This window comes from Bifidobacterium platyrrhinorum (assembly GCF_010667645.1).
Taxonomy (GTDB): domain Bacteria; phylum Actinomycetota; class Actinomycetes; order Actinomycetales; family Bifidobacteriaceae; genus Bifidobacterium; species Bifidobacterium platyrrhinorum.
Genome location: NZ_WHZV01000008.1, coordinates 57,672 through 115,342, shown reverse-complemented (window position 1 = coordinate 115,342; position 57,671 = coordinate 57,672). Strand labels below are relative to the sequence as shown.

Annotated in this window: 33 protein-coding genes and 1 tRNA gene (1 of these 34 only partly in view); 12 read left to right on the top strand and 22 right to left on the bottom strand. The window is 69.1% G+C overall.

The window, feature by feature from the left end; translation table 11 throughout:
• Window positions 1-514 precede the first annotated feature (514 nt).
• From GFD21_RS08965 to GFD21_RS08945, 5 genes are all read right to left on the bottom strand, one after another.
• Window positions 515-1,147 (bottom strand): TetR/AcrR family transcriptional regulator, encoded by a 633-nt coding sequence (locus tag GFD21_RS08965; protein WP_163197630.1) that lies wholly within the window; start codon window positions 1,145-1,147, stop codon window positions 515-517.
• A gap of 574 nt (window positions 1,148-1,721) precedes the next feature.
• Window positions 1,722-3,014 (bottom strand): MFS transporter, encoded by a 1,293-nt coding sequence (locus GFD21_RS08960; protein WP_163197629.1) that lies wholly within the window; start codon window positions 3,012-3,014, stop codon window positions 1,722-1,724.
• A 115-nt stretch (window positions 3,015-3,129) separates the two neighbouring features.
• Window positions 3,130-5,838: an alpha-L-rhamnosidase gene (locus GFD21_RS08955; RefSeq protein WP_163197628.1), complete on the bottom strand. Its 2,709-nt coding sequence runs from the start codon at window positions 5,836-5,838 to the stop codon at window positions 3,130-3,132.
• Window positions 5,839-5,977: 139 nt separating this feature from the next.
• Window positions 5,978-7,288: an MFS transporter gene (locus GFD21_RS08950; RefSeq protein ID WP_163197627.1), complete on the bottom strand. Its 1,311-nt coding sequence runs from the start codon at window positions 7,286-7,288 to the stop codon at window positions 5,978-5,980.
• A 109-nt stretch (window positions 7,289-7,397) separates the two neighbouring features.
• Window positions 7,398-7,568 carry a hypothetical protein gene (locus tag GFD21_RS08945; protein WP_163197626.1) on the bottom strand — a complete coding sequence of 57 codons (171 nt, stop codon included), beginning with the start codon at window positions 7,566-7,568 and terminating at the stop codon, window positions 7,398-7,400.
• A 71-nt stretch (window positions 7,569-7,639) separates the two neighbouring features.
• On the opposite strand from GFD21_RS08945, the gene GFD21_RS08940 reads away from it, so the two are divergent.
• Window positions 7,640-8,695: a LacI family DNA-binding transcriptional regulator gene (locus GFD21_RS08940; RefSeq protein WP_163197625.1), complete on the top strand. Its 1,056-nt coding sequence runs from the start codon at window positions 7,640-7,642 to the stop codon at window positions 8,693-8,695.
• Between the two features lie 98 nt (window positions 8,696-8,793).
• Here the strand turns inward: GFD21_RS08940 and GFD21_RS08935 are convergent, their stop codons facing one another.
• From GFD21_RS08935 to GFD21_RS08905, 7 genes are all read right to left on the bottom strand, one after another.
• Window positions 8,794-10,071: a glutamate-cysteine ligase family protein gene (locus GFD21_RS08935; RefSeq protein ID WP_163197624.1), complete on the bottom strand. Its 1,278-nt coding sequence runs from the start codon at window positions 10,069-10,071 to the stop codon at window positions 8,794-8,796.
• A gap of 167 nt (window positions 10,072-10,238) precedes the next feature.
• Window positions 10,239-15,368, bottom strand: coding sequence for an acyl-CoA dehydratase activase-related protein (locus GFD21_RS08930; protein WP_225431762.1), 5,130 nt, complete (start codon window positions 15,366-15,368; stop codon window positions 10,239-10,241).
• A gap of 231 nt (window positions 15,369-15,599) precedes the next feature.
• Complete coding sequence (gene nrdG / locus GFD21_RS08925; RefSeq protein ID WP_404801575.1) at window positions 15,600-16,307, bottom strand: anaerobic ribonucleoside-triphosphate reductase activating protein; 708 nt, start codon at window positions 16,305-16,307, stop codon at window positions 15,600-15,602.
• A gap of 328 nt (window positions 16,308-16,635) precedes the next feature.
• Complete coding sequence (nrdD, locus tag GFD21_RS08920) at window positions 16,636-19,035, bottom strand: anaerobic ribonucleoside-triphosphate reductase (protein ID WP_163197623.1); 2,400 nt, start codon at window positions 19,033-19,035, stop codon at window positions 16,636-16,638.
• A gap of 465 nt (window positions 19,036-19,500) precedes the next feature.
• Window positions 19,501-19,731 carry an exodeoxyribonuclease VII small subunit gene (locus GFD21_RS11355; RefSeq protein WP_318643755.1) on the bottom strand — a complete coding sequence of 77 codons (231 nt, stop codon included), beginning with the start codon at window positions 19,729-19,731 and terminating at the stop codon, window positions 19,501-19,503.
• Between the two features lie 218 nt (window positions 19,732-19,949).
• Window positions 19,950-21,236, bottom strand: a complete 1,287-nt coding sequence (xseA, locus tag GFD21_RS08910; RefSeq protein ID WP_163197662.1) for an exodeoxyribonuclease VII large subunit — start codon at window positions 21,234-21,236, stop codon at window positions 19,950-19,952.
• Window positions 21,237-21,318: 82 nt separating this feature from the next.
• Window positions 21,319-22,308: an endonuclease/exonuclease/phosphatase family protein gene (locus tag GFD21_RS08905; RefSeq protein WP_404801579.1), complete on the bottom strand. Its 990-nt coding sequence runs from the start codon at window positions 22,306-22,308 to the stop codon at window positions 21,319-21,321.
• A 524-nt stretch (window positions 22,309-22,832) separates the two neighbouring features.
• Between GFD21_RS08905 and GFD21_RS08900 the strand changes: the two genes are divergently transcribed.
• Window positions 22,833-22,905: transfer RNA gene (locus tag GFD21_RS08900), tRNA-Arg, on the top strand.
• 47 nt (window positions 22,906-22,952) lie between these two features.
• Here GFD21_RS08900 and GFD21_RS11285 read toward each other — a convergent pair.
• Window positions 22,953-23,081 (bottom strand): hypothetical protein, encoded by a 129-nt coding sequence (locus GFD21_RS11285; protein ID WP_263862662.1) that lies wholly within the window; start codon window positions 23,079-23,081, stop codon window positions 22,953-22,955.
• Between the two features lie 223 nt (window positions 23,082-23,304).
• Here GFD21_RS11285 and GFD21_RS08895 point away from each other — a divergent pair, with 223 nt between their 5' ends.
• Window positions 23,305-24,096 (top strand): DUF4391 domain-containing protein, encoded by a 792-nt coding sequence (locus GFD21_RS08895; protein ID WP_163197620.1) that lies wholly within the window; start codon window positions 23,305-23,307, stop codon window positions 24,094-24,096.
• 151 nt (window positions 24,097-24,247) lie between these two features.
• Here GFD21_RS08895 and GFD21_RS08890 read toward each other — a convergent pair whose 3' ends face one another.
• The 4 genes from GFD21_RS08890 to GFD21_RS08875 form a co-directional block, all read right to left on the bottom strand.
• The gene (locus GFD21_RS08890; protein ID WP_163197619.1) at window positions 24,248-24,601 is read right to left on the bottom strand and encodes a hypothetical protein; all 354 of its coding nucleotides are present in this window, start codon (window positions 24,599-24,601) and stop codon (window positions 24,248-24,250) included.
• A gap of 44 nt (window positions 24,602-24,645) precedes the next feature.
• Window positions 24,646-26,409, bottom strand: coding sequence for a sodium:solute symporter family protein (locus tag GFD21_RS08885; protein WP_163197618.1), 1,764 nt, complete (start codon window positions 26,407-26,409; stop codon window positions 24,646-24,648).
• 616 nt (window positions 26,410-27,025) lie between these two features.
• On the bottom strand, window positions 27,026-27,994 hold the full coding sequence (locus GFD21_RS08880; protein WP_163197617.1) for a Ppx/GppA phosphatase family protein: 969 nt from the start codon (window positions 27,992-27,994) through the stop codon (window positions 27,026-27,028).
• 83 nt (window positions 27,995-28,077) lie between these two features.
• Window positions 28,078-29,256, bottom strand: coding sequence for a pyridoxal phosphate-dependent aminotransferase (locus GFD21_RS08875; protein ID WP_404801578.1), 1,179 nt, complete (start codon window positions 29,254-29,256; stop codon window positions 28,078-28,080).
• Between the two features lie 181 nt (window positions 29,257-29,437).
• Between GFD21_RS08875 and GFD21_RS08870 the strand changes: the two genes are divergently transcribed.
• Window positions 29,438-30,493, top strand: a complete 1,056-nt coding sequence (locus GFD21_RS08870; protein WP_163197615.1) for a Gfo/Idh/MocA family protein — start codon at window positions 29,438-29,440, stop codon at window positions 30,491-30,493.
• 31 nt (window positions 30,494-30,524) lie between these two features.
• On the opposite strand, the gene GFD21_RS08865 is transcribed toward GFD21_RS08870, so the two are convergent.
• The 5 genes from GFD21_RS08865 to GFD21_RS11350 form a co-directional block, all read right to left on the bottom strand.
• Window positions 30,525-31,841 (bottom strand): MFS transporter, encoded by a 1,317-nt coding sequence (locus tag GFD21_RS08865; protein ID WP_163197614.1) that lies wholly within the window; start codon window positions 31,839-31,841, stop codon window positions 30,525-30,527.
• Window positions 31,838-32,629: a GNAT family N-acetyltransferase gene (locus GFD21_RS08860; protein ID WP_163197613.1), complete on the bottom strand. Its 792-nt coding sequence runs from the start codon at window positions 32,627-32,629 to the stop codon at window positions 31,838-31,840. Before GFD21_RS08860 ends, GFD21_RS08865 begins: the two co-directional genes overlap by 4 nt.
• Before the next feature lie 150 nt (window positions 32,630-32,779).
• On the bottom strand, window positions 32,780-36,841 hold the full coding sequence (locus GFD21_RS08855; RefSeq protein WP_163197612.1) for an ATP-dependent DNA helicase: 4,062 nt from the start codon (window positions 36,839-36,841) through the stop codon (window positions 32,780-32,782).
• Window positions 36,838-41,214 (bottom strand): PD-(D/E)XK nuclease family protein, encoded by a 4,377-nt coding sequence (locus GFD21_RS08850; protein ID WP_163197611.1) that lies wholly within the window; start codon window positions 41,212-41,214, stop codon window positions 36,838-36,840. The genes GFD21_RS08855 and GFD21_RS08850 overlap by 4 nt, the downstream gene beginning before the upstream one ends.
• 156 nt (window positions 41,215-41,370) lie before the next feature.
• A complete protein-coding gene (locus GFD21_RS11350; RefSeq protein ID WP_318643753.1) occupies window positions 41,371-42,360 on the bottom strand; it encodes a serine hydrolase in 990 nt (329 codons plus the stop codon).
• Window positions 42,361-42,637: 277 nt separating this feature from the next.
• Between GFD21_RS11350 and GFD21_RS08840 the strand changes: the two genes are divergently transcribed.
• From GFD21_RS08840 to GFD21_RS08805, 8 genes are all read left to right on the top strand, one after another.
• Entirely contained in the window at window positions 42,638-44,026 is a 1,389-nt protein-coding gene (locus GFD21_RS08840) for a serine/threonine-protein kinase (protein ID WP_163197610.1), read from the top strand.
• Window positions 44,027-44,154: 128 nt separating this feature from the next.
• Window positions 44,155-50,118 (top strand): Ig-like domain-containing protein, encoded by a 5,964-nt coding sequence (locus GFD21_RS08835; RefSeq protein ID WP_163197609.1) that lies wholly within the window; start codon window positions 44,155-44,157, stop codon window positions 50,116-50,118.
• A gap of 150 nt (window positions 50,119-50,268) precedes the next feature.
• Complete coding sequence (locus GFD21_RS08830; RefSeq protein WP_163197608.1) at window positions 50,269-51,633, top strand: AAA family ATPase; 1,365 nt, start codon at window positions 50,269-50,271, stop codon at window positions 51,631-51,633.
• A 23-nt stretch (window positions 51,634-51,656) separates the two neighbouring features.
• On the top strand, window positions 51,657-52,877 hold the full coding sequence (locus tag GFD21_RS08825; RefSeq protein WP_163197607.1) for a DUF58 domain-containing protein: 1,221 nt from the start codon (window positions 51,657-51,659) through the stop codon (window positions 52,875-52,877).
• An 11-nt stretch (window positions 52,878-52,888) separates the two neighbouring features.
• Entirely contained in the window at window positions 52,889-55,447 is a 2,559-nt protein-coding gene (locus tag GFD21_RS08820; protein ID WP_404801577.1) for a DUF3488 and transglutaminase-like domain-containing protein, read from the top strand.
• The gene (locus tag GFD21_RS08815; RefSeq protein WP_163197605.1) at window positions 55,444-56,484 is read left to right on the top strand and encodes a PP2C family protein-serine/threonine phosphatase; all 1,041 of its coding nucleotides are present in this window, start codon (window positions 55,444-55,446) and stop codon (window positions 56,482-56,484) included. The genes GFD21_RS08820 and GFD21_RS08815 overlap by 4 nt, the downstream gene beginning before the upstream one ends.
• A complete protein-coding gene (locus GFD21_RS08810; RefSeq protein ID WP_163197660.1) occupies window positions 56,484-57,119 on the top strand; it encodes a variant leucine-rich repeat-containing protein in 636 nt (211 codons plus the stop codon). The genes GFD21_RS08815 and GFD21_RS08810 overlap by 1 nt, the downstream gene beginning before the upstream one ends.
• 11 nt (window positions 57,120-57,130) lie before the next feature.
• Window positions 57,131-57,671, top strand: partial view of an FHA domain-containing protein gene (locus tag GFD21_RS08805; protein ID WP_163197604.1) — the 5' portion only. 221 nt of this gene lie beyond the right edge of the window; only the first 541 of its 762 coding nucleotides appear in the window; it begins with the start codon at window positions 57,131-57,133; its stop codon lies beyond the right edge, outside the window.

Genomic DNA, 57,671 nt, shown 5'->3' with positions numbered 1-57,671 from the left:
CGTTATCTATCGATTCACAATAAGCGCCGGACCGGCCATGCACGCGGGAACGGGCGCCCCGCGGACGAGCCGATCGCCCCATCCGGACCATCCGGGCCATCCGGGAAGAACCCGGGGACGGAGGGGAACGGGGGGACGAAGGGAACGGAGGGAACGGAAGAACGGAGAAGGCCGTGCTCCTCCCGCCGACTGAGCCAAGGGAGGAACCTCCAGGGACGGGGGAACGGAGCATACGGGCTCATGAGCGATAAATGCAATTCGGGGAAGACCTCCGGGGACGGGAAACGGAGGCTGCGCCGCCTCACAATGACCCAACCCGAGCAAAGGAACCATGAAGGCGGTCTTGACGGCGGAATCCGGCGCACAGGACCCGGCCCCACATGAAGGGAACATGCCGCGGTAGGCACGACCCCGTCGAGAATCACACGCCCCCGTCGAGAATCGTGTCGCCCCGGACTGTGCAGGGAAAACACACTCCGGTCGGTCGCGCCTCATACGGCGCGGTCATGCCGCTTTACCGATAGTTGTCCCACACCGGCGAGGGGAAGATCATCGCCTCGAACGCCAGCCATTCGTCGTACAGGTCGACCGGAGGGTTGCGCATCCAGCGCAGCTGGACGCCGTCCATGGCCTCGATGCATCGGCGCACCACCGGTCGCATCGCATCCTCCCAGGACCCCAGTTCGGGCGGGATGGCCCATGGATACTTCGAATAGTGCTCCCACACCGCTTCGGGACGGTTCGCGAAGTACTCGCGCAACGGGTGGTCCGGGCCGAACGCCTCGGATTCCAGAATCATGTACAGGCGCACGAGCTCGCGGCGTTGCGCGTTGTAGCGCACCAGGTACCGCAGGTAGGCGGGGAACAGCAGCCTCTCGGGGTCGCTGCCGGGAAGCCCCGAGCGCATGAAGTCGTCCGGGGTGCCGTACACGTCGTAGTTGTCGGTGATGAGCATCGACAACAGGCCCTCCTTGTTGCCGATGTAGTGCAGCAGGCCGGGCTGGCTCATGCCCACCTCGTCGGCCACGTCCTTGAGCGAGGTGCCGTAGTAGCCCTTCTCCCCCACCAGACGGACCGCCGCCGCCGCGATCTCCGCACGCCTCTCCTCGGGACTCTTGCGCACCCTCTTCTGCCTCACCGTAGCCATGCACGCCAGTATATCGAATATCCGCTCGATACCGGCCCACCATCTACGACCGGGTCGGATGACCGGATCATCCGTGCCTCGGCCGTTATCGACCATCACCGGACGCCCAGCCCCTCCCCGGACACATCGGGCATCGGGCATCAGGCATCAGGCATCAGGCATCAGGCATCAGGCATCAGGCATCAGGCATCAGGCATCAGGCATCAGGCATCACGATATCAGCCACCATCGCGACCGGAATGCACACATGCGGCGTCATCTCCGTATACGTTCACTCCGCCCCCGACCCGAAACCGGAGGTTTCGTACTCACCGTGCCGTCCTTGCATACGAAATCCCCGGTCGGACGACCGGCAACCGGAGTTTCCGTAACCGACGGACCGTCCCCGCGTACGGAAACTCCGGCCGGACGTCATAGCGCCGGAAGGAACGTACACAAGCGCCGTCGCCGTGTACGTTCCTCCCGGCTTCCCGTCCCGCAACCGGGGATTCCGTATGCGAGGACCGGCCGGGTGCGCCTGACCCGCCACCGCTGCGGTGCGGGGCGGGTCTGAGGGTGAGGGACGGCGAGGCCGTCACTTCACCTTGCGGATGAGCATGATGACCACGGCGCCGACGAGCACGCAGGCGATGGCGATCGGGAAGATCAGCGCGTAGCTGTTCGTCGCCACGACGATGCCGCCGACGAGCACGGGGGCGAGCACCTGGCCGACCGTGTTGGCGAGATTGAGGATGCCGAGGTCCTTGCCGGCCTCCTCCTGGCTGGGCAGCACGTCCACGTTGAGCGCCTGGTCCACGGCGATGTAGATGCCGTAGCCGGTGCCGGCGACGCCCGCGTAGAGCATCATGCCCAGCGCGGTGGGCATGGCGATCGGGATGGCGATGCCGGCGGCGATGATCACCGAACCGACTGCGACGATGATCTTGCGGCGCCGCAGGCGGTCGGAGATCGGGCCGGAGACCACGGAGGTGACGATGAGCACGATCATCGAGATCACCGACATCGTGGAGATCACCGTGCCGGAGTCGTCGACGGAGAGCCCCACGTACTTCTGCAGGATGTACAGCTGGTAGGTGGCGACCATCGACCAGCCGACCATGAGCAGCAGGCGGCCGACGAGCGCGAGGTAGAAGTCACGGCAGTTGCGCGTCGGCGGGATGAACGAGCGGGCGATGTCGCCAGCGGTGCGGCGTTCGACGGTCACGTCCACGCCCTTCGACGAGCGCTCGCGCGGCCAGATGAGCACCGCGACGATGCCGGTGACGGCGAACAGCACGGCGCCGGTGAGGAAGCCCGCGCCCATGTGCTTGATGAACTGCGCGCCCAGGAACGTGCCGGCGGACTGGCCGACGATCTGCGCGCCGCCGTAGAAGGCGGAGAACGTGCCGCGCGTGCTTTCGGGGATGCGGTCGGAAAGCACGGCGACGGCGGGCGCGATCATCATGTTCACGCCGATCTGCACGACGCACCATCCGCCCACGATGCCGGCGAGCGCGACGCTGTTGGCGGCGAACAGGTAGCCTGCGGCGGTGACGAGGCCGCCGAGCACGACCCACGGGGTGCGCTTGCCGAAGCGGGAGCGCGTCATGTCGCTCAGCGCGCCGAAGATGATGTTGGCGGCGAGCGCGAACACGCAGCCGACGGAGTTCATCGTGCCGAGGATCACCTCGGGCACGCCGATGCCGAGTTCGGTGAACCGCTGCGGCAGGAGCACCTGCGAGCCGGAGGTGCCGGCGGTCATCCAGATCAGCGAGAACAGCGCGAAGCCGATGCCGAAGCGCCATTTCTCGGCCGTCGTGAGCGGGCGGCCGCTGTCCGGGGCGATGTCGGACGGCACGTTGGCGGCGGTCTCTTCCTTGAGTGCCATGATGTGTATTCCCTTTCGTGTGTATGCGGTATGCGCGGGACCGCCGCCCGTCCGGTGTCGTGCGGACGGGCGGGCGACCCCTGTGTGCGGGCGGTCTCGCCGATCGGGTCGCGGCTCAGCGGGCGAGGCGCAGGCGGTGGACGCCGGCGGCGAGCTCCTCGGTCTCGTGGCCGGGCACGTCCACGACGGCGGTGGCGCCGACCGGCACGGTGACGGTCAGGTCGACGGCCGCCGGGTCGTCGTCGGCCAGGGCCCACGAGACGGCCGCGGTGCCGTACGGCGTCAGGTGGGAGGTGGAGGCGTGGGTGAGGCCCCCGCCGACGACGGGCGCGACGCGGAAGCGCTTCCAGCCGGGTTCGATGGCTTCGAGGCCGCCGATGTGCGCGTGCATCCATTCGGCCACCGAGCCGAGCGCGTAGTGGTTGAACGAGGTCATGCCGCCGGGGTTGAGCGAACGGTCGGGGCGCATCGAGTCCCAACGCTCCCACGTGGTGGTGGCGCCCATCGTGACCTGGTAGAGCCAGCTGGGGCATTCGGTGGAGGTGAGCAGCGCGTACGCCTCCTCGTTGTGGCCGGTCATGGTCAGGGCGGGCAGCACGAACGGGGTGCCGGCGAAGCCGGTGCTCACCTTGCCGCCCGATTCGCGTACGAGGCAGGCGAGGCGGTTGCCGGCCTTGACCTTGCGCACCGGTTCGCCGTCGAGCAGGCCGAAGGCGATGGCGAGCGCGTAGGCGCACTGGGTGTCGGAGGTCATCGTGCCGTCGAGGTGGGTGAAGCGGGCGAGGAAGCCGGCGGTCACCTTGTCGCGCAGGGCGGCGAAGCGGCGCGCGTCCTCCTCGTGTCCGAGGATTTCGGCGATGCGCGTGGCCTGTGCGCAGGAGCGGGCGTAGAAGGCGGTGGCGACGAGCTCCTTCTCGGTCATGGCCTGGGTGGGGTCTTCGGGCGGGGCGGTGGGGTCGAGCCAGTCGCCGAGCTGGCCGAGCGGGTAGTCGGGCCTGCGGTCCCACACGCCGTCCCCGGAGAGGTATCCGGCGACCTCGTCGATCCAGTCGCGGCTCAGCTCCCAGGCGTCGGCGAGCACCTGCGGGTCGCCGGATTCCATGTAGAGGGTCCACGGCACCTCGACGGCGGAGTCGCCCCAGGTGGAGATGGCCTGCGGGTGGGCCCAGACGCCGAGCGGGACGAACGGCACGTAGAACGGCACGGTGCCCCACTTGACCTGGTCGGCGCGCACGTCCTTGAGCCAGTTGGACAGGAACCCGTGCACGTCGTACAGGTAGGCGGCGGTGGGGGCGAACAGGCAGATGTCGCCGGTCCAGCCCATGCGTTCGTCGCGCTGCGGGCAGTCGGTGGGGATGGACACGAAGTTGGAGCGCATCGACCAGACGGCGTTGGCGTGCAGTCGGTCGAGCAGCGGGTCGGAGGTCTCGAGGTCGCCGGCGCGCGTCATGACGGAGTGGTAGACGCGGCAGTCCATGTCGTCGGCGGCGAGTTCGCCGGCGAAGCCTTCGATCTGCGCGTAGCGGAAGCCGTGCATCGCGAAGCGGGGCTCCCACCAGGCGTCGGCGCCGTCGGAGGTGTACACGTCGCACTGCTGGCCGCGGCGCAGGGTGCGCGTGGCGATGGTCCCGTCGGGTTCGAGGACCTCGACGTGGCGCAGCGTGACGCTCTGGCCGGCGGCGAGGCCGCGCATGTTCAGGCGGATGCGCTGCGTGCAGTTCTGGCCGAAGTCGACGAGCCAGACGCCGCGGCCGTCGTCGGTCGAGCCGATGCGTTCGATGGAGACGGGATCGTGGCGTTCGTGCGCGCGCACGGGCGAGGCGGACGGGTTCTCGATGCGTGCGGGATCGTAGAAGACCTCGGCGACGGGCTTCCAGTCGGAATCGTCGAATCCGGGTTCGGACCAGCCGGGCTTCTCGAGGCGGGCGTCGTAGCGTTCGCCCTCGCACAGGTCGGAGCAGACGATCGGGCCGGGCGCGGTTTTCCAGCGGCGGTCCCAGGAGTTGGAGTAGACGGCGTCGGTGGTGCCGTCGGCGTATTCGACCTCGAGCTGGGCGAACACGCCGAGGCGGTCGCCGTAGTAGTTCGCGTAGCCGCCGTCGAAGCCGAGGCGCCCGCGGTACCAGCCGTCGCCGAGCCAGAAGCCCATCGCGTTCGCGCCTGCCTTGAGGGCGTCGGTCACGTCGTAGGTCCACATCTCGACGCGGTTGTCGTAGTTGGTCCAGCCGGGCGTGAGCGCGTCATGGCCGACCTTGCGGCCGTTGATCTCCGCTTCGACCAGGCCGAGCGCGGTCAGGTAGAGGCGGGCGCGCACGGGGGCCGCCTTGAGTTCGACCTCGGTGCGCACGAGCGGCAGGTGGCGGTGGTCGCTTTCCGCCTCAGGCCAGGAGGGGCCGACGAAGTCGGCGACGTGGTCGTGTTCGTCGAACAGGCCGGCCTCGAAGCGGAGGGTGGCGCTGGGGGCGCCGAGCGGCTGATGCGAGGCGGAGACGACCTGCACGGTGGCGGCCGCCTCCTCGCGCGAGACGAGCGGTTCGAACTGCCAGGGCACGAGCACGTTGCCGTCGACGGGCAGGTAGGTGTGCTGTTCGCGGGGCGCGGAGCCGGGCGTGCGGCGGGTGAGCGTGAGCAGGATCTGCGCGTCGGCGGGGACCTCGCGCGCATAGGTCCAGTTGAGGCGCGGGCGGGCGGCGGGGATGCCGAGGGCGTCGCCGGGGTAATGCTCGACGGTGAAGGCGGCGATGTCGAGGCCGTCGGTGGCGGTGGCGGGCACGATCCGCGGTTCGGATGCGTGGCGCGTGGTGTCGTTGGTGGTGCCGGTCATGATGGGAGGACTCCTTTGTCGGTGGGTTCGGATGTACGTGTGGGATGCGCGCGGGGCGGACGCATGTCGCGCCGGCGCCCGATGCCGGTCGGATGCGGGACCGGCTCCCCTCCTGTTCGCGGAGGGGAGCCGTGGCGGGTCAGGCGGCGGCCTGCGCGGCCTTGGCGAGCTGGCGTTCCTCGTCGGTGCCGTACTTCTTCTGGGCGCGGATCATGATCGTGCCGGCGATGCCTTCGATCACCACGATGCCGGCGAAGCACCACATGGTGGTCTGGATGGTCTCGGGCAGCACGAGCGCCGGGGTGATGAGGGCGAACAGGCCGCAGCACAGGCGGGAGAAGCCGTTGATGAAGCCCTGCACGGAGGCGCGGATCTCGATCGGGAAGGATTCCTGCGTCCACACCTTGTACATGGCCTCGCCGGCGAGCGGGGAGCCGAGGTTCATGAACGCGGTGGCGCCGACGATGACCCACAGGTTCGCGCCGCCGAGCGCCATGGCCACCATGGCGATGATGCTGATGACGATGCCGGCGAAGAACGCCTTGTTGCGGTACTTGCCGCCGGCGATGGAGGCGAAGATGATGTTGAGGACGAGGGTGACGAGGTTGAGGATGATGCCCAGGCCGGTGGCGAGCGACTGGGTGGCGCCGGCCTTGGAGAACATGTAGGTCTGGAACTGTCCCCACGTGTTGGCCAGCAGGTTCCAGCCGCAGTAGAAGACCACGATGGCGAGGAAGTAGGTGAGCAGGATCTTCCTGTCGGCGCCGAACAGCACCTTGGTCACGGACACCTTGCCCGCGTCGGCGACGCCGGCGGGACGGGCGGCGTCGCGGGCGTCGGCCTCCTCGTGGAAGCGGCGGAAGGTCGGGGAGGCAACGCGCCACAGCCAGGCGACGACGGCGAACACGGCGAGGATGGCGAAGACCACGCGGCCGCCGGTGGCGCCGGACATCGTGGAGACGAGGAACGCGCAGATGAAGGAGATGAACACGCCGACCTGCCAGAACACCTGCGTGGTGGAGACGAGGCGCGCGGCGGTGGCGTCGTCGGGGGCGTCGTGGGAGACGACGGTCATCGAGACCGGCAGGTCGGCGCCGGAGGCGAGGCCGGCGATGATCAGGCCGGCGAGCAGCATGGCGAAGTCGCCGGCGAAGATGCAGATCGCGGCGCCGATGGCGTAGAACAGGTTGATCCAGTTGAAGAACAGGACGCGGCCGATGCGATCGGCGATGCGGCCGCCGAACAGGGAGCCGAAGGCGATGGCGAAGGTCAGGATGCCGGAGAGCAGGCCGACCTGCGTGGCGTCGAGGCCGAGGCCGTCCTGCCACACGACGATGGTGGCCGACAGGCCGACGATGATGCCGGAGCCGAGCATCGAGCCGATGCCGGCGGCGAAGGCGAGCGGCATGTACTTGCCGAGGCCGTTGCCCTGCTTCGTTGAAGCGTTCATGAGTTCTTCCTTACTGCTGAATCCATTCCCATCGCCTTCGCCCGGGGTGCAGGCGAGGCCCTTTCACTTGTTTCAAGTATTTCAATACGATTTCAACCTCTCAGATGGTTCAACGAATCGTCATCAATACTTGAATTATCGCGATTTCTCCGCAGACCCGCCGCATCGCCGGCCGACAATCCTCGGTGATTTCGTTGAGTTGAATATACCATTTCAAATTGAATATTTCAATTTCTATTGAAAAACAGCGGCGTTTTTCATTGAAGATTTCGTTCGCCATGTCGTACAGTGGAGATGAGAACAGGCGGGGTTCCAATGATGTGAGCCCTCACGGACCATGAAGGAGGCATCATGCCAGCACGCAGGAAGGTCGGCGTGTCGGATGTCGCGAAACGGGCGGGCGTCTCCATCGGCACCGTCTCCAACTACCTCAACTACCCCGAACGCGTCTCGGACACCCTGAAGGCCAAGATCGGCGCCGCCATCGCCGAGCTCGGCTACGTGCCCCGCCGTTCCGCGCCCGCGCCGGAACCGTCCGCCAAGGGCACGCCGGTCATCGGCTACGTGATGACCGACATCGAGCATTCGCTGTTCACCTCGATCTTCGAAGGCGTGCAGGAGGTGTGCGAGGAGAACGGCATGCAGGTGATCGCCCTGAACGCCTCGTCCGACCTCGAACGCCAGCACGCGTTGGTCGGGATCCTCATCGACATGAAGGTGGCCGGCATCCTGCTGAGCACCGTGCAGGATTCCGCGCAGGACGTGGCTGCCGCGCGCGCGGCGGGCATCCCCGTCATCGTCATCGACCATTCGCACCCGCACGGATGCGAGCCGGCGTGCGCGATCCTCGAGAACAACCTGTCCGTGGGCCGCGTCGCCGCCGAGGAGCTCATCCGCACCGGATGCCGCCGCGTCGCGTTCGCGGCGCACTCGTTCGACTACGAGCAGATCCAGGACCGCCAGCTCGGCGTGCAGAAGGCGGTGATGGCAGCGGGCGGCGACGCGACGTTCACGCTCATCGATTCGGGCGGCCTTCTGATCGAGGACGGCTACCAGCTGGGACTCACGCTGTCCGGGAACCCGGACGCCGCGCCCGACGGCATCGTCGCCGCCTCGGACGCCGTCGCCGTGGGCCTCATCATCGGGTTGGAGGAACGCGGCGCGCTGCGCGTGCCGGACGACGTGTCCGTCATCGGTTCGGAGGGCGTGGCCCTGCCGACCGTCAGCCCGACGCCGTTGACCGTGATGCAGGCGCCGGGCGTGGACATGGGGCGCAAGGCGATGATGCAGATGCTCGACTACATGGAGGACCCCGCCACCCACGTGCACGGCACCATGCTGCTCGAGCCGACGCTCGTCAGGCGCGCCTCCACGCGCAGGGCCCCCGGCGACGATACGACGGACTGACCCGGATACGGGCCCGGATACGGCAAGGGGCGGGATGCCCGTGGCCATCGCCACCGGCATCCCGCCCCGAATTCATGCGCGGCGCGTGGGGACGCGGCTCAGCGCTGGAAGACGTCCGGGTGCCTCGGGTCTCCGGGGACGTCCTCGAGCAGGCCCTCGAGGCCGAGGAACTCGCGCCAGAAGTCGAGCGGCTGGCCGTACGGGTTGGACTCGCGGCCATGTGCCTGGATGTTCGCCTTCGCCTCGAACACGTCCTCCTCGGTGAGCCCGTCGAAGTAGCTTTCCAGGCGGATGCGGTTGGACGGCACGTAGTACAGGGAGGCGATGATCTCCGTGAGGCGTTCGGCGCGCTCGATCGGCAGCGAATCCCAGTGGCGGAACTCGATGAAGTTCTTGAGGCGCACGTCGTTGAAGTGCGTGGAGATGATGTGGTTGATCTCGTACGCGTTGAGCTCGCGGTCCGGGTACACGTCGCCCGCGTTCTCGCGGAAGGCGGCGCGGTGCAGCTCCTTGCGGCTCAGACCGGATTCGACCGCCTCGGGCGTGTGCGTGAGGTCGGCGAACATGAGCGGCGTGGACAGCACGTCCACCGCGTAGTCCTCCCAGGTGAAGCGGCGGTCGTACAGGCCGGGGATCACGTTGGTGCGCTGGAAGTCGAGGTAGTCCCACATGCGCTGGCGCAGCAGCGGGTACGGGTTGACGCGCCCCTCGAAGTACGGGGTGTTGCGGAAGAACCAGGCGAGGATCGGGCCGATGGCGGTGCCGACGCGCATCTTGTCGATGGCGTCCTGCTCGTCAACGAAGTCGATGCTCACCTGCGTGGAGGCGGAGCAGCGCATCATGCACGGGCCGAACTGGCCGACGCGGCCGAGGTAGTCGGTCATCGCGTCGTAGCGGTCCTTCGGGTTGACCGGCACGTCCGCGAAGCTCGACTTCGGCTGGTAGCCGTAGTTGACGAGGCGGAAGCCCAGCTCCTCGAGGATCGGGTCGGCCTCGCGGCGGAACTGGCCGTACAGCTGGTTGAGGTCGGCCGGCTCGTTGAGGATGCCGATCGAGGTCTCGACCTGGCCGCCCGGTTCGAGCGAGACGGCGACGCCCTTGCGGGCGAGGCCCACCAGGTGCCCGTTCTCCCAGTACTCCTTGCTTTCGTCGTAGTACGGGGCGAGACGCTTGAGCAGCGCCTCGATGCCGTTCGGCTCGTAGTAGCTCACGGCGGTGTCGTCGGAGTCGTGCACCGGCAGGTGCTCGATCTCGACGCCGAAGCCGCCGGTGCCACGCTTGGAGCATCCGGCCTCGAAGAACTTCAGGAGGCTCTCGACATGCTTCGGGTTCGGCTTGGCGAGCAGATGCGCATAGCTGATTCTGGGAGTGACCATAAGCGGTATCGTATGCGAGCCGGCCTACACGCCCCGCCGCCCGCCCGCCAATCGGCTATATGAAAAACCGATAGCGGGCGCCTTTTTCGGTTCACGATTCCCAAGGGAAGGAAAACCGTGAACCGCGGAAACCGGCCCGGGCCGCCCGACGGCGCCCGGAACGATCCTCAGTCGGCGGTGACGAAGCCCTGCGGCTCGTCGTCGCCGAACTTCGCCTTGTGGGCCTTCTTGGCGGCGGCGATCATGAGCTTGATGCGGTTGAGCTGGTTCGCTTCGGAGGCGCCCGGATCGTAGTCGATGGAGACGATGTTGGCCTCCGGGTGCAGACGGCGGATCTTGCCGAACATGCCGCGGCCGGTCACGTGGTTCGGCAGGCAGGCGAACGGCTGCGCGCAAATCACGTTCGGGCATCCCTGCTCGATGAGCTCCAGGATCTCGGCGGTGAGCAGCCAGCCTTCGCCGGCCTGCACGCCGATCGACGTGACCTCGGCGGCCTTCTGCACGAGCTCGGGCATCGGGTCGTCCTGCTTGAACTTGCCGTGCGAGCTGGCGATCGCCGCCTTGATGGGCGCGTTGTAGCGGTCGAGGCCCCAGCGCATGAGCGCGTACAGGGTCTTGTTGCCGCCGGTGCCGAGATGCTTCTCGTTCCAGTCGGTGATGTAGGGCCTCGTCGTCATGAACTCCATGATGCCGGGCACCACGGCCTCGCAGTCCTGCGATTCGATGACGTCGACCACGTGGTTGTTCGCGTCCGGCTGGTACTTGACGAGGATCTCGCCGACCACGCCGACGCGCACCTTGCGCGGCTCGTCCTTCAGCGGCAGCGCGTCGAAGGACTTCACGATCTCCTTGGCAAGGCGGCCGTACGGCAGGTAGCCCTTTTTCAGCCACGGGGTCTTCGCGGCCGTCTTCGAGAAGCCGTGGTGCTCGATCGTCTCGCGCACGATCGTGTCCCACTGCTCGTAGAGGCGGTTCGCCGACCCCTTCTCCACCTCGTACGGGCGTACGCGGTACAGGCACTTCATGAGCAGGTCGCCCAGGATCAGGGCCTTGACGGCGCGGTGCAGCAGCGCCGGCGTCGCCTTGAAGCCCGGGTTGTCCTCCAGCCCCTGCGTCGAGATCGCGATGACCGGGATCTGCGGGTAGCCGGCGTCGACCAGCGCCTTGCGAATCAGGCCGAAGTAGTTGGTCGCGCGGCACATGCCGCCGGTCTGCGTGATCGCGAGCGCCACGTGGTCCGGATCGTATTTGCCTTCGATGATTGCGTCGATGAGCTGGCCGATGACCATGATCGCCGGGTAGCAGGCGTCGTTGTTCACGTATTTGAGGCCGGTCTCCACGTCGCCGCGGGAGGCGTGCTTCAGGATGTCGAACTTGTAGCCGCCGGAGCGGATGACCGCCTCGACGAGGGACATGTGGATCGGGCTCATCTGCGGGGCGACGATCGTGTAGTCCTTCTTCATGTCCTTGACGAACTTCTCGCGTTTCGCGTAGCGGGACATGGTGGCGTTGTTGTGCCCGGACTTCCTCGCGGCCTTGCCGTCCGCGCCGGCGACGTCGTCCGCCGTGGTGCCGTCGCCGAGCGCGGCGAGACGCGCGTGCTCGACGTCCCGCTTCGCGGCGAGCTTGGACGCCTTGCGCATCGCCTCGGTGAGCTTCGGGTTGGCGGCCATCGTCGTGTCGAGCAGGATCTGGCGGCCCGGGGTGGGCGCCTTGGATCCGGTCCTGCGGAATCCGGTGGATTTCGGCGCGTCCGCCGGGACGTCGCCGGTGGCGGCACCGGCGTCCGCGCCGGTCGCCTTGACCTTCGCCTCGGCGGCGTCGACGGCGGCCTGGGCCTTGGCGAGCGCGTCCTTCGCGGCCGCGAGATCGGCCTCGGCCCGCTCCTGGGCCTTGCGTGCGGTCTCGAGCGCGGCGGACCGCTTCGCGATCGCGGCGTCGTCCAACGGACGGTCGTGCTTGTCGACGGCGCCGGCCGCGGCGAGGCGGCGCTTGTTCGCCTCACGCTCCTCGACGGCGGCCTTGAGCGAGCGCAGGCGGATCTTCGCGGCGCCCAGGTTGGAGACCTCGTCGATCTTGAGCAGCGTGTACACGTCGGCCTTGTCGGCGAGGATCTCGGCGACCTGGTCGGTGGTGATGGCGTCGAGGCCGCAGCCGAAGGAGTTGAGCTGGACGAGTTCGAGGCCCGGGTAGGAGGCGACGAAGTGGGCGGCCGCGTACAGGCGGGAATGGTAGGCCCACTGGTTGGTGACGCGCAACGGCATGCGTGCGACGGTGAGCTTGCGGTCGCCGACGTGGCGGAACCCGTTCGCGTTCTTCTTCCTCGGGTCCTCTTCGCCCTTGGAAAGGAATTCGGTGAGGTTGAGCTTCTCCCCCGGCTGCAGTTCGCAGATCGAATCCTCGGAGAGCACGACCATGCCGAGCGAGCAGATCGTCTCGGGGATGCCGTGGTTGATCTCCGGGTCGATGTGGTAGGGGCGTCCGGCGAGCACGATGCCGCGGCAGTCGTGCTCCTTCATGTACGCCAGGGCCTTGAGTCCCTCCTGCTGCACGTCGTGCTTGAAGACCTTGTCCTCCGCGTAGGCGGCCTTGACGGCGGTCTCGGCCTCCTCACGCGTCACGTTCGCCCACGCGAACTCCTCGACGATGCGGTCGACCATGAGCTCGTGGTTGGCGAGGTTGAAGTACGGGTGCATGTAGCGGATGCCGTCACCGCGCAGTTCGGGCATGTTCGCGCCGACGACGAGCGGGTAGTTGGCGACGACCGGACAGTTGTAGTGGTTGTCCGTGTTGGGCACGAGGTTGTCCTCGTAGCTCACGCACGGGTAGAAGATCGTCTTGACGCCCTTGTTGAGCAGCCACTTGATGTGGCCGTGCACGAGCTTGGCCGGGTAGCAGATGTTCTCGGAGGCGATCGATTCGATGCCGGTCTCGAACAGTTCGTGGGAGCTGCGGCCGGAGATCATCACCTTGAAGCCGAGCGAGGTGAGCAGCGTGAACCAGAACGGATAGTTCTCGTACATGTTGAGCGCGCGCGGGATGCCGATCTCGCCGCGCGTGGCCTTCTTGTCGGTGAGGCGCCGGTAGGCGAAGCAGCGCTTGTACTTGTAGTCGTACAGGTTCGGGCGGTCGGAGCGCTTCTTCTTCGCGTCGCCGCCGCGCTCGCAGCGGTTGCCGGTCACGAAGCGCGAGCCGTCGGAGAACGTGGTGATGGTGAGCTTGCAGTGGTTCTGGCACAGCTTGCACACGTCGCGTTCTGTGGTCATCGACATGTCGTCGAGCGCGGCGCCGGTGAGGATGGACGATGCGGTGTGGCGCACGCCGTCGACGACGACCTCGCCTTCGTGCGCGGCGGCGTTCGGGGTGTCGCCGGCGGCGGACTCCTCGGCAGCGGCGGCGTCGCCGTCCGCGCCGACGAGACCGTGGTCGTCGTCGGCGATGTCCTCGTAGTGCATGCGGGCGGTGAGGGCCGCGCCGAACGCGCCCATGAGGCCGGCGATGTTCGGGCGCGTCACCTCGCGCTCGGTGAGCAGTTCGAACGCGCGCAGCACGGCGTCGTTGAGGAACGTGCCGCCCTGCACGACGACGGTGTCGCCGAGTTCGCCGGAGTCGCGCAGCTTGATGACCTTGTACAGGGCGTTGCGCACGACCGAATAGCACAGGCCGGCGGCGATGTCCTCGATGGACGCGCCCTCCTTCTGCGCCTGCTTGACGGACGAGTTCATGAACACGGTGCAACGCGAGCCGAGGTCCACCGGGTGCGTGGAGGCGAGGGCCTTGGCCGTGAACTCCTGGATGGTCAGGCCCATCGACATGGCGAAGGTCTGCAGGAACGAGCCGCAGCCGGACGAGCAGGCCTCGTTGACGGCGATCGAGTCGATGACGCCGTCGGTGATGGCCAGGTACTTCATGTCCTGGCCGCCGATGTCGATGACGGCGGTGACGCCGGGGCTGACCATCTCGGCGCCGCGGTAGTGGGCCATCGTCTCGACGACGCCCTCGTCGAGGTGCAGGCCGGTGGTGATGAGGCCCTCGCCGTAGCCGGTGGCGCAGGAGCGGGCGATCCACGCCTCGGGCGGCAGTTCGGACTGGATCTTCCTGACGATGTTGATGGCGGCCGTCAGCGGGCTGCCCTCGTTGTTCGCATAGCTCGACCACACGATCTCGCGGTCGTCGTTGACGAGCGTCGCCTTGATGGTGGTGGAGCCCGCGTCGATGCCGAGGAAGTGGGGGCCGTGCGCGCCTTCGAGCGTGCCGATGTGCACGTGCTCGCGGTGATGGCGTTCGTTGAACGCCTCGCGGTCCGCCTCGGTGGGGAACAGCGGCGGCATGGTGGGCGTGTTGCTGGGCAGGTTCTTGAGCTCGTCGAGGCGCTCCAGAATCTCGTCGCAGGTGTGCGCCTCGAAATGGTGGCCTTCGTCGTCGACGTCCATGTCCGCCTGGAGCGCGGAGCCGTAGGCGACATACAGGTGGGCGTCGGTGGGGACGATGAACTCGTCGACCTTGCCGTCGAGCGCGCGCTGGAATGCGGCGCGTAGTTCGGACATGAAGAACAGCGGGCCGCCGAGGAAGATGACGGTGCCGTGGATCGGGCGGCCGGAGGCCAGGCCGGCGATGGTCTGCGTGGCCACGGCGGTGAAGATGGAGGCCGCGAGGTCGGGCTTGGCGGCGCCGTCGTTGATGAGCGGCTGCAGATCGGTCTTGGCGAACACGCCGCAGCGCGAGGCGATCGGGTACAGGTTCTCGTAGCTTTTCGCCATCTCGTTGAGGCCGGCCGCGTCGGTGTCGAGCAGGGTGGCCATCTGGTCGATGAACGCGCCGGTGCCGCCCGCGCACGAACCGTTCATGCGCTGTTCGGGCGTGGGCTTCAGGTACGTGATCTTGGCGTCCTCGCCGCCGAGCTCGATGATGACGTCCGCCTGCGGGTATTCCTTGTCGATCGCCTCGGTTTCGGCGATGACCTCCTGGACGAACGGCACGTGCAGGTTGTCCGCGAGCGCCAAGCCGCCGGAGCCGGTGATGGCGAGGCGGATCGGCTCGTCGCCGCGGCCGAGTTTCTCGAGCTCCTTGTGGATGTCGACGAGCAGGCCCGCCACGGTGGCGCGCACGTTGGCGTGGTGGCGGCGGTAGTCGGAGAACAGGGTGTCCTTGAGGGAGTCGGATTGGTCGAGCACGACCGCCTTGACGGTGGTCGATCCGATGTCCAATCCCACACGCAACGGCTTCGCGGGCTGCGGCGCGGCGGGCGCCTGCGGCCCCGTCACGTGTTCGTTCGCGTTCGATGCGGTATCAACCATGCTTTCCTCTTACGTTCCGATTTCCGGTTGTCGCGCCTCCCCCAAGGCACCATGCACCGTCCGCTGGACGGCTGGCAGGTGCACTGCGGACGGCTTCGCCCGGCTTCTTCTTCGCCTTAGGATAGTCCGACCACCCGCCCGACGAGGCGTCGGCGCCGGTGATTTCGCTCACGGATTGCCCCTAACGCAACACATCGCGCCGAAGTGTGGTGACGCGATGACACGCCATCGTCACGATGCCTGGGCGCCTTCGCCCGCTTCGCGGTCCTTGAGATAGATCTCGGGGATGTCGCGTTCCTGGTCGTGGAGCTTGCCCCAGATGATGGGGCGGCCCTGCTCGAGGGATTTCGGCACGTCGAGGATGCGCTGGTTCTTCGAGCCGCGGAACTGCAGGAGGGAGTCCTTCTGCGTTTTCAGGTAGCGGCCGTCGACGAGCACGTCGATGAGTTCGAGCAGTTCGCGCTTGTCCGGGGTCTCGCCGGGGCGCATGAGCTCCTCCCACGTGTAGCCGGTCCAGCTCCAGATGTCCTTGGTGTGGCCGAATTCACGGCGGATGCGCTGTGCGAGCGGCACCAGCACGGGGGTGTTGAGTAGGGGCTCGCCGCCGAGGAACGTGATGCCCTGCACCCACGGGGCCTTGAGGTCCTCGATGATCCTGTCCTCGAGCCGCTGCGTATACTCGTGGCCGGCTTGGAAGTCCCAGATGGACGAGTTGAAGCAGTCGACGCAATGGAACGGGCAGCCGGAGACGTACAGGGAGTTGCGCACGCCCTCGCCGTCGGTGACGACGAAGGTCTTGTAGTCGGCGATCATGCGATGGGACATGCGCCGGCCGTCCCATTGACCGGCACGCGGGTCGTTGGCGAGCCCGTCCGACGGCACGGAAGGGCCGCGCCCGGTCTCCCCGGCCGCGAAATCACGCCGAATCATCTCACCCATCACAACCGTCCTTCCGCCGCTCGCCGCTCCACCCGACCATGCCGTCGGACGCAAACGCCCTCACCGACCCCTCACACAACCGTAACGATACGCTCGAACGCAACCGCCGTCCGCTCCACCCAACCGCAACGTCGAGCGTAAACGGAGCGGCGGTCGCCCGCCATGCGTTGTCTGACCGTAGGCTTGGCTGCTGGGCCGTGAAATGGGCAGTCCAGTGGACTGTCCATAGGCCCAGTGAGCGGCTACGCCGCGAAGATCGGCGAAGCCGGTGCCTTGAGTGTGTCAGACAACGCATGGCGGGCGACCGCCGCGACCATACGCGAGAACGTTACTTGGCCTCTTCGAACCATTCGCGGGTCGAGCCGTCACCCAGCGTGACATGACCGGTCTCGCCGCTCATGTGCTTGACGCGGTGGGAGATCTCCTCGTGGCGGCCATGCACCATCGGGCGCTGGACCGGGTTGCCGAGGTAGCCGCAGGTGCGCTTGGTCACGTTGCACTTGTCCGGGTCGGAGTTGCCGCACTCGGGGCACTTGAAGCCCTCGTCGGTGGGCTCGAAGTCGCCCTGGAAGCCGCACACGAAGCAGTGGTCGATCGGCGTGTTGGTGCCGAGGTAGCCGATGCCCACGTTGTAGGCGTAGTCCCACACGGCCTCGAGCGCCTTCGGGTTGTCCTGCAGGCACGGGTACTCGCAGTAGTTGATGAAGCCGCCGGAGGCGTAGTACGGGAAGTCCTTCTCGTAGTTGAGCTTCTCCATCGGGGTGGGCTGCAGCCACACCGGGTAGTGGAAGGAGTTGGTGTAGAAGTCGTGGTCGGTCACGCCTTCGACGCGGCCGAACTTCTCGCGGTCCATGCGGTTGAAGCGGTCGGTGAGCGACTCGGCCGGCGTGGAGTACACGGAGTAGTGGTAGCCCTCCGCCTTGCTCCACTGCTTGCACAGTTCGCTCATGCGCTTGACGATGGACAGCGCGAACTCCTTGCCTTCCGGATCCCAGCCGTGGTCGCGGATCCAGTTCTTGCCGTAGAACACGGCGGTGGTCTCCGCCAGACCGATGTAGCCGAGGGACACGGTGGCGCGCTCGTTCTTGAACAGGGCGTCGACGCTGTCGTTGGCGCCGAGGCGGCCGAAGGCGCCGAAGCGGAACAGGGTGGGCGCGTTCACCGGGGTGGCCTGCTTGCAGCGCATGATGCGGAACTGCAGGGCCTGGTGGGCGATCTCCATGCGCTCCTCGAACAGCTTCCAGAAGCGTTCCTTGTCGCCGTGGGATTCGAGGGCGATGCGCGGCACGTTCACGGAGACGACGCCGAGGTTCATGCGGCCGTCCTCCTCGTCCTTGCCGGTCTCCGGGTTGATCCAGCCCTGCAGGAAGGAGCGGCAGCCCATCGGCGCCTTGAAGGAGCCGGTGATCTTGACGATGTTGTCGTAGAACACGACGTCCGGGTACATGCGCTTGGTGGCGGACTCGAGGGCCAGCTGCTTCAAGTCGTAGTTCGGGTCGCCCGGGTCGGCGTTCACGCCGTGACGCACGGTGAACACGAGCTTCGGGAAGATCGCGGTGTGGTGCTCGCGGCCGAGGCCGCGGATGCGGTTGAGCAGGATGGCGCGCTGGATCTCGCGGGAGAACCAGTCGGTGCCGAGGCCGAAGCCGACGGTGACGAACGGGGTCTGGCCGTTGGAGACGCGGTTGGAGTTGATCTGGTACTCCATGGTCTGCATGGCGTCGTAGATGGCCTTGCGGGTGCGGATCTTGGCGAGGATCTCGCGCTCCTGCTCGAGCTCGTCGACGTCGGTGTGGAACGGGGTGTCCATCGGCAGCGGCTCGCGGCCCTTCTCGAAGTGGAGCTTGGACGGCTCGTTGGCCTTCGCGTTGGCGACCTGGCGGCGTGCGAATTCGATCGGCATGTCGTCCGGGATCATCTCGCGGGCCTCTTCGAGGAACTTCTCGTAGTCGAGCTTCGCGTAGCGGGCGAGGTGCTCGTCGGCGCGGTTGGCGGTCTGGCCGCCGTACTGGCTGGAGGCCACGTCCTTCATGATCTGGGTGATCTGCGTGGCGGCGATGGCGATGGACTTCGGGGAGGCCATCGGGGCGTTGCCGAGGGTGAAGCCGTTGGCGAGCATGTCCCAGAAGTTGGGCAGCGAGCAGTTGGACTGCGCGGTGAACGGCGAGTAGTCGGCGTCGTGGAAGTGGATGTCGCCCTTCATGTGCGCGTTGGACACGGCCGGGGGCAGCATGTTGAACGCGGCGGCCTTGGAGACGGCGCCGGCCAGCAGGTCGCGCTGGGTGGCGTAGACGTTGGCGTCCTTGTTGGCGTTCTCGTGGATGAGGGTGGGGTCCTGGTTGATGAAGCGGGACACGGCCTCGTTCACGTCGGTGGCCTTCGCGCGCTCGATGTCCTTGTCGAGACGGTACGTGGTGTAGGCGCGGGCCACGTCGTACAGGTGGGCGCCGATGAGGGCGTGCTCGACGAGGTTCTGGATGTCCTCGATCTTGGCCGGGCCGGCGTAGCGCTCCTTGATCTCGCCTTCGACCTGGTCGGCGAAGCCGCGGATGAGCTTCTCCTCCTCCGGGCCGACCTGCTTGTCGAGGTCGCCGAAGGCGGCCTTGACGGCGGAGATGATGTTGATGGGGTCGAAGTCGACGATGCGGCCGTCGCGCTTCTCCACCTGCACCTGACGGCCGGCGTTCCTGGCTGCAGTGGTCGTGGTATCCAGCACTTCGGTCTCCATCTCGCATCTCCATCCCGGGGCGCTCGGCCCCTTGTTCACAACTCGATTTCCAAGGAAAACGCACCCCCACCGGGGCCTGCCGTTTCCTTGGGCCTCAGATACTGTACGGCAACCCCGACCCTATATCTAGTCGCGGCGCGCCGGAGAAACACTAGCGGTAGTGGTTTTTCGGCGGAATGACGCCAAATCACACCTGTGTGATTCGTGTAACAATCGCCGGCGCCCGCGTGTCGCGACGGAGTCCGGGCGAACGGATGGAACCGCCATGCGGCGCGGCCATGCAGCCCCCTCCGCACGGCCATGCACCGGCCCCGTCCGGGCGGGCCGAAAGCATGTTTCCAGCCCGCCCGGACAATGGGGACCAAGAAGGGGCCTGGCCGAGATTCGACCGGCCGAACCGTTGCATGGGGAGCCCGGCGGGATTCCCGCGGGCGAGGCGGGAGGGCGCGCCGCGAAAGCCAGATATCAGTCGAGGTTGGACTGCGTCCCCGCGGTGTCCGCCGTGGCGGCCTGGGCGTTCTGGGCGGCGTCGAGGCGGGCGCGCACGTCGTTCAGCAGGCTCTGCGCGCGCTTGGCGAGCGCCTCGCCGATCTCCCACTGACGCATCGACTGGTCGAGGTTGAGCCCGCCGGCCTCGAGCGCCTGCACGGCCTGGATGAGCTTGTCGCGCGCCTCCTCGTACGGCATGTTCGCGATGGCCTCGCGCTCCTTGTCGGTGAGGGTGGAGGCGGGAACAGCCGGGGCGCCCGCGGCGCCCGCCTTCGCGGACTTCTTCGCGGTGCCGTCCGTCTTGTCGGCGGTCTTGTCGGTCTTGTTGGTTTCGTCGGTCATGATCGCATCCTTACGTGTTGTGGTGTTCGGTTTTTCCGGTCCATACGGGGCCTTCGAGGCCCCGGCGTCCGCCGGCGGCGACGTCAGTCGGCGGTGGCGGTGACGACGCCCCTGCGCAGCGTCAGGGTGAGTTCGTCGCCGGCCTTCACCTGCGAGGCGTCGTCGAGCACGCGCCCGTCGGCGGACTGCACGACGGCGTATCCGCGGTTCAGCGTGGATTGCGGGCTCAGCGCGGTGAGCGAGGCGTGGGCCTTCTCGATGGTGAGCGAGGCGTCGTCCACGATGCGCCTCAGGCCGATGTCGAGCCGGCCGAGCGCGTCGTCGACGAACCGCTGGTGCGGTTCGAGCATGGTGAGCGGGCGGGTGAGGCTGGGACGGTTCGCATAGCCTTCGACGAGCCTGATCTCGTTGTCCACGCGCGCGGAGATGCGCATGCGCATCTGCCGCACGGCGTTGTCGACGAGCTGCCACTGCTCGCGCACGTCCGGCACGACCTTCTTCGCCGCGTCGGTGGGCGTGGAGGCGCGCAGGTCGGCGGCCAGGTCGATGAGCGTCCAGTCGTCCTCGTGGCCGATGGCGGACACGAGCGGGGTCGCGCACGCGGCGGCCGCGCGCACCACGCCCTCGTCGGAGAAGCCGACCAGATCCTCGAACGCGCCGCCGCCGCGCGCCACGATGATCACATCGACCTCCGGGTCGGCGTCGAGCCGGCGGATGGCGTCGATGATGTCGGGCGGGCACTGCGCGCCCTGCACGTGCGCGTGCAGCACCTTGAAGCGCACGGCCGGCCACCTGAGGTTCACGTTGGTGATCACGTCACCCTCTGCGCGCGCCTGCGGGGCACACACCAGACCGATGCACTTGGGGAATTCGGGCAGCGGCACCTTGCGGTCCGCGTCGAACAGCCCCTCGCCTTTGAGCTTCCTGCGCAGCTCGTCGATCTGCTCCTTGAGCCCGCCGGCGCCGATCTTGCGGATGTCGTCGCCGATGAAGCTCAGACGCGTCTGCTTGACCCAGATGTCGGCACGGCCGTGGATGACGACCCGGTCGCCCTGCCGGAACCGCGAGGCCGCGGCCGCGAACCCGCGCCAGCCCGACACGGAGATGGCGACGTCCTCGAAGTCGTCGCGCACCGTGAGGTAGGCGGAGCCTGCGCGGCGCGTGTTGATCTCGGTGATCTGCCCGCAGATCCACGCGGCCGGCCATTTCGCCACGGCGGTGTGGAACTTCTGGCTGAGCACGCTCACCGGCCACGGGTTCTCGGCCGTGGTCTCGGCGGCCAGACGCGGCAGCTGGTCGAGCGGGCGCGGGCGGCTCAGGTCGGGCGCCCCGCCCCCGGCGACGGGGGCGCCCGCCGCACCGGGCCCCATGCCCCTCGTTGTGGCGTTCATCTCGTAACTCATGGACACCATGATAAGGTCGCGTCCACGAACCGGTAGATATCTACCGGTTTTATGCGACGCCCAGCGTGGCGAGCAACGCCCTGTGGTCGGTTCCGGGGATGCGAACCGTCTCCGTGCGCCCGGCGGCGACGTCCCGGTCGACGACCACATGGTCGATGCCGGCGAAGACGGGCGGCAGCAGGCCGCGGTCCGCCGGCCAGGTGAACGTGAACCCGTGCCCGCCCATCCGCGCGGCGTCGCGGAACCGGTCGCCAAGGAAACCGCGGAACGGGGCATGGTCGTAGGTGGCGTTGAAGTCGCCCATGAACACGTACCTCGTGTCCGTGTGGGCACGCATGGCGGCGAGCTCGTCGAGCGAACGGCGCCACCGCCCCCAATACCCGGGGACGGGCGCGGTGGTGTGCACGGAGACGAAGCGCACCTTCACGCCGCCGGCGAAGGCGACCGTGCCGCCGGGCATGAACGAGGCGCTGGAGTTCACGTCGTCGTCCGACGGGCTGATGAGCGGGGACGCGGACCACAGGCCGTTGCCGTACACGCCGTCGGAGCTGGAGACCTTCGCATAGGGCAGGTAGTCGCCGATGCCGGCCTCCTCCAGCGCGGACACGAACGCGTCGGTCGTCTCCTGCAGGGCGAGCACCTCGACGCGTTCGTCGCGCACCGTGTCGACGATGGCCCGCGCGTCGGCATGTCCTTTATATACGTTGCAGGTCATCACGCGCGCATAGGCGTCGCCGGTGACCGCATGCGCCTGCCCGACCGCCGCGTCCGCCGCCGGGGTCAACGCGGTCGTCGGGTGGAAGAACGGGTACTGCCACCACACGTTCACGGCGAACGCGGCGACGGCGACCAACGCGACGAGGAACCGCCGCGACGCGATGGCGCCCATCAGCGCGATCACGGCGAGCAGCGCGAACCACGGCGTGGCGGAGACGAGGATCGGGACGAACGGCAGCGCCTGCCATGCGGACGGCAGGGCGCGGGCCGCGACGGCGATCGCGGACAGGGCCGCGCAGGCCGCGGCGAATACGCCGAGCACGCGGTGGCGGCGCGCGCCGCCTTTCGCGAGGACCGCCGCCGAAGAGCCGGAACGGCCACGTCCGGAAGAGCCGCCGCGACCCGCCGCTCCCCCGCGGCCTCCTCCCCGGCCGGAACGCGCGCCGGACTTCGACGTGGACCGTACCGTCGGCTTCGACGCGGAACGGACGCCCGGACGCCCGGAAGAGCCGGAACGCGTCTTCCCGCCCGACGAACGCCCCGCGGACGGTTTCCGGCCGGACGACTTGCCGGACGACCCGCCGGACCGACCGCCCCCGCCGGACTTCGCCCCCGCGCGTGCGAGCAGCTCGCGCCTGGCATCGGCCCGCGCCTCGTCGCGGGTGAGGTATTCGCTTCGGTTCCGTTTCGCCACGGCCCTCCCTTTCGACGCATGCAACCTTACCGCGCGCGGACGCATCAGGGGCGTTCGCGAATCCGATGGGAGGCGAATCTCGACATTCGCCACGCGATTATCCCCGTTCGTGCACGTCGGGGCGCGAACGACGTGTACAATGTATCGCTGTCGCCTCGGTAGCTCAGGGGATAGAGCACCGCTCTCCTAAAGCGGGTGTCGTCAGTTCGAATCTGATCCGGGGCACGATACAACCCCTTGGAACCTGCGATTCCAAGGGGTTTTCCGTTCGTTCAGCCGCGCCGTTCCTCGGCGGCGACGATCAGGCGGCGCAGTCGTCGCACCTTCTCCTCGAGTTCGGCGATGCGCGCCGACTGCTCCCTGATGATCCGATCCTTCTCGTCGGCGTCGTTCCATCCCATATGCTCCAAACGGTCACCCTCCCGATTCCGATCCGATGGGTCTCCGTCGGTTCCACCCGACCCATCTTCCATGCCGCGCCCCATCATCGCACATCGAACTTGGAACGTTCCATCCGGCGACGTCGCAAACGGACCGGACAAGGACCGCAACACACGCGTGGTGTAGGCTCGTGGGCAATATCCGCATGGACGCGGCGGGGCATGCCGCGCAAGAGGGAGGCCGATGATGACCATGGATGCTGCGGGCTGCGGCACGGTGACCGCGCCGGAACTGGGGCTGCCGGAGAAATCCGTGATTCCGAAGGCGAAGGGGACGTTGCCGAAGGCCCTGTTCGCGGGCAGGGGTCCGTTGTCGAACACGCTGAAGCAGCATCTCGTGCATACGGTCGGATCCATCCACATGCTCGCCCTGTTGCGCCCGGCCAACGCCGGGGTCGGCGAGGGCGCGCACGTGAAGGAGATCCTGGTGCTGGGCCTGCGCCTGAACGGCGTGGACACGGCCGTCCCCGCCGACGTCGTCGATCACATCGCGGCGCAACGGCCGGGCAGCGGCGTGCTGTTCGTATGCGTGCGCGACGGGCATCCCTGCTCCCCCGAAAACGAGGGCGGTGGTTCCGGCGCGAAAGGTCGCCCCACCGGCGGCGACGCCCCGGGCAGGACCGTGGAGCAGTGCGCATTGGCCGTGCGACGCAAGGTGCCGGGCAAGGCCGGGCACACCGCGCGGTATGCCGTGCATGTCTCCGACTGGGCGAATCCACGCGACATGCTGCTGGAGGTCACCGGTGCGGACATGGACGAGGTGTGGGAGTCGCTGTGCTCGCAGGCGATCCTCGGCACGGCCGACCACGCCGACCTGGATGCGCGGCTGGTGCGCCGCGACCGCATCGTTGCGCTGCGCGCCGAGGAGGCGAAGCTCGTGCGCGACCATGCGCGCGCGAAGAACCCGGCGCAGCGCAACGAGGCGTTCTCGAAGCTGGGCAAGGTGCGCGCCGAGCTGAAGCGCCTCGCCGAATAGGACGCGGAACATACGAAAAAGGCGTTCCATCCGAAACGGATCGGGTGGAACGCCTTCATTCATGGACGCGACGCGTTCACGCCACGTCGTCCCGTCTTCGCGACGGGTCCTGCCGGACAGGAAGGGCACGGCCCGTCGCGAGGCGGAAGGATCACTCGGCCTTGTCGCCCTGGGCGGCGGCCTGCGCGGCGGATTCCTCGGCGGAGGCGATGATGTCCTCGGCCGGGACCGGGTTGAAGTGGTCCCAGATGAAGAACACCAGGCCGGCGAGGAACATCAGACCGCCGGTCCACAGGTTGATTGGCAGGCCGGTGGTCTTGGCCACGTCGGCGGCCGGGTCGATGAGACCCACGGCGAACACGACGATGCCGTAGACCACGAAGATCATGCCGAGGATGCGGCGCAGGTCGGAGCGGTGCGTGGAGCGCACCATCTCGGCCTTCTCCTCTTCGGTGAAGTACTCCTTCTTGCCCGCAGCCTCCTGCGGTGCAGTTTCCTGAGTCATAATCACTCCTCAAAAATCGCTTGTTGACTGTTGGCTGGTGCGGATCAGAAGAAGATCGCGTACTGGATGACGCTGATGACCAGGGCGAGGATGCCCAGGAAGATGGTCACGTGGTTGTCCTTGCGCTCCTTCTCGACGGCGGCCGTGCGGGCGGCCTTGTCGAGGACCTGGCCCTTGTCGTGGGCCTCGGCGTCCTCCATGATGTCGTAGCGGAAGTACTTCATGCCACCGGTGGCGAAGGTCAGGCCCTCGATCTCGGAGTCCGGCTTCGGCTTGGTGAACAGGCTGACGACGATGGCGACGACCATGGCGGAGGCCAGGGAGATCTCGGCCTGGTACAGGGTGCCGGAGGTGGCGGTCGGGAAGATCGGGCTGCCGTCGGCCACGGACTTGAGGTACCACAGGTAGACGCAGAACGGCGCGAGGATGCCGACCACGTAGCCGGCGGTGGCGCCCGCCGGGGTGATGCGCTTGAAGAACAGGCCGAGGATGAACACGGCGAACAGCGGCGAGTTGAAGAAGCCGAACAGCACCTGCATGTAGGTCATGATGTTGCCGAACTGGGACGCCACGAACGCGGTGCCGACGGAGATGAACACGCCGACGATGGTGATGACGCGGCCGGCCTTGAAGTAGTAGCTATCCGGCTGGCCGGGCTTGATGTAGTCCTGCAGCAGATCGTAGGTGAACACGGTGTTGAACGAGGAGACGTTCGCGGCCATGCCGGCCATGAAGGAGGCCATCAGGCCGGTGACGGCGATGCCGAGCACGCCGGACGGCAGGTACATCTGGATGAGCTTCGGGATGGACTCGTTGTAGGTGAGCGCGCCGGAGGCGAACTGCTTGGAGAGCACGGCGGCCGCGATGCAGCCGGGGATGATCACCAGGAAGCCGACGAACAGCTTCGGGAAGCAGGCGTAGATCGGGGTGCGGCGGGCGGCGGTCATGTCCTTGGCGGAGAAGGCGCGCTGGACCTCGGTGAAGTTGGTGGTCCAGTAGCCGAAGGAGATCACGAAGCCGAGGCCCATGACGATGGTGAACCAGTCGGCGCCCATCGGGTTGGTGACGTTGCCGATGCCGGTGCCCTGCCAGGTGCTCAGGTGCAGGTCGCCGATGCCCGGGGTGGCGGCGAGCGAGGTCTTCAGGCCTTCCCAGCCGCCGATGTTGCGCAGGCCGACGACGGTCAGCGGGATGAGGGCGGCGAGGATGACGAAGAACTGCATGACCTCGTTGTAGACGGCGGACTTCAGGCCGCCGAGGTAGGTGTAGACGAGCACGACGACGCCGGAGAAGATGATGGCGGCGATCTGCGACCAGCCGAGCATGGCCTCGATGATGATGGCCATGGCGTACAGGTTGATGCCGGAGATCAGCAGCGTGGAGGTCGCGAAGCACAGCGAGCAGACCAGATGCGCGCTCTTGCCGAAGCGGCGGTACATGAACTCGGGCACGGAGCGCACGCCGGAGCCGTAGTAGAACGGCATCATGAAGATGCCGAGGAACACCATGGCCGGGATGGCGCCGATGATGTAGTAATGCAGCGTCGACATGCCGATCTGGGCACCGTTGGCGGCCATGCCGAAGATCTCGGTGGCACCGAGGTTGGCGGCCATGAAGGCGATGCCGGTGATCCACGCCGGCATGGAGCGTCCGGCGAGCAGGAAGTCGGTGCTGGACTTCATGCGACGGCCGGAGATCCAGCCGATGGCGATGACCACCACGAAGTAGAACACGAGAATCGCGTAATCGATGGGCTGTAGGCTCAGCTTGATGCTGCTTTCCGCAGCGGCCAACACTGTCGTCGGCATATATCCTCCCTCTTTGGAACCGCCTTGCCGGCGTCCAAACCTCACTGTTTTGTGACCGCTCACATCCCGTGTCGTCGTCGATGGCTTCGACTTCGGAAGCGGGTGATCATCACGTTTCATATGTCCGGCTTGCGCTGTGCCGGAACCTATTCAACGGTGCTTTAAACTAGTACGATTCGGACGACACGCAACCGCTTTCCGCCGGCGTTCCGCCGTTTCGCCATCGCCGTGAATGATACTTTCGCGATTCGCGACACCACGGGAACCCAATGTTCGCAAGGATTATTGAGAGCGCTAACAATGATGCAAACGCTGCCAACGAAAACAAAAATTGCAACCAAATCGTTATCTTTGGGCATATGCGCAGACCGTGTCGAACATCATCGTCCGTCACGGACCACGGCCGGAACGTCCGACCGTTCCGCCCCACGGCGGTAAACGTCATCCACGGATCGCGATGACGGCATCCCGTTATGAAACCGGTTGCAAAGGATGGGTGCGCGATGCGGTCGCGGCACGGACGGGGATGGACGGACCGAACGGCCCGCACGGGCCATGCGACCTCACGGACCGGATGCCCCCGACGGCCGCATGGACGCCGGACCGAAGACCTGGGTCAGAAACCGAGGCGGGTGCGTCCGAACTGGTCGAGCCAACGCAGGATCGCGCCTTCGCGCAACGCCCACGGGCAGATCTCGATCTCGCGGATGTCGAGCGCCTTCATGATCTCGTCGGCCACGATGCCGCCGCCGACGATCTGCAGCGTGCGCTCCGGCGTGATGCCCGGCAGGGCGACGCGCTGATCCGGTTCGATGGCGGCGAGACGGGGGATCCAGTCCTCCAGCTGCTCGCGCGTCATGACGAGCGTGTCCTCACGGCCCGGCTGGCGCAGCACGGCGCCGGCGAGACGCGCCAGCGAGCGGAACGTCTTCGACGTGCCGACCGCATGGTTCGGATGCTTCGATTTGGGGAACGCCTCGACCATCGGCTCGAGGATCCGGCGCACCTGCCTGCGCGCCTCGTCCAGCTGTGCGGCGGTGGCGGTTCCCTCGGGCAGGAACTCCTTGGTCACGCGGCCGGCGCCCGCCGGCGCGGACAACGCCACGGTCGGCTCCTCGTCGGAGCCCATCGCCACCTCGAGCGAGCCGCCGCCGATGTCGAGCATGAGCAGGCGCCCCGCGTCCCAGCCGTACCAGCGGCGCGCCGCGAGGAACGTGAGCCTCGCCTCGTCGGTGCCGGACAGCACCGTCACGCCCTGGCCGATGCGCTCCTCGATCTTGCGCAGCACCTTGTTGCCGTTCGGCGCCTCGCGGATGGCGCTGGTGGCCATGGCGAGCAGCTGCGTGATCTCGTATTCCTCGGCGAGCCTCATGCCCTCGTCGACCGCCTCGAGGATCGCCTCGATGCCGGCCTTCCTGATCGAACCGTCGTCCTTGAGGTACTGCATGAGGCGCACGGTGGTCTTCGTACTGGCCTCGGGGTCGGGGCGGGCGCCGGGCGCGGCGTCGACGATGAGCATGTGGATGGTGTTCGACCCGATGTCGAGCACGCCCAGACGGGTGGTGTGTGAATGCAGGTTGACCATGGGTGGGGTGTGTTCCGTTCCTTCTCGTTACTCGTTGCCGTGTTTCGCGCGGCATCTCCGTGCGGCACCGACGCGTGGGGGCGTCACGCGCGCAGCGTGTCCAGCCAGCGGCCGACCCTGTCGAGCCCTTCGGCGAGCGCCTCGCGCGAGGCGGCATAGCTCAGCCGCACGTGCGTGTCCGCGGTGGCGGCGCCGAAGTCGCGGCCCGGCGTGAGCGCCACATGGGCCTCGTCGAGCGCGCGTTCGCAGAACGTCCAGGCGTCCAATCCGGTGGAGGTGATGTCGAAGTAGGCGTAGAAGGCGCCGTTCGGCTCCACCTCGACGGGCAGGCCGATGCGTTTGAGCCCGTCGATGACGATGCGGCGGCGGGCGAGCAGCTCCCGGCGGCGGCGTTCGCATTCGGCGAGGCTGTCCTCGGTGAAGCAGGCGAGCGCCGCATGCTGGGTGGGCGTGTGCGCGCACAGGTAGTAGTTGGTGGCGAGGTCGTCGACGGCGGCGAGCACGGCGTCGTCGTCGGGCATGACGGCCCATCCGAGCCTCCAGCCGGTCATGCCGAAGAACTTGGAGAAGCTGTTGCACACGATGGCCCCGTCGTCGCAGGCGAGCACGGACCTGACCTCGGTGCCGTCCGGCTCGCGGTCGGCCAGGTCGAGGTACGTCTCGTCGACGATGCGCCAGGCGCCGTGGTCGCGCGCCCAGTCGCACACCCCGCGCAGCGCGTCGAAGTCGATGGTGGTGCCGGTCGGGTTGGACGGGGAGGTGATCATCACCGCCTTGGTGCGGTCCGTCCAGTGCGCGGCCACGAGGTCGCGGTTGAGGTGGAAGCGTGTGGCGGCCGAGGTGGGCACGTCCACCACCCTGCCCTCGAAGCTGTTGACGAGTTCGCGGTTGCATGGGTAGGACGGGTCGGCGATGACGACCTCGTCGCCCGGGTCGACGGTGAGCGCGGTGGCGAGCAGCAGGGCCGCCGAACCGCCGGAGGTGATGACGATGCGTTTCGGGTCGATGTCGAGCCCGTGGCGGTCCCGATAGAAGTCGGCGATGGCACGGCGCAGTTCGGGCAGGCCCATCGCGGCGGTGTAGGGCAGGGCGCGGCCGTCGTATTGTTCGCGCATCGCGTCGCGCACGGCCGGCGGCGCGCCGAAATCGGGTTCGCCGAGGCTGAGTTTGATCACGTCGACGCCGTCCGCGATCATGCGGTCGGCCTTCTCGCCGAACACCATGGCGCGGAAGGGCTGCGCCTCGCGGGCGCGACGGGACATCACGGGAGTCGCGGGCGTGTTCGTCGCCGGCGCGGGCTGCTTTGCTTCACCACTCATACGGCCCGTTGTATCGGCAAGACGCGACACGCCGCCGGGAAGGTCCGGCAGGTGGGACGGCCGCGCGGGCCATCGGCGGATACCATGGTGTCGGACCGAATCCTCTATCAGATCGGAGTCGATGATGAGCAGGCTGAACGGCAGACGCGCCGAGGCGACGGCGCACGGCGAGAAGGTGAACGTGGCGATCCTGGGAGCCGGCTCGATCGCCAACACGATGGCGACGACGCTGGTGAAGATGGCCGCCGACGAACGCTACGCCGGCTGGATCCACCCGTACGCGGTGGCGGCGCGCGACTACGGCAGGGCCGAGGACTTCCGCGCGAAGTACGGTTTCGATAAGGCGTACGGCTCCTACGAGGAGCTGGCCGAGGACCCGATGGTGGACCTGGTGTACATCGCCACGCCGCACAACTTCCACGCCGAGCAGGCGATCCTGTGCCTGAAGGCCGGCAGGAACGTGCTGGTGGAGAAGGCGTTCACCGCGAACACGGCGCAGGCGAGGGAGCTGCTGGCCGTGGCCGACGAGACCGGGCTGCTCGCCACGGAGGCGATCTGGACGCGCTACCAGCCGAGCCGGCGCATCATCAACGAGCTCATCGCGAGCGGCGAACTGGGCGACGTGCGCGCGGTGCGCGCCGAACTGAGCTACGAGCCGCACGGCCGCGACCGCATCACCAACCCGGATCTGGCGGGCGGCGCGCTGCTCGACGTGGGCGTGTACTCCCTGAACTTCATCGACATGGCCGTGGGCGCCGACCACGGGCGTTCCGTCGCGCGTTTCGACACGACGATGGTCCCGTTCGACACGGGCGTGGACGCCTCGAACTCGACCACCCTCGTCTACGACGACGGGCTGATGGCCGTGGCGACCAGCTCGCGCGCCGCAGCCTCCGACCGGTCCGGCGTGATCTGCGGCACCAAGGGCTATGCGGTGGTCGACAACATCAACAACCCGTTGCATGTGGACGTGTACGGTCTCGACCATGAGCCGGTGCGCCGCATCGACATGCCGGCGCAGCTGACCGGATACGAGTACGAGGTGGCCGCGGCCGCGAACGCCATCCTGGACGGCCGCGGCGAATGCCCCGAGATGCCGCGCGCGGACACGCTGCGCATCATGGAGCTCATGGACGAGATCCGCGGGCGCTGGGGCCTGGTCTACCCGTTCGAGAGGTAAGCTCCGGGCGGTGATGAACGGCCCGCCGGCCCTACCGCCTGCGGGCCAACGCCCATCCGAGCAGGGCGAGCGGGATCGCGCAGGCGGTGAACAGCGCCGGCAGGAACATGCCGACGTGCGGGCCGGAGGCGTCGAGGACGACTCCGGCCGCCGACGATCCGATCGAGGTGCCGACCGTGCCGGCGGTGGTCACCCAGCTCAGCCCTTCGGTGAGACTCTCCTCGGGCACCAGGTCCTTGACGATGAGATTGCCGGTCGTGAACAGCGGCGAGACGAACAGGCCGGAGACGATCTCGACGGCACCAAGGAGGACGAGGTTGTCCATCGACAGGCGGAAGCCCACGTAGCCCGCGGTGAGCAGGCACAGGAAGATCACCATGTGCGCCCAGTGCGAGCCGCGGAACGTGCGCGAGCCGAACACCACCGCGCCGATGCACGAGCCGACCGCGAACATGGCGAGCTGCAGGCCGAGGAAGCTTTCCAGCCCCATCGATTTGATGCTGGCGGTGATCGACACGTCGAACGACGTGAAGCTCATGTTGAACACAAGGAACACAACGAGCAGCGGCAATACGCCGCCGTACAGGAGCGCGCTCTTCGGCTTGGTGCCCTGCCGGCGCAGCCGGTCGAGGGACAGACGGTCGGCGTCACCGCCGCCCACGGCGCCGCCGGCCCCCACGCCGTCCGGCGCGGCCGCGACCTCGACGGCCTCCACGATGGCCGGCGGCTGCGTGGACCTCAGGGAGAAGAACACGACGCCGCCCACGCCGCAGGCGATCGTCGGCACGAACAGCTGGCTGACCGGATGCACGCTGGTGGCCAGCCATGCGGCGAGGATCGGCCCCAGGATGAACACCACCTCGTCGATGGCGGCCTCCATCGCGTACGCGGTGTTGAGCAGCTCCTCGCCGTCCCCCCGGCCGCGCAGCGCATACGCCCAGCGGGTGCGCACAAGCGCGCCGAACGAGAACTGGGTCAGCCCCATGACGACGGCGAGCGCGAACAGCAGCGGGATCGGCACGCGTACCAGCGCCGCGAACGCGAAGGAGAGCATCGCGACGACCTGCACCGCCAGCGCGATGCGGCCGACGCGGCGCTGCCCGAAACGGTCGAACAGCCGCGCATAGAACGGGGTCACGCACGACAGGGAGAACACGTAGACGGCGCTCATCGTGCCGGCGATCGTCCAGTTGTCGTACAGGTGGTTCAGCGCGAGCACGATGCCGAGGCTCATCATGGAGATCGGCAAGCGGGCCACCGCGCCGGAGACGCAGAAGGCCTTCGTGCCGGGGATACGGAACAGGCGGGCGTACGGGGAACGCGACCGCGCGGCGGCGGCCCGGCTCATGCGCGCGCCTCCTCGGCCTCGATTCCGTTTCCGTGGGAGCCTTCGCCCGTCCGTTCATCCACGGATGTCGGCTCCACGTCGCCCTCGTAGATGCCGGTGCCTGTCCGTCCATCCACGAATGCCGGCTCCACGCCGCCCTCGTAGATGAAGATGTCCTCCCCGTCGCCCACATGCTCGCCGGGATGGTCCTTGGCGTAGCGTTCGGCGACGCGTGCGAGCCCCTTGTGGTCGTAGAAGCCCACATCGCAGCTGGAGTCGGTGTGCAGATAGTAGCGGTTCACGCCGGCGCGCGCGAACGCGTCGAGCATGTGCCGCCAGAGCGTGCCGCCCACGCCGTGGCCGCGCGCGGCGGCGTCGACGAGGAACAGTTCGACCTCCGCCCGGGCACGGTCGTTGATGGCGATGTCGTCCTCCATACGCTCCTCGAGCGCATGCCACGCCTCGGTGCGCACGAGCGCGTCGGCCCCGGCCGCGGTGGCGTCCAGTTCGGCGTTGACGCGCGCCAGTTCGCCGCCCACCCACGGGAACAGCGCCGGTTCGCCGGCGATGCGCACGAGGGTGACGCCCATGAAGGCGCCGTCCGGGGTTTCGGCGATCTCGCCGCGCGTGGCGGGTTCGAGATAGTGCAGGACGAAATGCCTGGAGGTGAGCCGTGTGATCGCCGGCCCGTCGGGTTCGTCGACGCCCCAGGTGCGGTGGAACGCCTCGACGATGGCGTCGAGGTCGTCGGCCCGGATGGGACGGTAGATGACGGCGGTGCTGGTGGTTGCGGCGTCGTTCGCAGCCATGGGTTATCCACTCCTTGTCGATGTCGTCGTGTCGCACGTGCGCCCGCCCACACATGCCCGCACGAGGGTAGCGGATCCCCCCGCTCGCGACGTTCACGGCGCGTTCCAGCCGTGGGACCCGCTGTCCCGGCCCCCATGGGCGGGATGGGTCTAGTCGTCGTCGGTATGACCGGGGATTCCGGAGCTCAACTCGGCAATGATTTCCTGTTCTGTTTTCTCCTCGGCGCGCAGCTCGCGCAGGCGCGCGTCGGGTTCACTCACATAGTAGAGAGCGGCGTCGATACTGTCCAACGGCACGCCTTCCATCGCCGAAAGCAGCAGTCGGTACAGGTCGAGCTGCACGAGCTTTTCGGCGATGTCGCGCGGTTTGCGCGGCCTGTGGCCGGTCTTCCAGTCGATGACGGTGTAGCGTTTCGACGGGTCGGCCGGGTCGAACCCGCCATGGAAGACGGCGTCGAGCTTGCCGTTGGCGATGATGCCGTCGAGCTCGGGGATCGCGACGACGAGCTGCCGTTCCGCCCATGCCGGCGTACGTGACGCCCATGGGGATTCGACGAGTCTGCGCTCCCAGACGGCGAGCATGGCCTCGGCATGCTCCCGGCGCCCGGAGGTCGGCGGCTCCGGTGAGGCGCCGGACGGACCGTCCATGCGCCCGTTTACGGAGAACCGGTCCTCCCGGCGCCGCAGGTCGTCGATCATCGAGGCGCGGTCGAGCCCCTCGTAGCCGTCGATCCCGGCATCGAGGAACCGTTCCGCCCATGCATGGAATCGCGTGCCGGCCGAGGCGGACGGCGAGGCGACGGACGGTATCGGGCGCACGATGCCGCGCCAGTACCGGCGCTCCTCCCGCTCCCCCATGTCGCCGGCCCGGGTCTGCAGCCGGGTGACGCTCTGGCGCGATCCGGCGAGGATGCGCTGCGCCTTGTCGCGCACGGCCCTGTCGAGATCGGCCCCCGACATGGCGCCGTTCATGAGGTCGCCTTCGGCGATGAGCAACCTGGCCCTGTCGAGCAGGCCGCGGCCGGCGGCGCCGGAGGATGCGCCCGCGGCGGGCCCGAATCCCGCGTCGGGTTTCGCGGCCGCGCCGGCGTCGGATTCCGTGGCGGCGACGGCGTCCGCCGCGGCCTCGAGCCGTGCGGCGATTCCCGCGCTCAGCGACGCCGGCCAGGGCAGCGTCCCGTCCCGACGCTCCTCGAGCGGCGCGGACCATGCCCCGCCGATGACGGCATGCGCGTAGGAGGCGGCGTCCTCCCCGGTGAAGAACCCGTCCGGACGCGGCGCTCCCAGCGCGTCCAACGTCCCGGCGGCGGCCGAACCATCCGAATCGACCGAATCGACCGAATCGACGTCCTCGGCCATGACGGTTCCGGCGTGCGGGTGGAGCGCGTCATGCACTTCGAGCCAGAAGTCGGAGGGCTTCGCCTTCCTCGACGACGTCCTGACCGCGGACGGGTCGCGCCCGGGTTCCGAGCTGCGGCTGTAGGTGAGCAGCACGTCCCGTTTGGCACGGGTGAGCGCCACGTACATGAGCCGCCTCTCGTCGGCGTGCAGTCTTCTGCCGTATTCCTCCGCTTGGGTGAGGTACCAGGAGTCCGGGTCGACGTCGTCCACGCCGTCGCCGACCCCGCGCAGCGACCCGTAGACCTCGTCGTCGATGAGTTCCACGTCGTCCAACGCGTCCAACGCCTCGATCGGGTCCCCTCCGACGGGCGCGTCATGGGGGAACCTGGGCAGGATGCCCGCGTCGGCGCGCATCGGCGCCGGCACGGCGGTCGGATCGTCCAGCCAAGTGCCGGCCTCCTCGTGGTATTCGGGGGCCTCCCATCCCCCGGGTTCCCCGGGCCGTGCCGCACGGGTCCCGCCCGGATGCCGTTCGTCGAGCGTCACCTTGAGGTGGTTTCCCTGGTTGCTGGGGAAGGTTCCCGCGGCGAGGCCGACGATGGCGACCGCGTCCCATTCGAGCCCTTTGGACTGGTGGACGGTCATCAGCTCCACGTCCGCCCCGCGGTCGGATTCGAAAGCGGACGTCTCGTCGTCGATGCTCCGCAGCGCGTCCGTCCAGGCCATGAACCCGCGCAGCGTGGGCGCGGAGTCGGCGGCGATCTCGGCCGTATACGTGTCGACCAGGTCGATGACGGCGTCCATCGGCAGATGCGCGAGCGTGGGATTGACGGAGGACCCGTCCGAACGCAGCGCCTGCGCGACCACGGTGTCGATGTCCAGGTCGAGCGCCTGGACGGCGGCACGCACCACGTCCGGCAGCGGGCGCCCGACCACGTCATGGACCTGCCGCAGCATGCGGCCGGCATGCGCGATGGCGCGCACCGCGGACTCGGGGAATCCGCCATCGCCGAGCAACGAGGCGAGGCCGTCGCCGAGCAGCACGTCGGGCAGGAACACCGCGTTGGCCACGGCGTCGCGGTGCTCGCGCACCAGGGACGCCCATTCGTCGCGGGGCTCGTCGCCGGAGGCGAGGCCGGCGGCGACGAGCGCCTGGTAGCGGGCCTGCGTGTTGAGCGCGTCGGCGAGCGACGCCAACGAGGCCAGCGACGCGGCGGCGAGGCCGAAACGGGGCGTGGCGAGCAACCGCATGAGGGAGCCGGCGTCGGTGTGGTCGGCGACGACGTGCAGCAGGGCGAGCACGTCGCGGATTTCGGGACGGTCGAGCATCGCCGAATAGCCGACGACGAGCGTGCTCAATCCCGCCGATTCCAGGGCCTGCCGGTAGATGTCCATGTTCTTCTTCGAGCGGAACAGCACGGCTGCGGTGCGCCGCGGCGGCGGGGCGACGCCTTCCGCGGGCCCCTCGCCGGAGACCCCGCCGGACGCGGTGCCCTCCGGCCCGGGGCCGCCGATGCCGCCGATCCCATGGGGGCGCACCGCCTGCCGGCAGAACCGCACGACGGCGTCGACCTCCTGGCCGAGGGTGTCGTAGCCGAGCACGCCGAGCGTGCCCTCGGGCGCGGAGGGCATGGCGTCGAGCGGGGCCACCTCCACTTCGCGCAGGAGGGAGCTGCCGGGCCTGCGGGGCGTTCCCCTGAGGGGCAGGGTCAGGTCGTTGGCGGCTTCGAGCACGAGGCGCGAGTTGCGTCGGGTGACGCTCAGCGCGTACGGCTTCGCGTCCCGGGGCATGTGGAAGTCCTGCTGGAACATGCGGAACGCACCGGGGCTCGCGCCGCGCCAGGCGTAGATCGACTGGAACGGGTCGCCCACCGCGTTGACGGCCGTGCCGCCCCGGAACAGGGTGGCGAGCAGCGCGGCCTGCGTGGTGGAGGTGTCCTGGTATTCGTCGAGCAGCACATGGCCGAACCGCCGGCGGTAGCGTTCGCCGATGGAGGGGAACCGTGTGACGAGCTGGTAGGCCGCTATGGTGAAGTCGCCGAATTCGGCCATGTTGAGGCGCCGCTTCTCCGCCGTGTACGCCTCGACGAGACCGAGCAGCGCCTCGCGGCGTTCGGCGGTGCCGACGAGTCCCGCGCACGTCCAGACGCATTTGTCGCGCAGCCGACGGTGATGTTCCTCGAGTTTCGCGGCCCAGGTCGCGTCGGTGTCCTTCTTGAGCCGGCGCGGCGCGCGTATCTTGGGTTCGGCGTCCGGTACAGGCCGGTCGCCGAGCGCCTCACGCACCCGGTCGATGAACGCCCGGTCCCATGCGCGCACCCGTGCGACGGCCGTGTCCATGTCGGGCACGCCCTCGCCGATCATCGCGCTGCCGATGGCGTTCGACAGGGCGAGCACCCGCGACGCGAGCGTGCCGAAGGCGCCGAGATCAAGCCCCCGCAATTCGCCCATGTGCCGGTCGATGACGTTCGCGGCGAGCTGCAGCGCGCCGGCTTCGCTCAACGGCTGCGTGTTCTGGTCGAAGCCGACGAGCAGGCCGTACTGGCGCACGATGGTCTGGAAGAACGCGTCGTATGTGTAGACGGCCGGTTTGAGGAACATACGGTCGTCGCCGCCCGCTTCTTCGCCCCGGTCGGCGAGCACGGCCGCGGAGACGCGCGACAACAGTTCGCCGGCGGCCTTGCGCGTGAAGGTCAGGCCGAGGATGCGTTCGGGGGCGACGCCCCGGCGGATGAGTTCGATGATGCGACGGGTCATCGTGTAGGTCTTGCCCGATCCGGCTCCGGCGACGACGAGCACGTCGTCGTCCACGGGGGCGTTGATGACCGCGGCCTGTTCGGGACTGTCGGTGAACGTGGTGCGTGCGCTCATGCCTGCCTCGTTTCGAATACGGTGTCGACCCGGCCGGCGCAGGCCGGGCAGACGTCGCGCATCCGGCAATGGGCCAGATGCGCCGCGGTCGGATGGGCCGCGAGCCGCTCGGAGCGGCTGGCCGCGGCGGCGTAGAACACGCGGGAGATCATGGTGAGCGACCATAGCGCCTGCGTGCCGTTGAGGGACGCGAACCGCGCCCATACGTCGTCGTCCACGCCACGGGGCCTGGACACGCCGGTCGTTTCGGCCCGCGCATCGCCGGCTCCCGGACCGTCCCCGCCGCCCGCGACCGGCGCGTCCGGGGACAGCACGGGCATGTCCGCGAGCCGGGACAGGTCGCGGTAGTGGTCGCGCTGTGTGAACGCTTCGCCGTTGAGTGAGCCCGCGGTGAACAGCGGCGGCTGGAACAGCCCCTCCGGCGAGTAGCTTTCGGCGGGTGCGGCATGGGATTCGACATGGAACAGCCCGCTCTGGGCGATGACCGGCGCCGCCTCGAGCGCCCGGGCGCCGCGCATGCCGCCGCCCTTGGCCTCCCCCGGACGCCCGGACGTCTCGGGGAAGACGAGGCCGAGCTGATAGCACACCAACTGCAGGTCGTTGAAGATCTGCCCCACCGCGGGCACGCGCCCGGTCTTGTAATCGATGAGGCGGATGGTCCTGTCGCCGTTCCCGTCCACGCGCGTCTCCTTGCGGTCGATGCGCCCGGTCAGGCGGATGGTCAGGTCGTCGCGCATGCCTTCGGGCCAGCCGCCGACAAGCGCGCCCATGAGGGCGGCGAGGTCGTGCCTGCCGATCGGCTCGATGCCGGGCAGCGCGTTGTAGGCGGCGAGGATGTCGCCCAGATCGAAGCGCGCGGCGAACTCCTCCTCGCAGTCCGCACGTTCGAGCGTGCCGATATGGAGGTACTTGGCGTTGCCGCCGAGATAGCCGGCGTGGTTGGACCGTACGAAGTAGCCGGCGATGTTTCCCAACGCCGTGCCGACCTGTTCGTCCTTGCGCATGGCGGCGTACCGTGCGGCCGGGTCGTCGATGGAGGCCTGGCCGGCTTTGAGCCCGTCGTAGATCGCGGCGAGCCTGCCCGCCACCTCGTCGACGCGCGCCTCGACGCCTCCGGGCGCGGCCACGGGCAGGTCGAGCCCCTCCTCGCTGCCGCGCTGGGCGACCGCATGGATGAGCGTGCCGAAGCCGGTGGCCACGCTGCCCGGGCGCGGCCCGGAGAACCGGTTCTCCAACAGCCAGCACACGGGGCACTCCCACAGCCGGTCCACCGCGGAAGGGGACAACGAGACGACCGGGGCGGATTCGGAATCCGGGGCGGCGTCCGATTTCCCGCGCACGATGAGACGCGGATAGGACCAGTCGGCGGGATCCGCCGAGGAGACGCCGTGCCCCGCCAGCAGCGCGAGGGCCGCGGCGGCGTCCCTGCCCTGCGGCGAATCCGCCGGATGCCGGGACAGGATGATGCGGGCCGCGGCCACGAGCCCACGCGGATCGGCGTCCAACCCGGCGAGCGGGTCGCCGGACGACCGCGACGGGTCTTCGGCCTGTTCGGGGTCCCCCACTTCGGTGAACCGCGCCTCTGCGCGGTCGAAACGTTCCGGCAGGTAGCCGTACAGGAAGTCGGAGGGGGTCAGGTCGTCGTTGGCCACGGCGCTGACGGACACCGTGGCGCCATCACGACCGTCGTTCCGCGCGCCGTGGCCGTCGCCCGCCCGGTTTCCGGCCTCGTCGGCCCACCCGCCGACGCTCCCGGCATCGGCGCGGGTGAGGGCGAACAGGAAGCTCTTCTTCTCGGAGGCGAGCACCGCGGCCAGACGGGGGTCGGTTCCCCCGCCGCGGCCCGCGGCGCCCGCGGCCGCGCGATCCGCGTCGCCGCCGGCGCGGGTGGCGTCGAGCATGATCTCGGCCAGGTCCTCGCCGCCGAACAGGGTGTTGCGTTCGGCGAGGTTGGGCCATACGTCCTGCTGCACGGCCGGCATCCACACATGCCGCCAGTGCCGGCCCACCGCGCCGGCCGGCGTGGTGAGGGTGACGGCCTGTTCGACCGGTCCCACGTGGGCGAGCGAATCGGCCTCGATGCGCATGGACCGCACCTGTGCGATGAACGCGGTGATGTCGTGCCCGGCGGTGCCGCCCTCCGCGTATTGGAACAGGCGCATGGCCACGTCCAGACGGTCGTTGGCCGCGCGCCCCTCGGGGGTGTTGTCCAACGCCTCGCGCTGCCATGCACCGGCCACGCCGCAGGCCTGCCATGCCATGGCGAGGGCGAACTGCGGTTCCGCATCCTCCAGGGAACCGAGTCCGGAGGCGATGACGCCGACGAGCCTCCACAGCCGCAGGAACGCCTTCGCCTGCGGGTCGCCGCCGACGACCCTTCCGATGACGGACAGCACGTCGGCCGCCGGCGCGAGCGGATCATCCAGGACGAGCATCGCGTATAGGGCATCCACGCCGAACGGCGGCGTCTCCTCGCCGTCGGTGAGGCTGTCGTCGACGACGTTCCCCGACGCATCCGCAGCGTCACGCTGCGCACGCCATTGTTCCGTCAGCGACCGCCAGCCGGCGACCACGCCGGCGAGCGCACCCCGGTCTCCCCCGCCGTCGCCCCGCACGGCCCGCCCCGCGGCCTCGGAGGTCTCGCCGGAGCCACCGGCGTCATCGGCATCGCCGGCCAGGCCGTCGTCGACGACCTGCGACAGGGATTCCAGCGCGGCCATAGCCGATTCGATGGGGGCGAGGCGCCCGGGCCGCCCCTCCCCCGGACGCGCGCCGGTGGTGATGAGCGGGCAGGCCATCACCGTGGCGACGCGCGAACGGGCGAACGCCGCGATCGCCGCCGGGCTCATCGTGGTGCCGGAGAGTCCCTGCCGGCGCAGGCGGGCGAGTTCCAGCAGCGCGAACAGCCCCTGCACGAACGGCTCGTCCTTGAGGGGTTTCGTGACGGACGAGTAGCGCACGGGCACGCCGTCGTGACGCAGACGTTCGCCGAATGTGCGCACGGTGGCGTTGTCGTGGGCGATGACGGCCATGTCGTTCCATTGCGCATGGCCGTCGAGGCGCATGCGTTTGATGCGCCAGACCACATCGTCGAGTTCCTCGCGCGGACTGCGGTACAGGGCGGTGCGCAGCGTGCCGTCTCCGGTCGGGTCATGCGCCGGATCCGGGGTGCGGATGGGCCACGCGCCGTCGTAGCGGGGCAGTTTGCCGGGACGCTCGGGCAGCGGGATGCCGCTCTCCTCCATCGAGGGGATGGACAGGGAGACGCGCGCGGCCACGAGATCGAGGTACGAGGGCGCGGCCGGGGCGGCCGCCGCCGGACCTGCACCCAGGCGGACCTCCACGGCCCCGAGCGGGCCGAGCCGGGCCTGGGAGAACAGGTATTCGGGATAGGAGCCGCGGAAGGTCTGCACGGCCTCGTCCGGGTTGCCGACGAGCAGCAGGCGCACGCCCCGCGCGGACAGCGCCTCGAGGAACCTCAGACCGGCGAGCGTGGTGTCCTGGAAATCGTCGACGACGAGCAGACCCGGCAGCCCGGCCGCGTCGCCGTCCTGCAGCGCCGCCGCCCCCTCGACCAGCAGCCTTGAGGCGTCGAGCCGGTATTCGCCCGGGTGGGCGGCCTCGATGGCGTCGACGTATTCATGCCGCAGCGCGAACGCCAGCCGCCATTGCAGTTCGAGACGCGCCGCATGGCCGGAGCCTTCGCCCGAGGCGGCGGCGCGGGCGCGCAGCGTGGCGATGAGCCCCTCCTCCCTGCCGAACGAGGCGCCGAGCTCGTTCATGCGGGCGAGCATGTCGCGCAGCTGGTCGACAAGGGCCTGGGACACGCCACGCTCGAGCATGGCCGCCGTGGTGCCCTCGCCCGGCCCGGCCCCCACGCCGTCGCCGTCGTCCGCCGCGGGCATGTCCCCGACCGACCTCGCCCAATCGTCGGAGGCGAAATAGGAACGCAGCAGACGGCAGACGTCGCACATCTCGCCCGCACGGGCGTGGACGAGATGCACGGCGAGCACGCGGCGGAGCAACGCGTCCTGCTCGGCGCCGTTGAGCAGACGCGGGGCCGGCGACCCCGTGGCGAAGCGCCGCGCGGAGATGACGCGGAACGCCAATGCGGACAGCGTGGTGACCGGCCGGACCTGCGCCGAGGCGCCGATCCGGCGGATCGCCCGGTCGCCGAGCAGGTCCGCGATGACGCGGTTCGACACGGCCATGGCGGCGCCCTCGCCGCCGAACGCGTGCAGGCCGCGCAGCAACGCCTCGTAGGCGAACCCCGTCTTGCCGCATCGCGGGGCGCCGGCCGCGAGCACCGCGCGCGGCCCCTCGCCGCCGATCAGGGCGTCCAACGCCTCGTGGGAGTCCGTGTATCCAGTCATGGTTCCAAGCCTAGGCCGCGTTCCGGCGACCGGTAGATATCTACCGGTTTTGTCCCGGCCCCGCGTGTCACGCGTGCGTCACGCATGTATCACGCCCGCGTCGCACACGCAACGGCACGGCAGCGGGATCCCGCGGCCCGCTCCCCGTGGAGCCGGCTATCGCAGCGCGTCCCACACCGCGGCGGACAGGTCGCGGATCGACGCCTGCGCGGCGGAGGGCGAGGCGACGTCCGAGGTCATCACGGCGATCGCGTAGTCGCCCTGGGTGGCCGAGCCGTCGATGGCGCCGGAGGTGTCCGAACCGGCGAACACAAGCGCCGCGTCGTTCTCCACGCCGGTGTTCTCGCCGGTCTTGTTCGCCACCGTCACGCCGGCCGGCACGCCGCCGGGGATCTTCGCGCGGCGCGTCTGGCCGAGCAGCAGGTCGATCATGCGCCGGCTCGCGTCGCCGGAGACCAGCCTGCCCCGGTAGGCGGCGGCCATGAACCGTCCGCAGTCGTCGGCCGTGGTCACCTTGCCGTTGGCGTCGACGGGTGTGACGCCGAGCGCCTGGCTGATGCGCGAATCCTTGAACCCATAGCGGGCTGCGGTGTCGTTGACCACCGTGAACCCGGCCTGCATGTCGCCGCCGCCGAGCATGGTGACCAGCGAATTCGTCGCCTCGTTGGAGCTCACGGTGATCATCTGCGTGAGCAGTTGGTCGAGCGAGGCGTCGTCGGAGACGGCGCCGTCGGCGATCCGCTGGAACACGGCGAGCATGACGTACAGCTTGATGTCCGAGGCGGCGTAGGAGGGATGGGAGTCGACGGAGACACTCGCGCCGCTGGCCAGATCCTCCACATACACCTGCCAGGTGCCCTGGTAGCCGGCGATCCTGGACCGGATCGTCTGGCCGAGCGCGTCCATGTCGCGCTGCTTCGACGCCTTCGCGCTCGGCTGCGGCGCCGCCGCACGGCCCAGCGTCCGGTGCGTCGTCCCGCCGCCGGCCGAAGTCCTTGACGAGGCGCCCGTCCCCGCGGACTCTGCCCGCCCGCCCGCGAAGGCGCCGGCAAGCCAATCGGGCCGCAACCATACGACCGCGCCGGCGCCGGCGCACGCCATCACCACCATCACCGCCACGACTGCGGCCACCGCACGCGCCGCCACGGACCTCCCGCGACGCGCCACGGACGCGCGGGTCGCATGCCGACCGAACCGATCCTTCCTCATAGCGTCCAGTATGCCGCACCCTCCCGGCGCGCGGCGGCGGCGCACCGACCCGCGGACGCCCTTCCCTCCCGAAACCACGACCCCCGTGGATACCCGCGAACACCCGTGGATACCCGCGAACGGCCCGCGCCCACCCGAACCCCGGACAAGCCGGGCGCTCATCCCGCACCGAACGTACGATGGCGTCAGGAAGAGACCGAGGGAAAGAGGCATCATGCCGGCAACCATCACCACGCCGCCGCGGATCCCGGGCTACACGTTCATCCAGACGCTCGGATCGGGCTCCACCGCGAGCGTCTACCTCTACCAGCAGCGCACGCCGAGCCGCATCGTGGCGGTGAAGGTGTCGAAGGCCTCGCTGGACCCGCGCGCCGCCGCGCAGTTCACGCAGGAGGCCAACACGATGGCCCAGCTGTCGAGCCACCCGTACATCATGCCGATCTACGGCGCGGGCGTCACCTCGAACGGCCTGGGGTACATCGTGTTCGAGTACGCGCCGGGCGGCACGTACAAGGAGATCGCGCAACGCCAACCGCTCACCTGCGACCAGATGCTCGACCTCGGCGTCAAGCTGGCGAGCGCCCTGTTCACCGCGCACCGCGCCGGGGTCATCCACCACGACATCAAGACCAGCAACGTGCTCGTCAACGCGCAGGGCCTGCCGGTGCTCGCCGATTTCGGCATCTCCACGAACATCTACGACAAGACGTTCACCGGCTATTCGCTGCCGTGGGCGCCGCCCGAGGTGCTGGGCGGCCATGTGGGCGCCGAGGCGGCGGACATCTACTCGCTGGGCGCCACGCTGTACGCCACGCTCACCGGCCGTTCGCCGTTCGAATACGGCTACCGGCCGCGCACGCCCGCCCAGCTGCGCGAGCTGATCCTCACCAAGCCGCTGCCCGCCATCAACCGCCCGGACGTGCCGGCGGACGTGGAGAAGGTGCTGCGCCGCGCGATGGCCAAGGAGCCGGACGACCGCTACTACTCGGCGCTGCAGTTCGCGCGCGAGATGCAACGCGTCCAGCAGGAGCACTTCGGTCATATGACGCCGGTGATCGCCGAGGGCCAGCCGCCCTACCCGGCGCAGCGGGCCGTCCCGACGCCGGCGCGGCCGGGCGACCGGGCGACGAACCGCGCCTGGGTGCGCCCGGTCGCGATCGCCGCGGGCGTGGTCGCCGCCGTCGCCGCGCTGGCGCTGGCGTTCGCGTTCGTCGTCGCGCCGCGTCTGGATTCGAGCGCCACGTCGGATCGCGCCACCATCGACAATCCGGCCACGGGCGACTCGTCGGCGAACGCGGGCACGCCGGACGGCTCCGACGCCGAGGTCGTGCCCTCGCCGTCGAACCTGTACGGCTCGTACAACGACGACGGCACCGTCACGTTCACCTGGGACAACCCCGACCCGGAAAAGGGCGACTCCTACGCGTGGCAGCCGGCCGAGGGATCGGACTCCGGCGGGCAGGTCGACACGACCATCGTCAAGGACGCCAAGGTGACCATCGACGCGGTGCCGGACGCGAACCAGACGTGCATCCAGGTGTCGATCGTGCGCGCCGACCGGCAGATGTCGGCCGACCCGGTGACCGCCTGCGCGACGCGCTAGGCGCACGGACGGGCGCAAACCGGACGACACGCACCCTACGGAGAAAAACCGGTACATATGACCCGGCCCCCGTATAACGGCGTTACATTGAGTGGATAGGGTACCTCGAGAGGGGACGGGAGAACAGTATGGCGAAGTCATCCCAGGCATACGAACGGTCACGCAGGGCCGGCGCGCTGCTGCGCCGCCTGGTGCCGTCGGGCAACCGCAGGTGGGTCACGCCCGTCGTCACGCTGCTGCTCATCCTCGCCGCCATCGCGGGCGCGGTCATCATCAGCTCCGTCACCCAGCGCCACGTGCAGCTCGACGACGGCACCGTGTGGGTCACGTCGCTGAAGAACCGCAAGGCCGCACGGTTCAACGTGCGCCTGCGCGAGGCGGACGCCGCCGTCGCCTCGTCGGCGCAACGGTTCGACGTCTCCCAGCACGGTTCGGACACGGTGCTCGACGAGACCTCCCGCGCCTCGTCCATCAAGGCGTCCACCATCGGCGTGGACGGCAGCACCGAGGTCAAGGGGAACACCGTCTCGATGATCGGCGGCGGCACGGTGGCCTTCCTCAACACGAAGACCGGCGACGTGTGGGCCGGTTCGGCCGACGACGTCACCTCCGTCTCCCCCGCCTCCGCGAAGCCGCAGATGCGCCTGGGCACGGGCGGCCGCGCCGTGGTCGACTCGAACGGCGTGGTGTGGGGCTACCGCCCCTCGGACGGCATGATCATGGAACTCACCTCGCCGCAGAGCCGCGTCGCGCAGCTCGAGTCGATCACATCGGGCGGGCAGACGAACGCCGACTCGTTCACCGTGGTCGACGGCGCCCCGGTCATCACCTCCGGGCCGCGGCTGATCTTCAAGGGCGGCGACGTCGCGCTCGGCGAAACGGGCCGGTTCACGCTGCAGTCGCCTTCGGTCGACGGCGAGCAGTCGGGCTGGGTGGCGGCCGCCGGCCAGGACGGCCTGCGTCTCGTCGACCTGACGAAGCGCGGCGCCAAGCCCGTCGTCCTGTCCTCCGGCGGCAAGGGGGAGCCGGCGCGGCCCGTCTCCTCCGGAGGCTGCGTGCACGCGGCGTGGAGCCGCAAGGCCGACAACTACGTGCGCGTATGCTCCGCGAAGGACGGCGGCGCGCGGTTCGCGTCGTTGCAGGCGGTGAACGCCACCTCCGAACTCGTGTTCCGCACCAACCACCGCCAGGTGGTCCTCAACGACGTGGTCAACGGCAACGTGTGGAACCCGCAGGACTCCACCGACGTCATCAAGATCCAGTGGAACACGATCCAGACCGAGCAGTCCGAGAAGCAGCAGCAGAGCGACGACACCGCGAACAACCAGCGCAAGTACGACAAGACCTGCTCGCAGCAGTCCGGCGAGATCAAGGCGGAGAACGACGACTTCGGCGCGCGCGCCGGCGGCGAGCAGATCCTCGACGTGCTGCGCAACGACCAGCAGACCGACTGCTCGGTCCTGCGCATCACCCATGTGAACGCGCCCTCCGGCGCCGACGTCACCGTCTCTCCGGTCTACGACGGCCGCTACGTCCAGCTCGACGCCACCAAGGCGCACGCCGGCTCGGCGAGCTTCTCCTACGAGATCTCCGACGGCCGCGGCCAGACCTCCACCGCCACCGTCGACCTCACGCTCCAGGCGGGCGACGACCACGCGCCCGCGCAGAGCGACGTGCCCCCGGAATTGGCCGTCGAACAGGGCGCCACCTATACGACGAACGCGCTGGGAAGCTTCACCGACCCGGACGGCGACCCGATGACGCTCGTCTCCGCCGTGCCGCAGAACTCCGACCAGGTGTCGGTCTCCACCAGGGCCGACGGGCAGCTCACCTTCAACACCGGTTCGATGACCTCGGGCCGCGTGGGCGTGCAGGTGACCGCCTCCGACGGCGAGCAGACCGGCACCGGCATGATCTACTTCTCCGTCAAACCGGCGAACACGCTGGCCGCCGACATCGACCCGGTGGTCAAATCCGCCCTGCCGGACACCGACACCACCATCGACCTCAAGCCGTACGTGCACGCCACCAGCGCGCAGCCGGCGCAGCTGTCGGCCGTCGACGCGCCGGACGGCGCGAGCGTGACGATGAACGCCGCCGACCAGACGCTGCAGTTCAAGGCCCAGAACCCGGGCACCTACTACGTGCCCTACACCATCACGCAGGGTTCGGTGCCCGCCACCGGACTGGCACGCGTGGAGGTGCAGCCGGCCACCGGCGAGGCCGCCAAGCCGGTCGCCGCCAACGACGTGGCGCTGCTCGGCGCCGGCAACACGGCCATCGTCGAGCCCCTCGCCAACGACGTCGACCCGATGGGCGGCGTGCTGTCCGTCACGTCGGTGTCCGCCGACGCCTCATCGGGCATCAAGACGGGCCTGGTGAGCCACAAGCGCGTCTACCTGACGGCCCGCCAGGTGCCGACCAGGCCCGTCGAGGTCACCTACACGGTGGCCAACGCCGCCGGCACCTCGACCGGCACCATCGTGCTGCAGCCGCCGGCGCTGTCCACCGGCAATTCGGCGCCGAAGGCGCAGAACGTGAACGCGCAGGTGCGCACCGGCGGCATCGTGTCCGTGGACGTGCTCGACCACGTCAGCTACCCGGACGGCACCACCGTGAAGCTGCAGAACAACCTGCAGACCGACAAGGCCACGTTCCGCGGGATCGCGTTCGTCTCCGGAGACACGGTGCGCTACCAGGCGTCGAACGAGCCCGGCGTCTACCCGGTCACCTACACGGTGAAGGACGATCTGGGCAACTCGGCGTCCGGCACCATCACCATCACCGTGCACAAGGGAGACGCCGAGCACAAGAGCTCCCCCACCCCGCACGACACCGAGGCGCAGGTGGCGGCCGGCCAGAAGGTACGCATCCCGATCACCCTCACCGGCATCGACACCGACGGCGACGACGACCAGCTCCTGGGACTGGGCAACAAGGCGCCGCAGCTCGGCCGCATCACCGAAGTGGGCGCCAACTACCTGGTGTACGAGGCGTACTCCGACTCCTCCGGCACCGACACCTTCTCCTACGCGGTCGAGGACTGGACCGGCCGTCGCGCGCAGGCGCAGATCCGCGTGGGCGTGTTCACCGGCGCCTCCGACTCGGGCGTCTACGCGCGCGACGACGAGGTGACGCTGCGCCCCGGCACCGCGGCCACCGTGCCCGTCACCCTCAACGACATCTCCGGCGACAACACGGACCTCACGGTCGAGCCGAAGCTCGAGCCGCAGGGCATCCAGGGCGCCAGGGTGAAGGACAACGCCATCGACTTCACCACGCCCGACAACGCGGGGACGGCCTACATCGTCTACACGGTGAGGGACAAGGCCGGGCTGTCCGACACGGGCACGCTGACCGTGAACGTGGACCCGAACGCGCCCATCGACCCGCCGCAGGCCTATGACTACCGCGTGCCGCCGGCCGCCACCATCGACAAGAAGAGCGTCGACGTGGACGTCAGCCAGTGGATCGCGAACCCCTCGGGCACCGCCGCCGACCTCAAGGTGGGCGTGCACCCCTCGGCCCGCGACCACGCGCGCGTCAAGGGCGGCGACAAGTCGACCGTCATCACCGTGGACCTGACCGACGAGGCCCGTTCCGTGCCCTACACGGTGACCAACACGAGGTACGGCATCACCTCCACCGCGTTCATCCAGGTGCCCGCATACGGCGTGTTCCCGCCCACGCTGCGCCCGAACGCGCCCGAGATCAAGGTCAACGCGCGCGAGACCGTCCAGATCAACATCGCCGACTACGTGCGCGTGGGCGCCGGCAAGGAGGCCACCGTGGACGGCGCCGATTCGGTGAGCGCCACGAAGGCCGCGGACAACGACCTCTATGTGAACGACAAGACGCTCAAGTTCACCGCGCCCAAGGACTACTCCGGCCCCGCCTCGATCACGTTCACCGCGGTGGACGGCAAGAAGGGCTCCGACAAGACGAAGATCATCAACTCGGCGGTGATCACGCTGCCGATCACGGTGGTCGGACGCAACACGCAGCCGCCCACGTTCTCCTCGTCCAACATCGACGTGGTGGCGGGCGAACCGGAGAAGACCATCGACCTCAAGGCCCTCACCCACGCGCCCGACGGCGCCTCGGAGGACGAGCGGCAGTACACGTATTCCGGCGGATCGACCTCCGGCAAGGTGGAGGCGTCCGTCACGAACGCCGGCCAGCTGCAGGTGCGCGCGGACAAGGACGCGGCCCCCGGCACGACCGTCAGCGTCCCCGTGCGCATCAAATACGCCGCGGGCACCGTGGAGGCGGGCATGACCGTGCGCGTGGTCTCCTCCACCAGGCCGCTGGCCCGCCTGACCGACAAGACCGTGCAGGTGCGCGCGGGCGGCACCCAGACGGTGGCGATGCTCGCCGACGCCTACAACCCGTTCCCCGACGAGCCGCTCACCATCGTCCGGTGCGCGGCCGACGACGCGACCAGGCTCACCGTGGACTGCGCCGAATCCGGCGACATCTCGATCACCGCGCCCGCCGACCTCGGCGCGAGCACCAACCGCGTGCTCGTCACCGTCCAGGACGGCACGAAGGCCGAGGAGCGCAAGGTCACCGGCACCATCACCGTGGCCGTCATCGACCGTCCGGAGGCCCCGATGCTCTCGCCCGCCGACGCCAAGCCGCAGGACGGCTCCATCGACCTCACCTGGACCCCCGGCGCGTCCAACGGCAGCCCGATCACCGACTACGAGGTGAGCTGGTCCTCCGACGGCGGCGACGCCACGACCAAGTCGTGCGGCGCCGTGACCACCTGCAAGATCACCGGGTTGAAGAACGGCAAGGCGTATTCGTTCAAGGTGCGCGCGAGGAACGAGGTGGGCTGGTCCCCCGACTCGAACACCGTCACCGGAACGCCCGACCGCGTGCCTCCGGCGCCCTCCTCGGTGAGCGTGGACGACGGGTTCGAATCGGTGAGCGTGAGCTGGGACATGCCCGACTACGACGGTTCCGCGCCGGACTACTACACCGTGACGCTGAGCAACGGCGCCAAGGACACCGTGAAGGGCTCGCGCAGCAAGACCTTCACCATCCCCAGCAAGGACATCACGGACGGCATGACCGTCACCGCCACCGTCTCCGCGCACAACAAGGTCGGCGACGGCACCGGCACCACGTCGAAGAACACGGCCAAACCGTACGGCACTCCCGATCCGCCGTCCGTCACCGCCTCGCAGGCGGGCGCGAACAGCACCACCGTGAAGGTCTCCGCCGCGCTGGGGGCCATGCACAACACCACGTGCGACCGGGTCGAGCTGCAGCTGGGCGGCGACAGCAGGACCGTCTCGTGCTCCTCGACATCCGCCGACTTCACCCTGTCCGACGGTGATCTGGGCTCCCCGCTCACGCCGAAGGCCACGGTGCGCACCACGCAGGGCAGAAGCGCCACCGGCACCGGGCCGACGATCACCCCGTCGTACAAGCCGGGCATGCCGCGCAACCTGTCCGTATCCGCCTCCGGCGGCGAATGCCGCGTCACCTGGCAGGACGGCGACGGCAAGTCCGGCAGCTTCGGATACGCGGTGGACGGCGGACCGCAGTCCACCACCTACGACACCTCGTTCAGCTACGACCCGGGCAAGTGGAGGTCCTGCGGCACGGTGCACGTGTGGAAGATCTTCAAGAACGCCACCAGCGACCAGGCCAGCGCCACCAGCGACGCGATGCCGAACAAGCCGAAGGCGCAGATCAGCAACATCGACTTCAAGTGGGACGACCGCAACACGCTGCACCTGCTCAGCGGCAGCGTGGACACGTACGGCCAGCAGGCGACGGTGGTGCTCACGCTCACCGACGGGAACGGCCATTCCGAGGAGCACACGTGGACCGCCGGCTCCGGCCCCGAGAAGATCGACATGAAGGACAGTCAGCTCGAGGGCGACGTGACCTGGAGGATCACGCTCAGGGACGGCGCGTCCGAGCTCATCGACGGCGTCGAGGCCTCGGACAAGGTCTCCAACTCGCGTCCGATGGCCTCCGGCAACTCCACGTCGCTGTCCGGCATGCTGCCGGACGACGCGCACGACACGCAGCCGTGGGTAAGGGGGTTGGCGTACCGCACGTCCGCACGACCATGACATGACCGCGGCGGGTTGGCGGGCCGCCGGGCCCGCACCGCCGCCCGGTCCACCAATCGACCCGATCCGAACCATCCGAGACATCCGAACCACAGACCACCGGCGACGGGCACGCAAAGGCACCGCCCGCGCCACATGCAAGGAGAGACCATGAGCAGCGAATACACCGGCGACCCCATCGACGACGCGACCAGGCTGTCGGACACGACGCACACGCACGCCCCGGCGCAGCCGAGCCTGCCCGCGCGCCCGAAGCCTGCCATCCCGGCCAAGCCGGCCGCGGCGCAGGACGCCGGCGACGGGGACGACCTGGACGCCACCAGGCTTGGCTCCCGGTTCGACATGGACGCCACCAGGCTCGGCGGGCGCGCCGCGTCCGTCGACGCCACCGAGACGGGCGTTCCCCCCGTCGCCGCGGCACAGGCCGCCGCGCAGATGCCCGCCGCACCGCAGTCACCCGCCGTCACAGCGCCCGCCGTCACAGCGCCCGCGGCGCCGACGACGCAGCCCGAGACCGTGGCCGCCCCGCGGGTCATCGACGCGGGCCTGCTGCCCGACCTGTCCCCCGACGTGGAGCGGTTCCGCGACGCGTTCAACATGCTCGCCGAGAACATCTCGAAGGCCGTGGTCGGCAAGGCGAAGCCGATCCGCCAGGTCCTCACCGCGTTGATGGTGGGCGGCCACGTGCTGCTCGAGGACAACCCGGGCACCGGCAAGACCCAGCTGGCCCGCGCGCTGGCGAATTCGGTCGACACGAGCTTCAAGCGCATCCAGTTCACGCCGGACCTGCTGCCCTCCGATGTGGTGGGCGTCACCTTCTACGACCAGAAGACCGGCGACTTCACGTTCCGCGAGGGCCCGATCTTCGCCTCCATCGTGCTCGCCGACGAAATCAACCGCGCCTCGCCGAAGACCCAGTCCGCGCTGCTGGAGGTCATGGAGGAGCAGAAGGTCACCGTGGACGGCGTCACGCACGCCGTGCCGCAGCCGTTCATCGTGATCGCCACGCAGAACCCCATCGAGCAGCTCGGCACGTACAAGCTGCCCGAGGCGCAGATGGACCGTTTCCTCATCAAGACGTCCATCGGCTACCCGGGCCACGACGTGTCCGTCGGCATCCTCAAGCAGCTGGACATCACCGACCGCGCCGAGACCGTGTCCCCCGTGCTCACCGGCGAGGACATCATCGCCCTGCGCCGCACCGCCGAGTCCATCTACGTGGACGACGCGATCGTCGAATACATCGTGCGTCTCGTCGAGGAGACCCGCCACAACGACGCCGTGCTCGTCGGCTCGTCGATGCGAGGCGCGCTGGCCCTGACCCGCTGCGCCCGCATCTGGGCCGCGGCGGACGGACGCGGCTACGTCGTGCCCGACGACGTGAAGGACCTCGCCGTGCCGGTGCTCGCCCACCGTCTGAGCCTGACCGCCGAGGCGACGTTCGCCGGCGACACGCCTGAGACCGTCATCGCCCGGATCCTCGAGGACGTCCCCGCCCCGACGCTCGGCGCCTGACCGGCGCGAAGGAACGACCGATCATGTCCGCCTCCACGCAATCACCCCGCCGCCGCCATGCGGCGCGTCTCATACGCCGGGCGCGCCGCCGGATCCGCCGGCTGCTCTCCGCGTACATCTCCCCGTTGGGATGGGCCGTGGCGCTGTCCGGCGTGGCCGCCCTGCTCGCGTTCCTCCCGCTCGGCTGGCACGAGCTGCTCGCCTACGGCGTGGCCGCGGTGACGATGACGCTCGCCGCCATCGTCATGTCGCTCGGCAACACCTCGTTCAAAGCCTCCATCAGCCTGCCCAAGCGCCGCGTCACCGTGGGAGACACGGTCGCGGTGCGCGTGGACGTGGCCAACCCGGGGCGCACGCCCACCGCCACGGCCCGCGGCGACCTGCCGATCGGGCAGATGCACGAACGCTTCGCGATCCCCATGCTCGGCCCCGGCCAGAAGAAGCAGACCGAGGTGGAGTTCCGCACGCTGTCGCGCGCGGTGCTGCCGATCGGCCCGCTGCGCATCCGCAAGGGCGACCCGTTCGGCCTCGTGCGCCACGAGAAACGGCTCGCCGAACGCATCGAACTGTTCATCCATCCCGCCACCGTGCCGCTCAGGACGCTCGATGCGGGCCTGGCCCGCGATCTCGAAGGCCAGCCGAGCGGCGACATCGTCGACGACGACCTCGACTTCTACGGCCTGCGCGAATACGAGCCGGGCGACGACGTGCGCAACGTGCACTGGCTGAGCACCGCGAAGACCGGCACGCTGATGATCCGCCAGTACGAGGCGACCCGCCGCACCGACACCTCGCTGACCGTCTCGGTGAACCCGGACGAATACGCCAGCTCCGGCGAGTTCGAGCTCGCCGTCTCCGTCCACGCCTCGATAGGCGTGCGATGCCTCATGCAGGACCGTCCGCTCGCCACGCACGCGGGACGCGCGCACAGCTCCCCGCGCAACGCCATGGACTTCCTCGACTCGTGCAGCATGATCGACCCCGACCGCGACGACAACCCGAATCTGGCCGAAGGCACGCTGGCGCACAGCCCGGACGCCTCCTTCTACTTCCTGACCGTCGGCTCGCAGCGCGACGTGGACTCCATCAAGCGCATGGCGCTGGCGCTGCCGAAATCCGCCACCACGCTGGTGCTGCAGACCGTGGAGGGCGCGCCTCGCGCGATCCGCCGGTTCCCCGACTTCACGCTCGCCACGGTCGGCGGTCTCGACGACCTGCCGTTGATCATGGGGGTGCTCGCATGACCTACCAGACGATGCCGTTCGATCCGGCCCCGGACCGGGCCGCCGCCCCGCTGATGCCCGACGCCACCGGCACGGGCACGAACACCTCCACCACCACCGGCTCGTGGGCCGACGCCACCCATTCGGTGATCTGGATGACCCGCGGGCACCGGGCCACGCTCAAGCTGGGCCGCGAACCGTGGGCCCGCCACATCGCCAATCTGGCGGCGGTGGCGGCGCTCACCCTGCTCGCCGTATCCAACCTCATCGACGTGTACGGCTCGCCCCTCGTCTGGGCGGCCGCCGCGGTGCCGTCCACCCTCATCGGATGCGCGGTGGCGCTGGCCGGCGTGCGCCAGCCGCTGCGCCTGTGGTGGCAGATGGTGTTCCTCGCGCTCGCGCAGTTCGTCGTCGGCCCCGTCGTGGCGTTGAACGGCACGACGCTCGGGCATGTGATCCCCACGTCCGCGACGCTCGCCCAAGGATGGCAGAGCACGTTCGGTTCGTTCAAATACCTGATCTCCATCGCCCCGCCGGTGGGCACCGGCGACGGCGCGCTCATGGCCGCGTGGACGCTCGGCCTGTGGACCGCGTTCCTGACCGGCCTGTTCGCCCTGGCGGACGACGGCCGTCTGGCGACGATCGGCGCGCTGCCGGCCTTCGCCTCCTTCGCCGCCTGCGCGCTGCTCGGCACCGCCGACGGCTGGTGGCGCATCGGCGCCGGCGTCGCGGGCGGACTGATCCTGGTCATCTGGCTGTCGTCGCGCTGGGAACTGCTCGAACTCGGGCGTTGGATCAGCGCCCTCGTCATCATCGTCCTCGCCGCGGGCCTCGCCGTCGGCGCATGCCTGGCGGTGCCGCAGGACCGCACCATCCTGCGCGACAAGTACGAGCCGCCGTTGAGCCCCTACGACTACACAAGCCCGCTGTCCGGCCTGCGCGCGTACGTCAAGGACCACAAGGACGACACGGTGCTCACGGCCCGCAACCTACCGGCGGGCGCCCCCGTGCGCCTGGCCGTCATGGACCGTTTCGACGGCAACGTATGGAACCTGTCCGATTCGTCGGCCTCCTCCGGATCGTCGAACTACCGTCGTGTCGGCACCTCGATCGCCTCCAAGGCCAAGGGCGACCGGTTCACCGCCACCTTCACCGTGGGCGAGGGCCTCGCCGACACCTGGCTGCCGCTGTCCGGCGCGGCCGGCACGGTCACCTTCAGGAGCGCCGGGGCCGGCGACTTCTACTACAACACCGACACCGACTCGGCGATCTACCCCGACGGCGTGACCAAGGGCCTGACCTACACGGAGACCGGCGTCATCCCGCGCATCCCCACCGACAAGCAGATCGACAAGGCGGACGCCGCGCAGATCGACCAGCCCGAGGCGAGCGAGTCCCCGGACTCCGCGGCCAAGCTGGCCACCGCGCTGGCCGGCGGCCAGTCCCACGGCGGAGCCACGGCACGAGCCCTCGCGGACAAGCTCAAGGAGAACGGCTGGTTCTCGCACGGCCTGTCCGGCGACTACCCGTCGCTGCCGGGCCATGGCAGCTACCGCATCGACAAGCTGCTGGGCGGCAAGGAGATGGTGGGCGACTCCGAACAGTACGCCTCCGCGATGGCGCTCATGGCCCGCGACCTGGGCCTGCCCAGCCGTGTCGTGCTCGGCTTCATCCCGAAGAACAAGGACGGCTCGATCAGCGTCAACCGCGCGGTCAAGCGGGGCGATCAGACCGTCACCGAGTTCAAGGGCAACGACATCGAGGCGTGGGTCGAGATCAAGCTCGACGGTTACGGCTGGGTGGCGTTCTACCCGACCCCGAAGGAGACGAAGGTCCCCGACGAGAACCAGAACCTCACCCCGCCGAACCCGCAGACGCTGGTACGGCAGCCCCCGGTGCCGCTCACCGATCCCCTACGCGACGAGCAGCAGGCGCGCGGACGGTCCTCGCTGTCCGGCGAGGAGGCGGACGACACCGGCGCGAACCTGTTCTGGCAGCGGTTCGGCCGCGTCGCCCGCCGTGTGGCGGTCTACGGCAGCCCCCTGTGGACGGTGCTCGTCATCTGCGGCGCCATCCTGCTCGCCAAGTCCATACAGCTCGCCCGTGCGCGCAAACGCGGTTCGCCGCGCGTGAGGGTCGCCGCCGGCTGGCGCGCCCTGACGGCGCTGGCGCGGCAGAGCGGCGTGGACGCGCACGGCACCAGACGCGACGAGGCGCGGGCCATGGCCGACCAGCTGGGCATCGCCCCGGCCGAATTCCTCACGATGTCGCGCGAGGCCGACTATGCGGCGTTCTCCGGCCGTGACGTCGACGACGGGCAGGCCGTGCGATACTGGACCGGCGTGGACGGCATGCGCAAGGCCATGCTCGACCGGCTGCCGCGCGCACGCCGATGGCGCACGCGTCTGAGCCTCAAGGACGTCCTGCCGGCGCACGTGGTACCCACCCCCGCGCGGATGGCCGCCGGCCTGGCCTCCCTGGCGGACCGGATCCGCAAGGCACGGGCGAACGCGACGGGGGCGAAGGAACCGAAGAAGACCGGGAAGACCGGGAAGACCGGGAAGAAGAAGTCAAAGGAGCAACGTTCATGACCACCGGTGACATCCGGGCCGGCCTCGCCACCGACGTGGGGCGCAGACGCAGGAACAACCAGGATCTGGGCTTCGCCGAACACGGCGTGTACGTGGTATGCGACGGCATGGGCGGCGGCAAGGGCGGCGAACGGGCCAGCGCGCGGACCATCGAACGGCTGCGGGCCCTGACGGCGCTGCCCACGCGCAACCGCGCCGACATCGAGACGGTGCTCGGCGACGCCCAGGCCGACGTGCTCGAGCTCGGCGACGAGCTCGGCGGCGTGGCGGGCACCACGGTCACCGGCCTGATCCTCGTGCACGCGGACGTCGACGACCCGGCGGACGTGCAGGGGAGCGACGGCACGCCGACGCGACCGGCCGACGGGCCGATCCCCGACGACACGCAGGACGTGCCCGGCGGCTGCGGCCCCGACACGGCGTCCGACGAGAACGGATCCCCCGCGCCCGCCAGCGGACCGGGCGCCAAGGCCCCGCTGCCCTACAGCACCGGCCATCTCGCCTACGTGGTCAACATCGGCGATTCACGCACCTACCACATGGACCCGCTGCCCGACGGCACCGGATGGGACGCCTCGTCGCTCACCCGCATCACGCGCGACCACTCGCAACGTCAGGAGGCCATCGATTCGGGCGAGATGCTGCCCGACGTCGCACGCTCGCTCATCCCGCGCAACGTCATCACGCAATGCGTGGGCGATCCCGAGGGCATCGCGCCGGACCTGTTCCTCGCCGACGCGACCGGCCGGTTCATCGTCTGCTCCGACGGCCTGCACGCCGAGGTGTCCGGGGACGCGCAGATCGCCGCGATCGCCGCCGCATACGACGACCCCCAGCAGGCCGCCGACGCGCTGGTCCAGGCCGCGCTCGAGGCGGGCGGCAGCGACAACGTGACCGTCGTCGTCGTGGACATGCCCCTCGGCCATCCCCTCCGCCACGGTTGGTCCGTGACTAAACTGGGCGAGGAGGAGGACATCGGCAACATCGCCGACGAGACTTTGCAGACCTTACGAACCATAACACCAAGGAGGCCATGATGGTCGATTACGACGCCGCTGTCGCGGCAGTGCAGGATCCGAACGCGGATCCGATCTTCCTGGCGAAGATCGCCTATGAGAATCCGGAGTTCGGGGCGAACGTGGCGGTGAACCCGCGCGCGTATCCTGGCCTGCTGCGGTGGATCGCCGAATTCGGCGACGAACGCGCGCGCGACACCGTGGCCCAGATGGGTTACGCGGTGCCGGACTCCCCCGCAGGCGCGAACCAGCCGTCCACGGCCCAGAGCTTCCAGAGCTTCGAGCCCGCCGCACGGGCCACGGACGCGCAGGAGGCCCAGCCGGCCCAACCCGCCGCCGCGCAGACCTCGAACGCCGAATCCTACGCCGCCGGGCAGCCCGCATCCTACGAGGAGCCGGCGGCCCAGCCCATCGTGAACGCCTCCGACGCGTACGCCGCCTCCTCCTATGTGCAGCCCGCACAGAACCCCTACGGGTTCACCGCCGAGCTCGCCCGCACCACCACCGATCAGATGCAGATGGCCGAGATCGCGCAGAAGGCGCCGGAACTGTACGCCTCGCTCGCGTTGAACCCGAACCTGTACCCGGCGCTCGTCGACTGGCTCGCCCAGCTGGGCGACCCGGCGGTCAACGCGGCACTCGCGACCCGTCAGTGAGGAGGGGCCCGATGTCCGTTGTGATTCCGTTCCCGCCCGCACCGGAGCCCGGCTGGTACGCCGACGATCCGGTCGACTCCCCCGCGGCGCAGGCCGCCGCGCAGACCCCCGCCGCGGCATCCGACGCCGCCACGTCCGACGCCGGTTCCCGTTCCGATGAGCCCGCGGCCGCCGCGCAGGCCGCCGCCGCGTCGGCATCATCCGCTCCGTCGGCCGGCCTCGCCGCCACGGGGCTGGCCGCCGCCGACGGCCCGGTGGTGACCGGCTCCTTCGTCACCGACGAGCCGTCGTTCACGGCCCCCGCCGCGCAGGATGGTGCCGCCGCGTCGGCGCAACCGGCACAGTCGGCGCAGCCGTCCTCGTCCCACGCCGATGATGACGAGGATTGGGACAGCACCGTGCTGTCCAGCTCGTTCACCATCAAGCAGGCGCACAAGACGTACGTGCTGCACAACGAGGCCACGGGCCAGACCATCCTCATCGACCGCAGCGTGCTGCTGGGCCGTCGCCCCTCCGACAAGATCCCGGAAGGCGCGAAGGCGGTGCGCATCG

What these genes read in the sequence shown, in the direction of transcription:
- GFD21_RS08945 (WP_163197626.1), bottom strand. Translation starts at nt 7,568, where the DNA reads ATGGCGAACGAAATCTTCAATGAAAAACGCCGCTGTTTTTCAATAGAA.
- GFD21_RS08860 (WP_163197613.1), bottom strand. Translation starts at nt 32,629, where the DNA reads ATGGCTGCGAACGACGCCGCAACCACCAGCACCGCCGTCATCTACCGT.
- GFD21_RS08960 (WP_163197629.1), bottom strand. Translation starts at nt 3,014, where the DNA reads ATGGCACTCAAGGAAGAGACCGCCGCCAACGTGCCGTCCGACATCGCC.
- xseA (WP_163197662.1), bottom strand. Translation starts at nt 21,236, where the DNA reads ATGGGGCCCGGTGCGGCGGGCGCCCCCGTCGCCGGGGGCGGGGCGCCC.
- GFD21_RS08850 (WP_163197611.1), bottom strand. Translation starts at nt 41,214, where the DNA reads ATGACTGGATACACGGACTCCCACGAGGCGTTGGACGCCCTGATCGGC.
- GFD21_RS08965 (WP_163197630.1), bottom strand. Translation starts at nt 1,147, where the DNA reads ATGGCTACGGTGAGGCAGAAGAGGGTGCGCAAGAGTCCCGAGGAGAGG.
- GFD21_RS08840 (WP_163197610.1), top strand. Translation starts at nt 42,638, where the DNA reads ATGCCGGCAACCATCACCACGCCGCCGCGGATCCCGGGCTACACGTTC.
- GFD21_RS08820 (WP_404801577.1), top strand. Translation starts at nt 52,889, where the DNA reads ATGCCGTTCGATCCGGCCCCGGACCGGGCCGCCGCCCCGCTGATGCCC.
- GFD21_RS08835 (WP_163197609.1), top strand. Translation starts at nt 44,155, where the DNA reads ATGGCGAAGTCATCCCAGGCATACGAACGGTCACGCAGGGCCGGCGCG.
- GFD21_RS08875 (WP_404801578.1), bottom strand. Translation starts at nt 29,256, where the DNA reads ATGTCCCGTCGCGCCCGCGAGGCGCAGCCCTTCCGCGCCATGGTGTTC.
- GFD21_RS08955 (WP_163197628.1), bottom strand. Translation starts at nt 5,838, where the DNA reads ATGACCGGCACCACCAACGACACCACGCGCCACGCATCCGAACCGCGG.
- GFD21_RS08825 (WP_163197607.1), top strand. Translation starts at nt 51,657, where the DNA reads ATGTCCGCCTCCACGCAATCACCCCGCCGCCGCCATGCGGCGCGTCTC.
- GFD21_RS08865 (WP_163197614.1), bottom strand. Translation starts at nt 31,841, where the DNA reads ATGAGCCGGGCCGCCGCCGCGCGGTCGCGTTCCCCGTACGCCCGCCTG.
- GFD21_RS08940 (WP_163197625.1), top strand. Translation starts at nt 7,640, where the DNA reads ATGCCAGCACGCAGGAAGGTCGGCGTGTCGGATGTCGCGAAACGGGCG.
- GFD21_RS08895 (WP_163197620.1), top strand. Translation starts at nt 23,305, where the DNA reads ATGATGACCATGGATGCTGCGGGCTGCGGCACGGTGACCGCGCCGGAA.
- GFD21_RS08810 (WP_163197660.1), top strand. Translation starts at nt 56,484, where the DNA reads ATGGTCGATTACGACGCCGCTGTCGCGGCAGTGCAGGATCCGAACGCG.
- GFD21_RS08950 (WP_163197627.1), bottom strand. Translation starts at nt 7,288, where the DNA reads ATGAACGCTTCAACGAAGCAGGGCAACGGCCTCGGCAAGTACATGCCG.
- GFD21_RS08870 (WP_163197615.1), top strand. Translation starts at nt 29,438, where the DNA reads ATGAGCAGGCTGAACGGCAGACGCGCCGAGGCGACGGCGCACGGCGAG.
- GFD21_RS08885 (WP_163197618.1), bottom strand. Translation starts at nt 26,409, where the DNA reads ATGCCGACGACAGTGTTGGCCGCTGCGGAAAGCAGCATCAAGCTGAGC.
- GFD21_RS08830 (WP_163197608.1), top strand. Translation starts at nt 50,269, where the DNA reads ATGAGCAGCGAATACACCGGCGACCCCATCGACGACGCGACCAGGCTG.
- nrdG (WP_404801575.1), bottom strand. Translation starts at nt 16,307, where the DNA reads ATGGGTGAGATGATTCGGCGTGATTTCGCGGCCGGGGAGACCGGGCGC.
- GFD21_RS08815 (WP_163197605.1), top strand. Translation starts at nt 55,444, where the DNA reads ATGACCACCGGTGACATCCGGGCCGGCCTCGCCACCGACGTGGGGCGC.
- GFD21_RS08855 (WP_163197612.1), bottom strand. Translation starts at nt 36,841, where the DNA reads ATGAGCGCACGCACCACGTTCACCGACAGTCCCGAACAGGCCGCGGTC.
- GFD21_RS08935 (WP_163197624.1), bottom strand. Translation starts at nt 10,071, where the DNA reads ATGGTCACTCCCAGAATCAGCTATGCGCATCTGCTCGCCAAGCCGAAC.
- GFD21_RS11285 (WP_263862662.1), bottom strand. Translation starts at nt 23,081, where the DNA reads ATGGGATGGAACGACGCCGACGAGAAGGATCGGATCATCAGGGAGCAG.
- GFD21_RS08930 (WP_225431762.1), bottom strand. Translation starts at nt 15,368, where the DNA reads ATGGTTGATACCGCATCGAACGCGAACGAACACGTGACGGGGCCGCAG.
- GFD21_RS08880 (WP_163197617.1), bottom strand. Translation starts at nt 27,994, where the DNA reads ATGGTCAACCTGCATTCACACACCACCCGTCTGGGCGTGCTCGACATC.
- GFD21_RS08890 (WP_163197619.1), bottom strand. Translation starts at nt 24,601, where the DNA reads ATGACTCAGGAAACTGCACCGCAGGAGGCTGCGGGCAAGAAGGAGTAC.
- nrdD (WP_163197623.1), bottom strand. Translation starts at nt 19,035, where the DNA reads ATGGAGACCGAAGTGCTGGATACCACGACCACTGCAGCCAGGAACGCC.